This window comes from Microbulbifer sp. GL-2 (assembly GCF_007183175.1).
In the GTDB taxonomy this organism is placed as follows: domain Bacteria; phylum Pseudomonadota; class Gammaproteobacteria; order Pseudomonadales; family Cellvibrionaceae; genus Microbulbifer.
In genome coordinates this window covers 2,183,699-2,241,369 of record NZ_AP019807.1, presented here as the reverse complement: position 1 = coordinate 2,241,369, position 57,671 = coordinate 2,183,699, and the positions used below count along the sequence as shown (strand labels likewise).

General features: G+C 51.5%; 50 protein-coding genes and 2 pseudogenes (2 of these 52 running past the window's edge). 22 read left to right on the top strand and 30 right to left on the bottom strand.

All coding sequences use genetic code 11. From position 1 onward, the window contains the following. The 4 genes from GL2_RS09740 to GL2_RS09725 form a co-directional block, all read right to left on the bottom strand. Nucleotides 1-361 carry the start of an AraC family transcriptional regulator gene (locus tag GL2_RS09740; RefSeq protein WP_143730470.1) on the bottom strand. The gene continues 653 nt to the left of window position 1, outside the view, so only the first 361 of its 1,014 coding nucleotides appear in the window; it begins with the start codon at nucleotides 359-361; the stop codon falls past the left edge of the window. Between the two features lie 219 nt (nucleotides 362-580). After that, nucleotides 581-1,153 (bottom strand): alkylphosphonate utilization protein, encoded by a 573-nt coding sequence (locus tag GL2_RS09735; RefSeq protein WP_143730469.1) that lies wholly within the window; start codon nucleotides 1,151-1,153, stop codon nucleotides 581-583. Nucleotides 1,154-1,347: 194 nt separating this feature from the next. Continuing rightward, nucleotides 1,348-1,764 (bottom strand): CBS domain-containing protein, encoded by a 417-nt coding sequence (locus tag GL2_RS09730; RefSeq protein ID WP_143730468.1) that lies wholly within the window; start codon nucleotides 1,762-1,764, stop codon nucleotides 1,348-1,350. 73 nt (nucleotides 1,765-1,837) lie between these two features. Next, nucleotides 1,838-2,266, bottom strand: a complete 429-nt coding sequence (locus tag GL2_RS09725; protein WP_143730467.1) for an Hsp20/alpha crystallin family protein — start codon at nucleotides 2,264-2,266, stop codon at nucleotides 1,838-1,840. 277 nt (nucleotides 2,267-2,543) lie between these two features. Here GL2_RS09725 and GL2_RS09720 point away from each other — a divergent pair, with 277 nt between their 5' ends. Next, a complete protein-coding gene (locus GL2_RS09720) occupies nucleotides 2,544-2,981 on the top strand; it encodes a host attachment protein (RefSeq protein ID WP_143730466.1) in 438 nt (145 codons plus the stop codon). A 64-nt stretch (nucleotides 2,982-3,045) separates the two neighbouring features. Here the strand turns inward: GL2_RS09720 and GL2_RS09715 are convergent, their stop codons facing one another. Beyond that, nucleotides 3,046-3,951, bottom strand: coding sequence for an acyltransferase (locus GL2_RS09715; protein WP_143730465.1), 906 nt, complete (start codon nucleotides 3,949-3,951; stop codon nucleotides 3,046-3,048). A 157-nt stretch (nucleotides 3,952-4,108) separates the two neighbouring features. Continuing rightward, a complete protein-coding gene (locus GL2_RS09710; protein ID WP_143730464.1) occupies nucleotides 4,109-5,617 on the bottom strand; it encodes a dipeptidase in 1,509 nt (502 codons plus the stop codon). A gap of 308 nt (nucleotides 5,618-5,925) precedes the next feature. On the opposite strand from GL2_RS09710, the gene GL2_RS09705 reads away from it, so the two are divergent. From GL2_RS09705 to GL2_RS09685, 5 genes are all read left to right on the top strand, one after another. Then, nucleotides 5,926-6,591, top strand: coding sequence for a hypothetical protein (locus tag GL2_RS09705; RefSeq protein WP_143730463.1), 666 nt, complete (start codon nucleotides 5,926-5,928; stop codon nucleotides 6,589-6,591). A 152-nt stretch (nucleotides 6,592-6,743) separates the two neighbouring features. Continuing rightward, on the top strand, nucleotides 6,744-7,355 hold the full coding sequence (locus GL2_RS09700; protein ID WP_143730462.1) for a cytochrome b: 612 nt from the start codon (nucleotides 6,744-6,746) through the stop codon (nucleotides 7,353-7,355). Then, nucleotides 7,352-7,918: a YceI family protein gene (locus GL2_RS09695; protein WP_143730461.1), complete on the top strand. Its 567-nt coding sequence runs from the start codon at nucleotides 7,352-7,354 to the stop codon at nucleotides 7,916-7,918. Before GL2_RS09700 ends, GL2_RS09695 begins: the two co-directional genes overlap by 4 nt. 920 nt (nucleotides 7,919-8,838) lie before the next feature. Beyond that, nucleotides 8,839-9,813 carry an FHA domain-containing protein gene (locus GL2_RS09690; RefSeq protein WP_232053811.1) on the top strand — a complete coding sequence of 325 codons (975 nt, stop codon included), beginning with the start codon at nucleotides 8,839-8,841 and terminating at the stop codon, nucleotides 9,811-9,813. 639 nt (nucleotides 9,814-10,452) lie between these two features. Continuing rightward, on the top strand, nucleotides 10,453-13,020 hold the full coding sequence (locus GL2_RS09685) for a serine/threonine-protein kinase (protein WP_143730460.1): 2,568 nt from the start codon (nucleotides 10,453-10,455) through the stop codon (nucleotides 13,018-13,020). A gap of 2 nt (nucleotides 13,021-13,022) precedes the next feature. Here GL2_RS09685 and GL2_RS09680 read toward each other — a convergent pair whose 3' ends face one another. After that, entirely contained in the window at nucleotides 13,023-13,505 is a 483-nt protein-coding gene (locus GL2_RS09680; RefSeq protein ID WP_143730459.1) for a hypothetical protein, read from the bottom strand. 543 nt (nucleotides 13,506-14,048) lie between these two features. On the opposite strand from GL2_RS09680, the gene GL2_RS09675 reads away from it, so the two are divergent. From GL2_RS09675 to GL2_RS09650, 6 genes are all read left to right on the top strand, one after another. Continuing rightward, the gene (locus tag GL2_RS09675; RefSeq protein ID WP_143730458.1) at nucleotides 14,049-15,830 is read left to right on the top strand and encodes a PLP-dependent aspartate aminotransferase family protein; all 1,782 of its coding nucleotides are present in this window, start codon (nucleotides 14,049-14,051) and stop codon (nucleotides 15,828-15,830) included. A 124-nt stretch (nucleotides 15,831-15,954) separates the two neighbouring features. Then, on the top strand, nucleotides 15,955-17,253 hold the full coding sequence (locus tag GL2_RS09670; protein WP_143730457.1) for a S1C family serine protease: 1,299 nt from the start codon (nucleotides 15,955-15,957) through the stop codon (nucleotides 17,251-17,253). Next, nucleotides 17,244-18,287: an FHA domain-containing protein gene (locus GL2_RS09665; protein ID WP_143730456.1), complete on the top strand. Its 1,044-nt coding sequence runs from the start codon at nucleotides 17,244-17,246 to the stop codon at nucleotides 18,285-18,287. The genes GL2_RS09670 and GL2_RS09665 overlap by 10 nt, the downstream gene beginning before the upstream one ends. After that, nucleotides 18,284-19,357, top strand: a complete 1,074-nt coding sequence (hisC, locus tag GL2_RS09660; RefSeq protein ID WP_143730455.1) for a histidinol-phosphate transaminase — start codon at nucleotides 18,284-18,286, stop codon at nucleotides 19,355-19,357. Before GL2_RS09665 ends, hisC begins: the two co-directional genes overlap by 4 nt. A 76-nt stretch (nucleotides 19,358-19,433) precedes the next feature. After that, nucleotides 19,434-20,339 (top strand): penicillin-insensitive murein endopeptidase, encoded by a 906-nt coding sequence (gene mepA / locus GL2_RS09655; protein WP_143730454.1) that lies wholly within the window; start codon nucleotides 19,434-19,436, stop codon nucleotides 20,337-20,339. A gap of 4 nt (nucleotides 20,340-20,343) precedes the next feature. Next, nucleotides 20,344-21,354 carry a D-alanine--D-alanine ligase gene (locus tag GL2_RS09650; protein WP_143730453.1) on the top strand — a complete coding sequence of 337 codons (1,011 nt, stop codon included), beginning with the start codon at nucleotides 20,344-20,346 and terminating at the stop codon, nucleotides 21,352-21,354. 81 nt (nucleotides 21,355-21,435) lie between these two features. Here the strand turns inward: GL2_RS09650 and GL2_RS09645 are convergent, their stop codons facing one another. Continuing rightward, nucleotides 21,436-22,005, bottom strand: coding sequence for an HNH endonuclease (locus tag GL2_RS09645; RefSeq protein ID WP_143730452.1), 570 nt, complete (start codon nucleotides 22,003-22,005; stop codon nucleotides 21,436-21,438). Nucleotides 22,006-22,838: 833 nt separating this feature from the next. Here GL2_RS09645 and GL2_RS09640 point away from each other — a divergent pair. From GL2_RS09640 to GL2_RS09620, 5 genes are all read left to right on the top strand, one after another. After that, the gene (locus GL2_RS09640) at nucleotides 22,839-24,311 is read left to right on the top strand and encodes a PQQ-dependent sugar dehydrogenase (RefSeq protein WP_143730451.1); all 1,473 of its coding nucleotides are present in this window, start codon (nucleotides 22,839-22,841) and stop codon (nucleotides 24,309-24,311) included. 83 nt (nucleotides 24,312-24,394) lie between these two features. Then, nucleotides 24,395-24,646, top strand: coding sequence for an exodeoxyribonuclease VII small subunit (locus GL2_RS09635; RefSeq protein ID WP_143730450.1), 252 nt, complete (start codon nucleotides 24,395-24,397; stop codon nucleotides 24,644-24,646). Further along, on the top strand, nucleotides 24,647-25,555 hold the full coding sequence (locus GL2_RS09630) for a polyprenyl synthetase family protein (protein WP_143730449.1): 909 nt from the start codon (nucleotides 24,647-24,649) through the stop codon (nucleotides 25,553-25,555). A 94-nt stretch (nucleotides 25,556-25,649) separates the two neighbouring features. Further along, nucleotides 25,650-27,566, top strand: coding sequence for a 1-deoxy-D-xylulose-5-phosphate synthase (dxs, locus tag GL2_RS09625; protein WP_143730448.1), 1,917 nt, complete (start codon nucleotides 25,650-25,652; stop codon nucleotides 27,564-27,566). A gap of 138 nt (nucleotides 27,567-27,704) precedes the next feature. Then, on the top strand, nucleotides 27,705-29,555 hold the full coding sequence (locus GL2_RS09620) for a DUF885 family protein (protein WP_143730447.1): 1,851 nt from the start codon (nucleotides 27,705-27,707) through the stop codon (nucleotides 29,553-29,555). 72 nt (nucleotides 29,556-29,627) lie between these two features. Here GL2_RS09620 and GL2_RS09615 read toward each other — a convergent pair whose 3' ends face one another. Both GL2_RS09615 and rsgA read right to left on the bottom strand, forming a co-directional pair. Beyond that, complete coding sequence (locus GL2_RS09615; protein WP_143730446.1) at nucleotides 29,628-31,703, bottom strand: TonB-dependent receptor; 2,076 nt, start codon at nucleotides 31,701-31,703, stop codon at nucleotides 29,628-29,630. Between the two features lie 571 nt (nucleotides 31,704-32,274). After that, the gene (gene rsgA, locus GL2_RS09610; RefSeq protein WP_143730445.1) at nucleotides 32,275-33,402 is read right to left on the bottom strand and encodes a ribosome small subunit-dependent GTPase A; all 1,128 of its coding nucleotides are present in this window, start codon (nucleotides 33,400-33,402) and stop codon (nucleotides 32,275-32,277) included. A 596-nt stretch (nucleotides 33,403-33,998) separates the two neighbouring features. Between rsgA and pulA the strand changes: the two genes are divergently transcribed. Next, the gene (gene pulA, locus GL2_RS09605; RefSeq protein WP_143730444.1) at nucleotides 33,999-37,325 is read left to right on the top strand and encodes a pullulanase-type alpha-1,6-glucosidase; all 3,327 of its coding nucleotides are present in this window, start codon (nucleotides 33,999-34,001) and stop codon (nucleotides 37,323-37,325) included. Between the two features lie 181 nt (nucleotides 37,326-37,506). Beyond that, on the top strand, nucleotides 37,507-38,784 hold the full coding sequence (locus GL2_RS09600) for an amidohydrolase family protein (protein ID WP_143730443.1): 1,278 nt from the start codon (nucleotides 37,507-37,509) through the stop codon (nucleotides 38,782-38,784). Nucleotides 38,785-38,912: 128 nt separating this feature from the next. Here GL2_RS09600 and ribA read toward each other — a convergent pair whose 3' ends face one another. The 13 genes and pseudogenes from ribA to GL2_RS09540 form a co-directional block, all read right to left on the bottom strand. Further along, on the bottom strand, nucleotides 38,913-39,530 hold the full coding sequence (ribA, locus tag GL2_RS09595) for a GTP cyclohydrolase II (protein ID WP_143730442.1): 618 nt from the start codon (nucleotides 39,528-39,530) through the stop codon (nucleotides 38,913-38,915). A gap of 17 nt (nucleotides 39,531-39,547) precedes the next feature. After that, complete coding sequence (locus tag GL2_RS09590; protein WP_143730441.1) at nucleotides 39,548-40,183, bottom strand: TIGR02281 family clan AA aspartic protease; 636 nt, start codon at nucleotides 40,181-40,183, stop codon at nucleotides 39,548-39,550. A gap of 18 nt (nucleotides 40,184-40,201) precedes the next feature. Further along, nucleotides 40,202-40,690 (bottom strand): phosphatidylglycerophosphatase A, encoded by a 489-nt coding sequence (locus GL2_RS09585; RefSeq protein ID WP_143730440.1) that lies wholly within the window; start codon nucleotides 40,688-40,690, stop codon nucleotides 40,202-40,204. Between the two features lie 53 nt (nucleotides 40,691-40,743). After that, nucleotides 40,744-41,691: a thiamine-phosphate kinase gene (gene thiL, locus GL2_RS09580; RefSeq protein WP_143730439.1), complete on the bottom strand. Its 948-nt coding sequence runs from the start codon at nucleotides 41,689-41,691 to the stop codon at nucleotides 40,744-40,746. 8 nt (nucleotides 41,692-41,699) lie between these two features. Beyond that, complete coding sequence (nusB, locus tag GL2_RS09575; RefSeq protein ID WP_143730438.1) at nucleotides 41,700-42,143, bottom strand: transcription antitermination factor NusB; 444 nt, start codon at nucleotides 42,141-42,143, stop codon at nucleotides 41,700-41,702. Nucleotides 42,144-42,209: 66 nt separating this feature from the next. Continuing rightward, the gene (ribE, locus tag GL2_RS09570; protein WP_143730437.1) at nucleotides 42,210-42,680 is read right to left on the bottom strand and encodes a 6,7-dimethyl-8-ribityllumazine synthase; all 471 of its coding nucleotides are present in this window, start codon (nucleotides 42,678-42,680) and stop codon (nucleotides 42,210-42,212) included. Nucleotides 42,681-42,739: 59 nt separating this feature from the next. Beyond that, a complete protein-coding gene (gene ribBA, locus GL2_RS09565; protein ID WP_143730436.1) occupies nucleotides 42,740-43,852 on the bottom strand; it encodes a bifunctional 3,4-dihydroxy-2-butanone-4-phosphate synthase/GTP cyclohydrolase II in 1,113 nt (370 codons plus the stop codon). Between the two features lie 100 nt (nucleotides 43,853-43,952). Then, nucleotides 43,953-44,614 (bottom strand): annotated as a pseudogene (locus GL2_RS09560) (riboflavin synthase). Continuing rightward, nucleotides 44,614-45,759 carry a bifunctional diaminohydroxyphosphoribosylaminopyrimidine deaminase/5-amino-6-(5-phosphoribosylamino)uracil reductase RibD gene (gene ribD / locus GL2_RS09555; protein WP_143730435.1) on the bottom strand — a complete coding sequence of 382 codons (1,146 nt, stop codon included), beginning with the start codon at nucleotides 45,757-45,759 and terminating at the stop codon, nucleotides 44,614-44,616. The pseudogene GL2_RS09560 and the gene ribD overlap by 1 nt, the downstream one beginning before the upstream one ends. Then, a complete protein-coding gene (nrdR, locus tag GL2_RS09550; RefSeq protein ID WP_143730434.1) occupies nucleotides 45,756-46,223 on the bottom strand; it encodes a transcriptional regulator NrdR in 468 nt (155 codons plus the stop codon). The genes ribD and nrdR overlap by 4 nt, the downstream gene beginning before the upstream one ends. A gap of 172 nt (nucleotides 46,224-46,395) precedes the next feature. Continuing rightward, nucleotides 46,396-47,664 (bottom strand): serine hydroxymethyltransferase, encoded by a 1,269-nt coding sequence (gene glyA / locus GL2_RS09545; RefSeq protein ID WP_143730433.1) that lies wholly within the window; start codon nucleotides 47,662-47,664, stop codon nucleotides 46,396-46,398. Nucleotides 47,665-47,880: 216 nt separating this feature from the next. After that, the gene (locus GL2_RS21470; protein ID WP_172621104.1) at nucleotides 47,881-48,048 is read right to left on the bottom strand and encodes a hypothetical protein; all 168 of its coding nucleotides are present in this window, start codon (nucleotides 48,046-48,048) and stop codon (nucleotides 47,881-47,883) included. A gap of 18 nt (nucleotides 48,049-48,066) precedes the next feature. After that, nucleotides 48,067-48,558: an outer membrane beta-barrel protein gene (locus GL2_RS09540; RefSeq protein WP_143730432.1), complete on the bottom strand. Its 492-nt coding sequence runs from the start codon at nucleotides 48,556-48,558 to the stop codon at nucleotides 48,067-48,069. A 483-nt stretch (nucleotides 48,559-49,041) separates the two neighbouring features. Here GL2_RS09540 and GL2_RS09535 point away from each other — a divergent pair, with 483 nt between their 5' ends. Then, entirely contained in the window at nucleotides 49,042-49,608 is a 567-nt protein-coding gene (locus tag GL2_RS09535) for a hemerythrin domain-containing protein (protein ID WP_143730431.1), read from the top strand. Nucleotides 49,609-49,647: 39 nt separating this feature from the next. Continuing rightward, nucleotides 49,648-50,076 (top strand): STAS/SEC14 domain-containing protein, encoded by a 429-nt coding sequence (locus tag GL2_RS09530; protein ID WP_143730430.1) that lies wholly within the window; start codon nucleotides 49,648-49,650, stop codon nucleotides 50,074-50,076. A gap of 421 nt (nucleotides 50,077-50,497) precedes the next feature. Here GL2_RS09530 and fnr (GL2_RS09525) read toward each other — a convergent pair whose 3' ends face one another. The 3 genes and pseudogenes from fnr (GL2_RS09525) to GL2_RS09520 all read right to left on the bottom strand — a co-directional run. Next, on the bottom strand, nucleotides 50,498-51,235 hold the full coding sequence (gene fnr / locus GL2_RS09525; RefSeq protein ID WP_143730429.1) for a fumarate/nitrate reduction transcriptional regulator Fnr: 738 nt from the start codon (nucleotides 51,233-51,235) through the stop codon (nucleotides 50,498-50,500). Between the two features lie 254 nt (nucleotides 51,236-51,489). Next, nucleotides 51,490-51,780 (bottom strand): hypothetical protein, encoded by a 291-nt coding sequence (locus GL2_RS21695; protein WP_197736546.1) that lies wholly within the window; start codon nucleotides 51,778-51,780, stop codon nucleotides 51,490-51,492. A gap of 69 nt (nucleotides 51,781-51,849) precedes the next feature. After that, nucleotides 51,850-52,364 (bottom strand): annotated as a pseudogene (locus tag GL2_RS09520) (SDR family NAD(P)-dependent oxidoreductase); the annotation flags it as partial. A 215-nt stretch (nucleotides 52,365-52,579) separates the two neighbouring features. On the opposite strand from GL2_RS09520, the gene GL2_RS09515 reads away from it, so the two are divergent. Further along, nucleotides 52,580-53,602 (top strand): adenosine deaminase, encoded by a 1,023-nt coding sequence (locus GL2_RS09515; protein WP_143730428.1) that lies wholly within the window; start codon nucleotides 52,580-52,582, stop codon nucleotides 53,600-53,602. 81 nt (nucleotides 53,603-53,683) lie between these two features. On the opposite strand, the gene fnr (GL2_RS09510) is transcribed toward GL2_RS09515, so the two are convergent. The 4 genes from fnr (GL2_RS09510) to mmsB all read right to left on the bottom strand — a co-directional run. Beyond that, the gene (gene fnr, locus GL2_RS09510; protein ID WP_143730427.1) at nucleotides 53,684-54,412 is read right to left on the bottom strand and encodes a fumarate/nitrate reduction transcriptional regulator Fnr; all 729 of its coding nucleotides are present in this window, start codon (nucleotides 54,410-54,412) and stop codon (nucleotides 53,684-53,686) included. Nucleotides 54,413-54,482: 70 nt separating this feature from the next. Then, nucleotides 54,483-55,868, bottom strand: a complete 1,386-nt coding sequence (gene hemN, locus GL2_RS09505; RefSeq protein WP_232053810.1) for an oxygen-independent coproporphyrinogen III oxidase — start codon at nucleotides 55,866-55,868, stop codon at nucleotides 54,483-54,485. A gap of 122 nt (nucleotides 55,869-55,990) precedes the next feature. Next, nucleotides 55,991-56,686, bottom strand: a complete 696-nt coding sequence (locus GL2_RS09500) for an OmpW family protein (protein ID WP_143730426.1) — start codon at nucleotides 56,684-56,686, stop codon at nucleotides 55,991-55,993. A 406-nt stretch (nucleotides 56,687-57,092) separates the two neighbouring features. Next, a protein-coding gene (mmsB, locus tag GL2_RS09495; protein ID WP_143730425.1) for a 3-hydroxyisobutyrate dehydrogenase crosses the window boundary here: on the bottom strand, nucleotides 57,093-57,671 show its 3' portion. Its footprint extends 327 nt past the window's final position; only the last 579 of its 906 coding nucleotides appear in the window; the start codon falls outside the window, past its right edge; it ends in the stop codon at nucleotides 57,093-57,095.

Here is a 57,671-nt window from a genome sequence, read left to right as displayed (position 1 = left end):
CATCTCCCTCGGATATTCGCCAATGATCCGCCTGGTTGTGCAATACCATATAACGGTGGCTCACTGTCAAAGCTTCGTCCAGGCTCTCCTCTTTCAGTAACAGCTTTCCCAGCACTCCGAGCATACGTAAACCCTGCATCTCAGCCAGGCGCAGCCCGAAGTCTTCACAGTGCAACTCGTGCGCACAGAGATTCAACAAATCCGCCAGAGTGGCAATGGAGATAAGAACATCCGGGCGGCGCACACAGTCTGCAGGAAGACCAACACGCCCCAAAAGCCTGGCTGGGTTTCCCCCCAACTGCGGCACCAATGTATTGAAACCCGCAAGTGTGCCGCTGCGAATTTCATAAGTGGGGTTCATTGATCCATCTCCGCGAGTTCATCCTCTGCTGCATCTACCACCGTTTTCGGAGTGCTGTGTACTGTGCCGCGCCACGAACTGTTATCGCAGGCACACAGGAAAAGAAATCGGGTAAATTACTGGAATATAATATCAGGCCAAGTTCATTCCGGTAACAGAGGAACCTGGCGGGATAGGACGCCGATGCTGGCAAAATAGCCCGTGCAGGCGAAGCGGAAATCAGCCATTTTTCTTCACAAATTTGGTCAGGATTACAATGCGCTGCCCCTCTACGCGCCCTTCAATATGTTCTGGATTATCGGTAAGGCTAATACCGCGCACGGCTGTACCGCGCTTGGCAACCAGGCTGGAGCCCTTTACATCCAGGTCTTTAACAATGGTGACATTGTCACCGGCTTGGAGCCGCACACCATTACAATCGCGATGTTGTGCCAAATCTCTTTCTTCAGGCAAAGTACCAGCCTGGGCCCAGGCAAGGTGGTCGGTATCCAAATAGAGCATATCGAACAAATCCTGCGCCCAGGTTTCACCGGAAAGTTGCTTTAGCAATCGCCAGGCCAACACCTGTACTGCCGGCTCCTGGCTCCACATACTGTCGGCGAGACACTGCCAGTGGTCGCTATCCAATTGCACCGGGTTATCCAATTGATCCCGGCACACCTGACATAGTAATACCTGCGGGGTTGACTGCCCGGCTGACTCCGGCACTTCATAGGCCGCCAAGTTTTCCTGAGCCTTGCAAAGCTCACATTGACTGCCACTGCGCTGCTTCAATTGTTCCAGATTGACCATGGGTTGACCTCAAAAAGGGCGCAGTATACGCGCACAGAGGTCCGCCAGGGCAAGTGCCATAAGCATAGTTACCGGAATTCCGAGCGCGGTGATTAACCGTGAATCAGATGATACGAAGAGGGGGATATATCTCAGTTACAAATATCAACAGGGACCAAAGATCCCTGTTGATGGGACGTTACTAACGGGAAACGCTAATGGTGTGCAGAGATCGCCGAGGCGAAATGACCACCCTGCTTACTGGCAATTGCCGAGGTAATATCTCCCAGGCTCAAAATTCCCACCATGCGCTTTTCACTATTCAGCACTGGCATACGACGGAGTAATTGCTGCTCCATCTTATGTACTGCGGAAAGCAGGTCATCCTCTTCCCAGCACCATTCAATACCTTCAGTCATTACATCGCGGGCGGTCAGTGAAGATAGATTACCTCCCTGCACCACACCCCGACACACAATATCGCGGTCGGTAACTATACCAATCAAGCGATCATTTTCACCGATCGGTACAGCACCAATATCCTCATCGCGTAAAATCTTCGCCACTTCCTGTAGCGGAGTGTCTGGAGTACACCAGGTAGCTCCCTGGTGCATTGCCTGTTTCACTTTCATCACGTACCTCCGCCAATTTATTCAATATATTCGTCGGGTGGCAGACTTGGCCACCACCCGCCCGGAAAAAGGATCAGTGCACTTCAATACGCTTTCTTTGTGGGGGGGTCCCTTCGTGCTTCGGCACCGTCAGGGTCAGGATGCCATCCTTGAAGTTCGCATCGATCTCGCTCTCACGCACCTCCTCACCCAGGTTAAAGCTGCGCAAGAACTTGCCATAGCGGCGTTCTTGACGGAGTACACGGCCGTCTTTCTCTTCCTTCAGCTCGCGATGCACTTCTGCCTCGAGGGTCAGCACGCCATTTTCCAGGGTTACATTGATATCGTTCTTGCCAACTCCGGGCAATTCAGCGCTGATTTCATACATGTTCTTGCGTTCACTCACGTCGATACGCGGTGAGAAGAAACCCTCCCGCTCATTGCTGATGCCACGACTGGGGGAGAGCATCTGTTCAAACATATTGTCCAGATCCAGTAGGGACCCTCTCGGTATCAGACTCATAATCACAACCTCTCTGCTTCCGCTATGTCGCAAGAGGCGCAAGCTAGATCTCGGTGACCCGGCTTGCGCCTCTCACATCTTGTCTTCATTCTAGGTAATTCAGCGACACTCGGTAGGAAGAAGTACCTACACATACCATCACAAATAGCATTAAAAAGTATTCCTTATTTACTTTTAATCTATAAAAATTCTAATCGGTATCCTGCAATTAAAGATGTTAGTTGGTGGCGTCGAATTTGCCTACGATATTTAAGGGTGAATTAAAGAGGAAAAGCGCATGGCTCTAGCATGGGTCCTTGTGGCCAACCAATCGCAAGCCAGGATTTTCGAAGCACAAAAACGCGCCGGAAACCTCCATGAAATCGAAGCCCTTCTCTATCCTGAATCCCGTTTGTCAGGTCGTGAACTGGATAGCGATGCCCCGGGGCGAAGTTTTGACAGCCACGGCCAGGGGCGCCACGCGATGGGAAATTTCGCCGACCTGCACCGTCGCAGTGGAGACAAATTCGCCAAGGAAATAGCCCACACACTGGAACGGGGGCGACAGGAAGGTCGCTACGAAAAGCTCTATATCGTAGCGGAACCCTATATGGTGGGCAGCCTGCGTGATGCCCTGAAAACACCAACCCGCGCCACTATCGCCGGGGAGACCGGAAAAAATTTGGTCGATAGTCAACCGGACGAAATCCGGGCTCAATTACCCATCTGGTTATAGCGAAATATTTCAGGCAAATAAAAAGGGGCTGGCAAAAAAGCCCCTTTATTTTCTTGCGGAGAGATCAAGCTTTATTACTATCGGCAAGCAGCTTGCCAATTAACAAATCTTTTTCGCGCCACCGTTCGTAGACCCACTGATTGAACTCCGCACGAAACACCTGATCGTTTGCGTAGTCCGAAACAAAGAATCTTTCCGGAATGCGAACCTGTTCAATACGAACAATAATTCGCTTCACCTTCCCACCCAGAAAATCGGAAAATGAGGGGATTCCATCCGGGTAAACTATGGTTACATTCAACAGGCGATTCAGCTGCTCCCCCAAGCTCTGGATTGCAAATGCGATACCTCCAGACTTGGGTTTGAGCAGATGGGCAAAAGGTGAGCCCTGCCTGTCATGTTTTTCCTGGGTAAAACGTGTTCCCTCAAGAAAATTCATAATACTTGTTGGGGTTAATTTAAAGCGCTCACAGGCTTTCTTAGTGGCCTCCAGATCCTTGCCACGCATTTCTGGGTGCTTTTTCAAATACGCCTTGCTATGCCGTTTCATAAAGGGGAAGTCCAACGCCCACCAACAAACCCCCATAACCGGAACCTTGATCAATTCCTGTTTAATGAAAAACTTCAGAAAGGGAATTTTTCGATTAAAAATGGACTGTAACACGAAAATATCGACCCAGCTCTGGTGGTTGGATGTCACCAGATACCAGCCCTCCTTATCCAATCCCTCATCACCCTGCACGTCCCAGCGCGTTTTCTGGGTAAGTTTCATCCAACCTTTATTCAAGGTGATCCAAGCTTCCGCAATGGCCATGAATATAGTGGCGAAAAACTTACGCAACACGGTAAAAGGGAGTATCAGTCGCAAAACCACAAAAAATAATAGGGGAATAAAACAGAGGATAGTGCCGATAGCCAACAAGCTCGAAGCCAATATCAGCAAAACAACAGAGGGAAGAAAATTTAACATCGTTCGTTTCTAAAATAATGAAATAACAAATAAAGCGCTTTGCCGCATTTCTATCAAAGAACTGCAATATTTTGCACTCAGGTGACCAGAGCTATCCGGTCAACTCAAGTCCTGGGCAATGCACATCCAGAAAACAAACCTGAACGGTCAGACACATCTATAGATTGCCGATCTCGATCATCATGGCCGTATACATTTTTAGATTCAGCCGGAATTGCTCCACAGTAATAAATTCGTGCTCGGAGTGGCCGGTGTAGGCTGTACCAGGCATGGAGGGACCAAAACTCACCGCATTGGGTAGCAACTTGGCATTAGTAGAGCCGCCAATAGCCACCGGTTTGGCCTCTTTCATACCTGTAAAGTGACGAAAAACATCCAGCAATGGTTCCACATGGGGCGCATTGTCCACCCGGTAGGGGTTACCCAGGGAGATCTCTGTCTTGGAGAGTGTGATACCCGTCTGCTGCTGCCAACCAGTAAGTGCAGAGCGGATTTCTTTCTCCAATTGAGGGGCACTTTTCCCTGTTGGTCGACGCAGGTTCAAAAAGCTGGTCAGCCCGGCCTCGGTGCTCTTTACCATAGTAATTGCAGCTGACATGGGCCCCATAAAAGTATCGCTATAGGCGATATCACCAAATTTTTCAGCCTCAATACCTGTGCCTATCAAGTCATTCAGGTAGCGGACTGTCGCTCCAGCAGCATTGGCCGGCCATTCGTGCACATTGAGAATATCGGCCAAATAGGCAATCGCATTGACACCGTGCTCCGGCTCAGAGCTGTGAATCGCTCTTCCAGCAGCACTCACTTGTAACTTGTCCCCGCTTTGAGCAAATTCAAAAGTTACCTGTGTGTGCTTGGCAGCCCGTGAGCGCATTGCCTCGATCAATTCAGGAGTGATATTGAGCAGAGTCGCCCGAGCCTCATCCGGCACCTGGCTACGGAAATAGCCACCGGAAAATTCCTCTAGATAGGGTTTGTCAAAGCCTTGTGGCAGGTGGCCCCCAGTGGTTACCTGCACTTCACTCCAGCCTTTTTCCGCAGTAACTACCGGATAACTTGCATCAATGGTGATGTTGTAAGCGGGGATTGGATAAGTTTTCAGAAAACTCTTCAGGGGCTCCCAGTCGGACTCTTCGGCCAGGTAAACCAGAAGCTCAATCCTGCGCTTCATCGGAACACCGCGGTCCTTGATCGCCTTCATAGCGTAAAGAGCGGTAGCAATGGGCCCCTTGTCATCCTCACTTCCTCGGGCAATCAATTTGCCCGGCTCACTCTCCCTATCGAGAAGAAATGGGCTCTTTTGCCATTTAGCAGGGTTTGCCGGCTGGACATCCCCGTGGGTGACAATACCCACCTTTTCAGGCCCTGCCCCTAAGGCAATCACCAATACATGACCAAAATCCTGGAACTCAAGCCCAAGTGCCCCCGCTTTCGCTTTTAGTGTTTCTTTAAACCCTGTAAACGCGGGGTTGTCTGCCAGGGCTAAATCCTCACGTGCCACAGTCTTAAAGCGCACCAGATCTGCGAGTGTTTCTGTCATGGCCGCTTCGTACTTTTCGACCGCGTAGTCTGCAGCGCTCTGAGCCTGGGAGGAAACTTCAGCCACAGCTGCCGCAGATAGAAAAGCCGGCAAAAGCAACGATAAGAGCGCAGGTTTCAGCCTCATAATTCCCCCCAAGTGAGTAAAAGCGCCATTGTACATCCCCACTCATTGGCATGACTCACCTTTTCAACCCAGTCCCAGTATTATTTATCGCCAATTGAATAGATCACCTAGCATCCAGCCCACAATTGCCGACTGCTAAACTACCCAATGACAACAGAACAAGACTGATTGCCCTTTCCAGTCAGGCACCCAGCTGCAACCTTTCTTGCTATCTCGGCCATAACATTGGTGAGATTGATTGCACAGGGTTGTGAAAAACTTTGGATTATCCGTTTCCTGGGGACCTAACCCCGCGCCGGGAGTAGTGCATGGGAACCACAATTGGCAAACATTTCCACCGCAAACAATGGCTGAGTGTGCAGCAGGCAGTCAACCACTTGAGTGCCCTCGCAGAGGAGCCGCTCACCAGCGCTCACCTGGCGGATCTCGCCGAAGAAAAACTCCTCGATCTCTACTGGTATCGCCCCGGGCAAAAGCTGATATTCCTGGACCGTATTGGCAGTCGTGAACTGGTGGAGCCTCTGCGATTATGTACAGACAACCGCAGTGACTGGAGTGCTATCGTCGGCATTTTGCGCCACAGTCCCGCCCTGCCCGCTTACGAGCAGGATACCCCCCTACTTGAGGATGCCCAGGGAAATCGCCTGCGTATTACTTTCGAGCACCATCAGCGACCAGAACCCTATAGTGGCCGCTGGTACCCAAACTTGGCAGAGTTGGTGCTTAAGCGTAGTGACCTGGAACAGCTGGAACCGCGCCTGTTCTCTCCAACGGAAGCCAACATCAGCCTGGAGCGTCACTTATTGCTCGACGTTATTTGGCAGCTGGAACAATTGGCTCTGGATGGTGAGCAGCACTCTACCAGCTGGCTGGCAGAGCAGCTTGCGCAGCGCTCTGCTTCCCTGGATCGCAATGCCTGTGAGCGGGTTCTCCTGGCCGCAGAGCGCGAGCGAGGCCAAAGCCGGGCGCATTAACCAAAGCTTTCCACGAAACCGGGGCGACTCACTCCGACCGCGTTTGAACTCCCTCCCAGAGTCACTCTCCAGCCATTGGTCACAAGCCTCAAAGGCTGTACTCTAGCGCCACTCAAAATAAAATGGCGGCAAGAGACCTCGGGAGGTAAACCATGCGGGCAAGGAATAACCAGACACAATATGGTTGGGTTGCCATTGTTTTGCATTGGCTGATGGCGCCGGCCATCATCGGTCTTTTTGTTTTGGGCTGGTGGATGCGCCAACTGTCATACTACGATCCTTGGTACCAGCAGGCACCAACTATCCATAAAAGCATCGGCGTCCTGCTATTACTCCTGTTGCTGCTACGGCTACTTTGGCGCCTGGTAAATACTACGCCACAAATAGAACCTGGCGCCCAACGCTGGCAAGTTGTTGCCGCAAAAGGTGCCCACAACCTTATCTACCTTCTGCTATTCGCCATCATGTTGTCCGGCTACCTGATCTCCACTGCTGATGGTCGAGCCATAGAGATTTTTAACTGGTTCAGTGTACCGGCAACTTTCCAGGGTATTCCCAACCAGGAAGACATTGCCGGCACTGTGCATGAAATACTGGCCTGGAGCCTGATTATCCTGGTAGCTATCCACGCTCTGGCAGCACTGAAACATCACTTTATCAACAGGGACAACACCCTGCTTCTGATGTTGGGAATTCTTAAGAGACCTGATCACTCGGAAGATCAAGCCCCTATCACAACCACAAAAAAGGAAACAACCATATGAAGAAGCTCACTGCACTCTTGTTCGCTGCACTGCTTGGCACCACAGCCCAGGCCGCCGAGTACAAAATCGACACCAAAGGCGCCCACGCTTTTGTACAGTTCCGTATCAAGCACCTCGGCTACAGCTGGCTATATGGCCGCTTCGATGACTTTAACGGTTCATTCTTTTACGACGACAAGGCGCCGGAAAAATCCTCCATCAACGTCAATATCGATGTGACCAGCCTCAACAGCAACCATGCTGAGCGCGACAAGCACTTGCGCGGGGCAGATTTCCTTAACACCGAAAAATTCCCCTCCGCTACTTTCAAGAGCACCAGTTTTGAGCCCCTTGAAGATGGTAAAGCCTTGTTAAAGGGTGAACTGACTCTGCACGGTGTGACCAAACCCATCACCATTGATGTCTCTAATATCGGTGGAGGTAAAGATCCGTGGGGTGGCTACCGCCAGGGCTTCAGCGGCACTACAGAATTCGAGCTGAAGGATTTCGGTATTGATTACAATCTGGGTCCCGCGTCCCAGAAAGTAGAGATGATCCTAGACATCGAGGGCATCCGTATCTAAAGCGGAGCACAAGCCCCCGACAACTTTGAGGAGCCGAGGCAATGTAAGTCTGGGCCCCCTCTCATTTCAAGAAAAGTCAGGGGCACCCAAGTTTTACAACTCCCCTCTGGTTATCCAGCACTCATGGAAGCTTGCCTGAGCTGCCACCATAATTGGGAACATTATCAGCCCACTCGGCAAACTGTATATTTAACAGTAGAAACGTCTACAAGGTGCAAGTAGCCAGGCTTTGGGCAGTATGTGCCCAAACATCGAAAATGAAGACCTCACCCTGGCGGCACTCACTGGCAGGAATTGCCGCCAGATTGGCATTTTTGAGCAGCAGTGAATCCATTAGGTTGAATAGTTAAAAATCAACATTTATAGCTACACGACCATAGCCAAGGCCAAGGCCAAGGCCAACCAAATTTGATCTGAAAATTTATTGGGTTGTTCATTGACCTAAAAAAATTGGTAACCGGAGCTTCCAGATACTTTTAACTATCTGCAAACACCAAATCTGTGGCAGAAATTCCAACCCGATCACACTAAGTAAGCACAAACTATTACGGAGCTTTTGACGACAGAGCAACTTTTCAGAGAAAATAGAGGCAATTAGCATCAATCATTGCAATCGCTCCTTAGATCGGTATAAATGGGGCGATAACTTGAGAGCATTTGAAAACCCATAGTGACCACTCACTTAGAACCGATTTACAACACTCTTAAAGCTGCCCAACACATTGCCATTACCCATGGCTAACCAAGTGACCTACTTGGCTCACCGCGGCTTTTAGACAGCACTAAAAGAGAAAAACCTCGCTACCCAAGGTTTCCTCTTACTCCATAGAGTAAGTGCGCTCACCATGTTTTAAGTGTGGAGATGTCAGTTTCGCAGGAAAACGCTCTGACACTATTGCCAGAGTAAAAAGGACAGAAAGATGGCTTGCCTACAGCATCCAGATAGGGAACAACCAGTATATCTAATGGCGCACCACACCATTGGCCGCCGCCAGGGCGCAGTGGACACCCGCATTACCAGCGCCGAAATTTCTGGTATCCATTCGGCAATCCAATGGACCGGCACTCACTGGAATATTCGTGATCTCAGCCGCAATGGTACCTGGCTCAATAGCCAGCAACTGGTTCCCGCCAAAAGTTATCCACTGCAAACTGGTGACAAAATCTGTTTCGGCCGGGCAAACAACCCCGCCTGGATCGTCGAGAACCTCGATGCTCCCGAGAATCTGCTGATCGATCTGCAAACTGGTGAATCGCAACCTCTGGAGCAATACCACCTACTCCCGAATGAGAGTGAACCACTGGCAAGCCTGCACTTCAGCCCGGTAACGGCCCAGTGGCAATATGAATTCACTGGCAACTCCGCCGAAGGTGGTAGCAAGACACTGGTACACCACGGCGACCGTATCGACTGCGGCCTGAACAGCTGGCAGTTGTTCCTGGCCGATAACCAGGGCGCCACAAAGGAGCTGTCCCTGCAGCAGCTGTCGATCACCGACTTCGGCCTGCGCTTCTCTGTCAGTTCTCATGAGGAGCATGTACAGCTGCAGTTACAGCGTGAGGGAATGAAGCAATCCCTACCCGCGCGGATTCACAACTACCTGCTGCTTTACCTTGCTCGTGCCCGCTTTCGCGACATGCAAAACGGTATGGATGTGGACTCCCAGGGCTGGGTCTCCATTCAGGTGGCCACCCACGAACTAGGGATCACAGTCAACCACCTGAACACTCAGATCTTCCGCGCACGCAAACAGATTTCCGAGTCTCTGCCTGATGCGGTGGATACTTCAAACCTTGTGGAACGACGCTCTTGGGAAATTCGTATTGGTTGTCACCAGTTTGAGATTTATAAAGGCGCTCAATTGGAAGCGAAAGCGGAACTGCAGGAAGCGTAAACTGGCATTTTGATAAATGCTCCGGTCTAGCTATCTCTTTTTTTCTTACTCAATGGTACTTAGTGAAGCTAGCAAGACTGAATCTCTGAGTTCCTGGAAAGACTTTCTATGGTAGTGCAGCCTATTCTTAGGCCAGCACACTACCTAATGGCCTACTATAACAGAGAGCGTCCACATCAGCACAACTATGGTATACCGCCCGAAAAGGCTGAAGAAAACTCAACTTACTGTCCGGAAACAGTTGACCACTACACACGCTGATAACGACAACGCTATAAAAAACTAACCATAATATGCTTGGGGCCCATGTGGAATAACAGCCAGGAGCGGGTTCAACTACCCAGTAGCGATGTGTCGTTCTCCGTCAATCTACATTCTTAAGGCTTCGCGACACGAATAGCGGCAAGCCTGGTTTCACATTTTCTGCTTATTCCAGCTATTTCTACTCAAGTTAGATTCGGCGATTTAGCTGCCAATCCCAACTTCAAGAAGCAGGCTCGTCAAAGACTGCATAGCAGCCCCTTCAAGCCAAAAGATATGGAATAACGTGAACCATTTCCTTCAGAAGGGAGACAGATGGCTTCACGAAAATGTACTATCAGGTAGAATGCCCCATCCATCCGAAAAGAACTAAATACAATGGACGTAGTTGCGCTGGAGAAAACTGAGGTATACCAAGGCCGCTATAGGGTAGAGCGCACCCTTGGTGCTGGCGGTATGGGGGTTGTCTATCTTGCTGAGGACGTAAAGCTCGGGCGTAAGGTTGCTATCAAGCAACTTCGCTCTGATATGACAGGCAACTCTGCTGAAGCCCGCTTTCGTAGTGAAGCTCAATTATTAGCCAGGCTGAACCATCCTAATATCGTACGACTGTATGATGTTCTCGAAGATGATGATAGCGTTTCACTAGTGATGGAGCTAGTGGAGGGCGTCACTCTCAAAGAGTGGCTCCGTGAGAACAGTGCGGCCTTGGCTCAAAAGCTGGATCTTCTAATGCAGATCTGCCAAGGACTTAGCGAAGCTCACTGCCTTGGCATTATTCACAGGGACCTCAAGCCAGACAACATCCTAGTCACCAATGATGGCTTAGCCAAGATTACTGACTTTGGTATTGCCAAAACTCTTGATTGCGACCAACAACTGACTCGGGAAGATCATATTGCCGGCAGTATCCAGGCAATGTCCCCCGAACAACTACAAGGCGCAAAACTGGATGCACGTAGCGACTTATTTAGCTTTGGTAGCATTGCTTATGAGTTATTATGTGGCTCAAAACCTTTCGAAAGAGACGGTATGAATGCGCTGGCCTTTGCCCAGCAAATATCCAGTAAGCCTCACATTCCACCACAGCAATCCTGGCCAGAGATTCCCAAACCTTTAGCAGCCTTGTTAGACCGGCTGTTAGAGAAAAATCCGGAGCTGCGCCCAGAATCAGCACAGCAGGTATTTGAGGCTCTCACTCTCGTACGTCAGTATGGTATCGATACTAGTACTCAACAGTATTCAGAAACAGTCACTCAGCTCTTAGTTAAACCGCGAAAAAAACGTGGCCGAATGCTCGCGGCATTGTCAGGAATAGCATTAGCTGGAGTCGGTGCCTTCTGGGGCTGGCACAGCTTTATGCAATTAGCACCACAGTATATTGCGGTATTACCCGTACAGTTACACGGAAAAGTACGCGGCGAGGAAAACGCTGAAACCCTGGTCACTGCTATGGTTCGGCAAGCCCTGATGAATACCCCCTCACAGCTAAAATCTAGCGCTTTGGTTACCTACACACCAGAAAAGGGAGCGCCACTTGAGAAGCAACTGCGGCGCTTGCGCACTCAAGGCATCACCGACGCATTACAAGCCCGCCTGGATTGTATGCAAGTTCGTTGCAGTATTGAACTACAGAGGATTAACCCCAGAGATAGCCAGGTAAGGCAGCAAGCCAGCTTTGTCTTTCTGACGGATAAACGCCAAGAGGCTCAATATACTATTACCAACAATGCGACCGAGTTATTTGGTAAAGACTATCAGGGTGAGCCTAGCGAATATAAGAGAATGATTGCGGAAGACTATAACCGCTATCTTACAATTCTCACTAAAGCTGACAGCACCACCAGCGAAGCCGTAAGTCGATCTGATTTAGATACATTGAAAGAACTTATCGCTTCTTATCCTCAAAATATCAATTTGTATTTGCTATATGCTGAGGCCGCAACAGATCTATTCTTAACTATCAATGATAACAAGTTACTTACTGACGCCCTTGGAGTTTTGCGTAACGCAGAAGAAACATATATTAGCCAAGCAGACCTTCTCGAAGCCAAACTTCTTATCAAATCCTTTAGTGGAAACAAAATAGGTTTCCAATCCACATTAAAAGAACTACAAGCTAAGGGACACCCGTCCGCTCACCTACTCGCCCAGTTCGCTCGTTTCCAATTTACCCAAGGTAATTACCAGCAAGGTTTAACATACGCAAAAGAGGCTACTGCCTTACACCCTTCAGCTGGAAACCTATATCTTATAGCTATGAACCAGACCGCTATGGGTAATTATGAAAACGCAAGAAAGACGGTATCAGAATTAATAAACCGCTTTCCTGAGCATTGGTCTGCCCATTCCCTAAAAGGCGTTATCGAACTAGAAACCGGTAACCTAAATAATGCAGAAAAGGCTATAACATCAATTCCAAAAGAATTTCGATCTTGGGGTGCCAAGAATAATTTAAGCACAGCTTACTTCTTGCAGGGAAAGTACGATCAAGCTCTAGAGCTTTACCAAGAAGTTCTAACCCAGTCACCCGACAACCTCACGGTGATCTCGAATATCGCAGAAGCATTTTTGATGCTTGACCGACCAGAGCTGGCCAAAGCCGAATACGCCAAAATTGTACAACTAACATCTTCCAACCAAGATACAGAAAGTGCCGCTAATGCCTTAAGGGTTCGTGCGATCGCGCTTGCCAATTTAGGTCAACAGTCCGAGGCAATTGCACTGATTACCAAGCTCCTTCTTTCCAGCCCGGATGATACTGATATTAAATACAGTGCAGCATTGATCTATACCCTCTCAGGGGAGTGGCGTTCAGCCAACTATTATATTGAAGAGCTTCTTCACCAAGACATGAGTACAGAGTGGTTTGTGCTTCCAGTTTTTAAAACACTCTGTACTCAACCCCAAGCTTCCGAAGAGGTCGTCGCAGGGATTTGTCTATAGTATTAGATATCACCTGGATCAATAACTGCATCCGGATCACCGGAAACAAAGTGCATGCCTGTCTCTGGGTCCACACACATCCACAGGAAGGAAAAATTATCGGGAATCTTTGCCTTGTCCTTGATTCGGATAATCAGCTTGGTGTATTCACCTTCCACTCTTTTAGCTCGGGCACGGAACTGGTGACGAAAATCTGGCGTAAGCGCAATAATGCCATCCAGCTTATGGAAATGGCAGCGGGCAAACTCCAGCTCGCGCCCTGACACCTCGGAGAGATCCAAGGTGACATTAAGGGTTGCAACTCCGCCCTTTTGGATTTTAAAGCGCATATTGCCGAAATGCTCTTCAGGGTTAGCGGCATTAAACAACGGCCAGTATTGTAACTCTCCATCTTTCGGCTCACGGGGTCGTAAAACCAGATCCAGCTTCAACCCCTCTTTAGGTACCTCGCACTCCAGTACGGGTAAATCGGCACAATTGCTCATCGTTCATCCCCTTGTAAGCATTTGTTATTTGATGTCACCAAAAGACGTTTTATCTTGTGTATGATACGTCTGTGACTGCGTCATCATAACTAGTTTCGTTTTGAAAAAAAGCCGGCAGTATATATCTACCGGCCCGAAATGATGGTCCCAACCATCGACGGTTACAACAACACTATCAAGAGCAAAATTTGGCATCCATGCCCCGGGCAAGCCCATCCAAAAGTTCCAACTAAGACTCTACACCCGTCGGTTCCAGCTTACCCGTTCAGCTTACGCTGATCCTTTCCATCCCCCGCGCCTCCGACAGCGCGAGAAAACTAAATCCATCATCCATCCGAAATATGTTGTGGGGGCTGCCTATCCGTGGCGGGGAAACTGCTTGCACAAACTCCCGTACCCCCTCAACTGGGAGCCACTTTACGGATTTGCGAATTACAGATCTATCACGACCAATTACAAGGAATTACACGCCAGCTGTTTTATCCCTCAACTTAGACTGTTAGAGTCACGAAATAACAAAAAGCATGTTCTAATGAGGATACGATGGAAGCGAACCTTGAAGATGTAAAAATTCTCTCTCCCCGCCGAAACACCACCGAGGCCACAAATATTGAAGAGCTGGCGCGGGAGCAGCTACAGCACTTTTGTATTGATACAGACTCAGAACACGGCCGATTGCTTGAGCAAACCGCAGCGCTCCTGTATCAGGCGCAGGGCAATTTAAATCAGCTCTGGAGCCAGGTGACCGAAACCCTGAAACGTTTGGACAAGTCAGATAAAATCGCCTATTTCAATGCCAAACGCTTTATGAGTTTCCAGCTGGCAAAATTGCTGGACACCTTACAAAACCCATTGCGGGCTACTTTCCAAAGCCTACAGGGAGACGATTTTAATATCACCACCCGCGGCGGTTATCCACTGTTCGATAATATTCCGGCGATTTTTTCTGCGACGCCGGTGATCGCGCGAACGGCCACTTATATCTATGCCTGCACCGAGTGGGTAGACGACGCCTTCCGCGGCCGCGAGCCCAGCCATGATATCTATTCTCGACTGCTTAACCCCACTTCCATTTCCCTGGCCAATGCCATTGTGGACCTGGAGTGCGGCCCCAGGGCAAACGAATATATGGCCTGGAACTTCAATTCCGGCATGGCCGCCATTGATGCATTACTTTCCAATCAGCTGCGCCATAAGGATATATTGATTGTCTCGCGAAATATCTACGGTGGCGTGCACCAATTGCTCCAGGACTTTTATGCGCGCAAAGACAAGCTCGCAATTCAACTGGTTTGGTTTGACGGCACCAGAGGGGAGGAATTTAAAAAGCTGCTAAATGAAACTCAGCGGGAATATGCAGATGCTGTTTCTGGTGGGGCGAAGATCCACACCTATATTGAATCACCCTGTAACCCCCACGGTATCATGCTGGATGTGCCAGCTATTTGTAAGGCAGCGCATCAGGAGAATATTCTGGTCAGCCTGGATGCTACCCTGGCCACGCCCTTCCTGTACCAACCATTGCGCCGTGAGGATCGCGAGGAGCGCCCGGACTTTGTTGTGCATTCCTATACCAAAGATATTGGCGGCACTGGCGCTGCCACTGCGGGCGTGGTTATTGGAGAAAACCACCGCATGTTTATTCCCAAGGGGGATAGTGCGAAAGGGCTTAACTGGGATCAGTGTATGTTCTGGGATGTGTATTACATCAAGGGTGCCTTCCTGGATGCAGACAAGGCCTGGGAGGTGCACTGCGGCATGCGCACTCTGGAAATGCGTATGCTCACCAAGTGCATCAACACATTGAGCCTCAGCCACTTCTTCGCTAGTCACAGTAAAATCCGTGTAAATAGCCATGCAGTAGGAACTCACCCGAACTCCAAGATGCGCGAATCCCTGATGCGTTATCAGTTCCCGACACCACTATTCAGTATTGATATGGAGGCGGCACAGATTCCCACTGCGGCATTCAAGAGTTTCTTCGACGCACTGGAACCTGCATTTGGACAGATGGTCAGCCTGGGACAAACCAACACCATGGTGCTCTGCCCTGCCCTCACTTCACACTCAGAGCTCTCTCCAGAAGCGATGGAAGCAGCGAGTATATTCCCAACTACAATCCGTATTTCCGTAGGGGATGAAAACATGGCCCAGCTGGCAGCCCATGTGATTAATTGCGCACGCCTGCACTTGGACCCGGTCAGCCCAGGATTCAGTGAGGGCTTTATTTCTCCGGAAGATGCCGACGCACTCTTCACCCGTTTCTACATGCAGTCCCACCAAAAAGTAATGGAAGCACAACCCAAAATTGCTGATTATTTGTAAAGGGAACACGCCGGAAAAGGGTAATTAAAAACGGCACAGTCGGTAACTACCGCTGTGCCGCGCTTGTTGCACTACCCTATATCCCGTAGTATCAACGTTTCTGTCCATAATTTAATCAAAAAAAATGCCGAAAATTTCCGCATGCCTTCTGGCCTGGGTGCTCTGCTGCCTATCCGCACTGACACTCGCCCAGGGCTATGAGCAGCTTTACAGTGATTACCGCGGCAGCCTCTACCAAATTCGCCTGATCGAAAAATCTTCCAATTCCAAAGCCGGCCTCGGCTCTGGATTCCAGATCTCTGCCGATGGGTTGCTGGCCACCAACTATCATGTTGTCGCACAGGCAGTCAGTGATCCCGAAAAGTACACCTTGGAATACCTGTCTACCGACGGCACCAAAGGCACCCTCGAGCTCCTGGATATTGATGTGGTAAACGACCTGGCCCTGCTACGGCAGGACAAACCCGGCGCGGAGTACCTGCAGCTTGCCACTGACACTCCCAAGAAAGGTGAGACAGTCATTTCCCTCGGCAACCCCCTGGATCTGGGGATGACCTTGATCCCAGGCACTTACAATGGTATTGCCGGCGGCAGTTTTTACGATCGCATCCATTTCTCCGGCTCCATCAACCCCGGAATGAGTGGCGGCCCGGCAATCAATACCCGCGGCCAGGTAGTAGGCATCAACGTGGCCACTGCCGGCAATCAGGTAAGTTTCCTGGTGCCCGTAGATAAGCTCTCCACGTTGCTGAAACACTTCCATAAACGGGATGAGGCCCTGGATCTCAAGGCGGTTACCTACCAGCAACTGATCGATAACCAGCAGCGGATAATTGATTCCATCCTGCAGGCTGACTGGAAACGCCGCGCCCTTGGCGAAGCTATGGTGGTGGGAGAAATCGTGCCGGCAATCAAGTGCTGGGGTAATACCCAGGATGATGACGAGAGTCCCATCAAACGTATCGATAAGGGCTGCACCGGGCAGGATGTTATTTTCCTTTCCGACGAATTCAACACCGGCAGGGTGGAGTATGAATTTTTCTGGCTTGAGGCAGATGACTTGTTGCCCGCACGTTTTTATGCGGAATATGAGCAGCAGATGAGCACTTTTTATCCTGGCAACAGTGCCGGTGAAGAGGACGTAACCAACTTCCGCTGCCGCCAGGGCTTCACCTCACAACCTCGCACTGGCAATGGCCCAATATCAAAACCAGACCGTAGCAAGAAGCCCCTGATTGCGCGCACCAGTTATTGCGTGCGTCGCTATAAAGACTTCCCCGATTTGTATGACATATTCTTCCTGAGTCTCAGTGTTGACCAGAAAAACCGAGCACTGGTCAGCCACTTTACCCTCTCCGGTTTCACCCAGGAGTCCGCCGACGCCTTTACCGAGAAGTTCACAAGCGAGATCCAATGGCACTGATTATTGAAGAACTCAACCGTGCCCACCGGGTACAAGTGCGTTACCGTATGGACGGAGACAAATTCACCCTGGGTCGCGCTTACAATAACGATGCCATCCTTGAAGATATGCACGCCGATGGCCGCCATGCGGAAATACACCGGGATGAAGACGGCAACTACATCTTACACGACTTGAATTCCATCAACGGCAGTCAGCTGCTGGGTAATCTGCAGGACAAATCAGTTAAGCCTGGCGAAATTTCCTCACACCAGATCGCCTCCGGGGATCTGGTACAGTTCGGGAAATCCAGGCTGCGCCTGTTCAATTGTGATGACGCAGTCCCGGAAGCCACTCCGCTGCACTCCCTGGAAAGTTTTTTCTCGGGCTTGTCCCGTCCACTCAACGCCATTTTATTGGTATTGGCAGTGGCCTGCTCCACAGTGCTCCTCAGTTATCTCGGTTATGCGCGCAGCTACGAATGGACACTTGCTGTTAATATATTAGCCAGCGCCACGATCGGGCTTGCGATCTATGCCGGTGCCTGGGCTTTTATTGGTCGGGTGGTAAAGCACGAGACTCATTTTTTTGCCCATCTGTCTATCGCCGCAATCGGCGCCCTTACTTATACGGTTTGGGAGTGGTTTAGTGGGGTACTCAACTATAACTTTGCCATTGGCGATTTGATGGAGGCGCTGGATTTTCTGGTACTCGCAATCATATTGCCAGCCATGCTTTGGTGTGCCTGCTATTTGGCTACTAATCTTAGACGTGGCTGGCGCTGGGCAGTGGCACTGGTGTTGCCTATCGGCTTTTTAGGCCTCAGCCTGGTTGAAAGCGTCGGCAAGCTCGATGACTTCAGCGAAGCCCCGGAAATTTCCACCGAACTCAAATACGATAATATGCTGCTGCGTAAGCCAGTGCCGATGCAAGAGTTTATCGCCAGCTCACCGGCACTGTTTGATATACCCATCAAGAAAAACAAGTCAGAAACAGAGAAGGGACAAAACGCCGCTGCTGAAGACATTGGCGACAATGTAGAGGTTGAGCAATGAGTAAACTATTTTGGAGCCCAGGGTTGGAAAAGCTGGAGCCCTATACCCCCGGTGAGCAACCCAATAGTCAAACCCTGGTCAAGCTCAACACCAACGAAAACCCATACCCGGCTTCACCTGAAGCTCTTTCCCTTTTAGCCCAGGGTGATTTCGCCGATGCCTTGCGCCGCTACCCGGACCCAGAGTCCTGTGAACTGCGCGAAGCCATCGCTGAGCGTTACAATCTTAATAACCGACAGGTTTTTGTGGGCAATGGTTCCGATGAGGTCCTGGCCCTGAGCTTTTACAGCTTTTTCCGGCGTAGCGAGCCTTTGCTGTATCCCGATATTACCTACAGCTTTTACCCGGTTTACTGCCAGCTTTTTGATATTGAATTCCGCACTATTCCGTTACGCAATGACTTCGCCATCGCGGTGGAAGATTTTGCTGGTAATGCCGGTGGCATCATTGTACCCAACCCCAATGCTCCAACTGGGCGTTGCCTATCTCTCGATAAAATCGAAGAACTGCTTGGCTTGCATCCAGAGCGCGTGGTGATTATCGACGAAGCCTATATCGACTTTGGTGGGGAGAGCGCTACCCAGTTGATTGAGCGCTACCCAAATCTATTGGTCATCCACACTCTATCCAAATCCTACGCCTTGGCGGGTTTGCGACTCGGTTTCGCAATGGGGCAGGAGCATCTGATTGAAGGGCTTTTGCGCGCCAAGAACTCGTTCAATTCCTATCCCATAGACGCCATCGCCCAGCAAGTCGCAACTGCCGCTATCCGTGATAGCGCCTGGCATGCAGATAACTGCGGCAAGGTGATTGCTACGCGCCAACGCAGCGAACAGGCATTACAGAAGCTGGGCTTCCAAGTGGTGCCATCCAAAGCAAATTTCATTCTGACAAAGCCGCCGGCACCCGGGGCTGAGGCCCTATACCTGGCTCTGCGCGAACAAGGTATCCTGGTGCGCTACTTCAGCAAACCCCGTATCAATGAATATCTGCGGATCTCTATCGGTACCGATGAGGAAATGGACCAACTCATACGGAACTGTAAAGAGATACTTGCGTCACAGAGCTAGCAGGCTACCTGTCTATACTCGTCGGGTCCGCACAGCTGCGGCCCGACCACAATGACTTACCGGTAACTTGGGAACTATGTACCTTCCATCTGAGTACCTCACAATCAAACTCCCTAAATTGATTGCCCACTCCCTGGCAATCGCTTCTATGGCGCTCAGTGGCATTGCACTGGCCAACCCTTGGGAGCAGGCTGAAAAACCCAGTGCCCAGGCTGCCTCCAGTATCGGTACCTATACCAATGGCTGTCTCGCCGGGGGGAAAACCCTCCCCCTGCGCGGTGAGGGTTACCAGTTGGTGCGCACGGGCCGAGAACGCCACTTTGCCCACCCAAATACCATCGCATTCCTGAAGGACTTCTCACAGAGCGTGGCGCAGAATGACCTGGGTAGAATACAGATAGGCGATATGTCCATGGCCCGAGGTGGACCCTTTGGCAGCGGTGGACACAGCAGCCACCAAACGGGCCTGGATGTGGATATCTGGTATTCCCAGGACCGGCGCGCTGCAGAGCGTCCCCTAACCCAATGGGAGCGCGACAATATCTCCGCCATTCCGCTGGCAGATGCGCGCCAGCATCGCTTGATAAAGGAAAACTGGGACGAACGGGTCCCCAAAATCCTGCGCATGGCTGCGGAGGACCAGCGAGTGGAACGTATCTTTGTCCACCCCACCATCAAACGCCAGCTATGTGAAATTTCAGGCATAGATAACGAGTGGCTGCGCAAAGTACGCCCTTGGTGGGGACACAATTACCATTTCCATGTGCGCCTAACCTGCCCCGAGGGAAGTAGCAACTGCAAACCCCAGGCGCCAGTGCGCACCGCGCCTTGTGGCAACGACCTGGACTGGTGGTTTAGTGAAGAATTCTACGCAATACTAAACGGCACCAAGACAAAGCCGACAAAGCCCAAACCAAAGACGATGCCACAGCAATGTCAGCAGGTCTTACTGGCCCCACCTACTGGCACCACGACGGAATAATTCTATGATCAACACCTTGCTTATCTGCGGCGGTGGCGGCAGCGAGCACGAAGTGTCCCTGCGAACCGCTGACTTTATTGAAGAGCAACTGGCCCAAGCTGAAGACATCTCCTTAAAGCGAGTTGAGATGGATGCGAGTGGCTGCCTTACTGATAAACAGGGCCGGGTTTACCATATCTTTTACGATCGCAAGATACGCGATGAACAAGGTAACGCCTGGAGTGTGGACTATGTAATCCCCGCAATCCACGGCTACCCCGGTGAAACCGGTGACCTGCAATCCCAGTTGGAGATGTTCGGAATCCCTTACTTTGGGTCCGCACCTGAAGCGAGCAAAACCTGCTTTAACAAAATCAAAACTAAAATGTGGCTGAGTGCCCTGGGGATCAATAACACTCCCTACCTGTTCCTGCACAGCCTGGAAGAGGAAGAGTTGGATAAAGCTCATGCAGCCTTGGAGGAGTGGGAAGCAGTATTTATCAAAGCCTCAAATCAGGGCTCTTCGGTTGGTTGCTTCAAAGTCACACGAAAAGAAGAACTGATAGATGCGGTTAAGAAAGCCTTTACCCTCTCACCCTACGTTCTGGTGGAAAAGGCCCTGAACGCCCGCGAGCTGGAAGTAGCAGTTTATACCTTTGAGGAGGAGTTAATCGCAACTCGCCCCGGTGAGGTCCGCGCACCATCGGACACTTTCTACACCTACAAAGAAAAGTATGCCTCGGGCAGCCGCGCCGAGACGTTTATTGAAGCAGAAGGACTGAGTGAGGAGCAGCTGGAATGGATCGAGCAAGTTTCGGTGCTTACTTTTAAGGCTTTGAAACTAAAAGATTTATCCCGTATTGATTTTTTCCTGACCGATACTGGTGAACTGTACCTCAACGAAGTCAATACTTTCCCTGGGATGACTCCAAACTCCATGTTCCCCAAAATGATGGAGAATTACGGCCACGATTTTACCGAATACCTAACGGGCCTAATACGCTCTGCCGTATCTGATTCAGCTCAAGCCCAATAATTAGGAAAAGTGTTGCCGCCTATACAACAGCACAAAATAAAAAAGGGACAATAAGTCCCTTTTTTATTTTTCAGCCGCCCCTCAATGATGTAACCATCCCAGTTGCCTGCGCCGGGAAAACTGGCCGCGAAGAAATTCCATCTGATCGCCTCGAATCCGTTCACTGTTAATCAACGCCAGGTATTCTGCCGCATTCGGACAAAATGGTAAGGCCAGCAATTCCATATCGATATCTTCCAATAAATAATTGCCTTTGTGCTGGTTACAACGCCGACAGGCAGTCACCACATTTTCCCAGGAGTCCTTGCCCCCTTTGGACACCGGCATAACATGGTCGCGGGTAAGATCGATAGACTTGAAGGGATTGCCACAATAAAGGCAGGTATGCGTATCGCGAAAAAAAAGCGCTCGATTTGTTAATGGTGGTCGACTGCGCGGACGCGCCATACGAGCGCCACCACAGGCAATGATTGCCGCCAGGTCCAGGGTGGAGCGCTTGCCGCTGTGATTAAACCCACCACGCACTCGCTGCACAATCCCCCCCAGGGACCAAGTAACTAAGTCGCGCACATACAGGCAGGAGGCCTCCTGCCATGTGAGCCATTCCAATGGCTGGCCCGCCAGATTCAGGCGTAAAATTCGTGCTTGCATTACCTCGCCTCCCCGCAATCGAACGGAAAAACTTGACTCATATCGACTGTCGCTACAACCATCAAAATATAAAATTTTGAATATTGGCAGGTTGCATGCGGACAATCCCGATAAGTCGGATAGAGAAGTTTGGGGTGGGATTCGATCTTTAAGAAGAGCTTCAGTACCAGTGAAAAAGGACTTACGGCGGGAAAAGCGGAATAGCCTGCCGGAAATTTCAACGATGAGAAGACAGTACCCCAAAGGCGTGAAAATGCCTGGGGGAAAACGGGCACTGCTGCTAGGAAATTACTGAATGCGCCACCCTCCGCCAGCCCGAGCAATAATGGCTGGCCTATCATCATTAAAGCGGATAAATATTACAAATTCCAGACAGCTATGAATTCAACCGATGGAAAATTGGTCCTATGAAGCAGAGCCCAGAAAACTGGAAATTATAAACTTGGAAAGCCAATAATAGATTTATATTGAATAACAGGAAGGAAAAAACTTGGCAGGGCAATTAAAACACCGCCCAGGCAATCCGGCCCGGGCGGTGCGTCTCACAGGATGGTGCCCATATCCTTAGGGCGAGCGGCGCAATCCATTTATCCTTTGCCGCAGAGGTGCAGTCCCTTGTGCGTCCCTGCCAGTTAATTATGGACATCAAGCGAGAAAAAAGTAGGGGCAATCTGCTGAATTTTGTGTAAGACATATCTCACAAAGTGAAATATTTCCTTCACAAAGGAGGGGAGGACCAGGTAGGAACCCTGTGGTAAAACAAAGGTCGGTGAGTGAGCGACGCAACTATAAACACCTTTATTTCAAGTTCAATCTAATTAGGGAAGATACTGTTGAAATATACGCTAATTTTTTTGCTTATCTTGGTCGCCGTGGTTTCAGGCGCCTTATCGGCGGTTGCATCGGGAGTGAGTGTTCCCTGGCGCCAGCTTTTTGGAGGAGTAAAAACAACCGAGCAACAGGTGATGAGTGGGATAAAAGCCGCTCAGGGTTACCGGCTCCAGCTTTTTGCAGAAAATGTCCCCGGCGCGCGATGGCTCGCAATCACCCGTTCTGGCGATATTCTCGTATCCCAGCCAAAGAAAGGGCAGATATCCCTCTTATCTCCCGATCGTAATGGGGATGGGCAAGCGGATAATCAGCGTGTATTGATTGACAACCTAAACCGCCCCCATGGCCTCGCGCTGCATGAGAATTGGCTCTATATCGCAGAGGGTAACGCTGTCGGTCGTGTACCCCTCGATCATTCCGATGGCCGCCTGGCTGGAAGTTACCAGAGAATTCTCGAAAATTTGGAGGACAGTGGCCACTGGACAAAAACCATCGAGATGGGTCCCGATGGCTGGCTTTATCTGAGCAGTGGCTCCAGCTGCAATGTCTGTATCGAGAAAGACCCGCGACGGGCCACGATCATGCGTATGCGTCCCGATGGCAGTAACTTTAAGATTCTTGCCACAGGCCTGCGTAACAGCGTTGGCTTCGACTGGTCTCCAAAAGATGGCGGACTCTATGCCACAGACAATGGGCGAGACTGGCTCGGCGACAACCTTCCTCCAGATGAACTCAACCTGATCCGGCCAGATAATTTCTATGGCTGGCCCTACGCCTATGGCGACAGAGTGCCCGATCCCGATTTTATTGACGATGAGAACCCAACGGTAAAAGAGATGATCGCGGCTTCAGTGGCACCAGTCCACGAGTTCGCCGCACACAATGCACCACTGGGCATTCGTTTTCTACGCAGCCCGGAGCAGCTTAAAAACTACCGCGGGGCAGCCCTGGTAGCCCTGCATGGTTCATGGAATCGCAGCGTTAAGGATGGCTACAAAGTAGTTTCCCTACACTGGGATGAAAGCGGAAATATCTCCGAAAGGGACTTCCTATGGGGCTTCCTCAGTGAAGACCGCACCGAGGTTTCCGGCCGACCCGTCGCTATAGCCGAAGACAACCAGGGAAAAATTTATATCTCAGACGACTATGCAGGTGCGATATATCAACTATCTCCCAGCAATGTGCCAAGCACTCCGACTGTCCTCCCAACCAGGGTCGCCAATAACGTTGAAAAAAAGCCACCGGCCATAGATTCCGACGCCGTTCGGGAGGGGAAAACACTCTACCAGAGTCACGATTGTGCCCACTGCCATCAGCAGCAGGTGCCCTTAAGAGACCTGAACAAAAAATACTCTCTGGATTCTCTGGCAAACTACTTCGATGCGCCAACACCTCCTATGCCGAAATACGACTTTAGCGATCAGCAGAAAAAGGCCCTGGCCCATTACCTGCTATCTCTTGAGGCCCTCAGGTAACCTTAGGGGGAGGAATCAGTCCCCTCTAATTGACCCTTGCCGCGCCAGCGGCTAAGGTTGCCCCGCAATTATGAGGCGATGCTATGGCGGCAAAGAAAAAATCGGCAACTTTTGAAGAGAGCCTGCAGGCCCTGGAAGAACTGGTAGAACGTCTGGAGGCGGGAGACCTGCCTCTCGAAGAAGCCCTGGCAGACTTTGAGCGCGGAGTAAAACTCACCCGTGAATGCCAGAAAAAACTGGCTAGTGCCGAGCAGAAGGTCAAACTGCTGATGGAAGAGAGCGGCAACATTCGCGAGTTACCGTTCGACGCCGACGACTCTGCAGGCGATACCTGAGTGAGTAGCACAACCCCTTCCCCTGCGCTGCGGACCTTTCTGCAAGATTCAGCCACACGGGTTGAGGCTCGAATCCGGAAAGCTCTTGAGCACCCTGTTCCCAGTGCGGAAAAACTCTTTGAGGCCATGCGCTATGCCGCACTGGGGCCGGGTAAGCGCCTTCGCCCAGCACTGGTATATGCCTGCGCCCAAGTCTTCCATGGTGTCGATTTTGATCTGGCCAAGTGTGATGCAACCGCAGCAGCCCTGGAATGCATCCATGCCTATTCCCTGGTCCACGACGACCTGCCGGCGATGGATGACGATGCCCTGCGCCGGGGGCGTCCCACTTGTCATATCGCCTTCGATGAAGCCACCGCTATTCTCGCCGGCGATGCACTACAGACTCTAGCGTTTGAACTGCTGCTGGCCGACCAAACCGAGCTTTCGCTCAAGTTACAGCTTTTACAGGAATTAGCCGCAGCATCTGGTAGCCGGGGTATGGTCTCAGGCCAGGCTATCGACCTGAGCTCTGTGGATAAAACGCTCACCCTGGAGCAACTTGAGCCCATGCACCGGCTGAAGACCGGCGCCTTGATCTGCGCCAGCGCGCGAATGGGCGCTCTGCTCGGCGGCGCCGGCATTGCTGAATTACAGGCAACGACTCACTATGCCCAGGCCATTGGCCTCGCCTTCCAGGTTCAAGACGATATCCTCGACATCACTGCGGATACAGAAGTATTGGGCAAGACCCAGGGTGCAGATGCCCTATTGAACAAGCCCACTTATGTCTCCCTCCTGGGCGTTGACGGCGCACGGGAAAAGCTGCGGGGCCTGCACAAACAGGCGTTAGATGCCCTAGCCACTCTGCCAGGTGACACCTTGTTGCTGCGACAGCTGGCTGATTATATCGTCCAGCGCAGTCACTGAATCGAGGCAACTGTCCCGCCTTTGGGATGCATTATGCCCGTCACGGGCATACAATCCCCCTCACTATCATTATCTGTAGCCATTGATACGATTGATGCTCGAAGAAATTCCACGCACACGTCCGCATACGCCGCTGCTCGACTCCATCGACGAGCCGGCCCAACTGCGCACCCTCGATGAACGCCAATTGCCCGAACTTGCCAGCCAGCTGCGCGAGTACCTGTTGTACTGTGTCGGCCAGAGCGGCGGTCATTTCGGCGCTGGCCTAGGTGTGGTGGAACTGACCATCGCCCTGCACTACATCTACAATACTCCGGAAGATCGCTTGGTGTGGGATGTGGGCCACCAAACCTACCCTCATAAGATCCTAACCGGTCGCCGCGAGCAGATGCTGACCATGCGCCAGCAAGGCGGCCTGTCCGGCTTTCCCAAGCGCAGTGAGAGCCCGTATGACACCTTTGGGGTGGGCCATTCGAGCACATCCATCGGCGCCGCCCTGGGGATGGCATTGGGCTCTCCTGATGAACGTAAAGTAGTCGCGGTTATCGGCGACGGAGCCATGACCGCAGGCATGGCTTTTGAAGCGCTCAATCACGCAGCTCATACCGGTCGGGATATGTTGGTTGTTCTCAATGACAACAGTATGTCGATCTCCAAAAATGTCGGCGGCCTGGCCACTTATTTCGCCAAAATCCTGGCCAGTAAAACCTACCTTAATATGCGCGAGGGCAGCCGCAAGATACTGTCAGCGATTCCCAAAGCCTGGCAGCTGGCACGACGCACTGAAGAACATGTCAAAGGCATGATCACCCCCGGCACCCTGTTTGAGGAGCTGGGCTTCAATTATGTGGGGCCGCTGGACGGCCACAACATGCACGACCTGGTGCACACTCTGCGCAACCTGCGCAGCCAGCCCGGTCCCCAGTTACTGCATATCGCCACCACCAAGGGCAAGGGCTTTGGCCCAGCAGAGGCCGATCCGGTGGGCTACCACGCGCTAAATAAACTGGAGCCCGAGAGCAAAGTCCAGGTTGCGGTACCGGGCAGGAAGAAGCTGCCCAAATACCAGGATATCTTTGGCCAGTGGCTGTGCGACACCGCGGCTCGGGACGAACGACTGATCGGCATCACTCCCGCCATGTGCGAGGGCTCAGGTATGGTGGAGTTTTCCAAACGCTTCCCGGAGCGCTTCCACGATGTAGCCATTGCCGAGCAGCACGCCGTGACCCTGGCCGCAGGCCTCGCCTGCGAGGGACAAAAGCCTGTAGTGGCTATTTACTCCACCTTCCTGCAGCGTGGTTACGATCAAATGGTGCACGATGTTGCCATCCAAAACCTGGATGTCACCTTCGCCATTGACCGCGCCGGCCTCGTGGGCGAAGACGGCCCGACACACGCAGGCAGCTTCGACCTGACCTTTATGCGCTGCCTTCCCTACCTCGCTATTGCCGCGCCCAGCGACGAGAACGAGTGCCGCCAGCTGCTGTATACCGCCTACCGACACAATGGTCCCGCGGCTGTGCGTTACCCACGAGGTACCGGCCTGGGCACCGCGACCGAAGAAGAAATGCGTGAACTCCCCATCGGCAAGGGCCGCTTACTACGCGAGGGTAGCAGCGTAGCAATTTTGAATTTTGGCACCATGCTCGCTCCAGCCATGGCCGCAGCTGAGCGCCTCGGTGCCACCGTAGCGGATATGCGCTGGGTAAAACCATTGGACGAAGCATTAATTGATGAACTGGCCGATAGCCACCAGCTACTGGTGACTCTTGAAGAGAACACCATCGCCGGCGGTGCCGGCAGTGCAGTACTGGAGTATCTCAACGCTACGGCCAGGACCATGCCTGTATTGCAGTTAGGCCTGCCTGACCAGATTATTGAGCACGGCAAACACAAGGATCTGCTCGCAGGGATCGGCCTTGATGCCGCCGGTATTGAAGAGCAGATACACCGCCGCATGCAGCTGCTAAACCCACATAATTTCGAGGGTCGCACTGCAGCGGCCAATTAAACGGGCCGGTCCAGTAACTCAGGGAGCCACTGGACCGCCACCAACAACAGCGTGCCCCACTCGATCCGGACACGGGGCATTGCTGGGGCTTTTTCCGAGCCCTTTACCTATCAATTTCCGCTTCGATTTGGGGGGAAGATGTCATTTTTCAAAAAAGCCCTTGTTACTTCTATTGGTCTACTCGCCAGCTTGAGTGCTACCGCCATGGACCAGAAAGTTTTCAGGAAGGCCTTCAAGGCTATCCCCACAGAGAGTGCTTCGGAGCAATTGATAGCGCTGCAGGATCTGCGCTACCGCTGGATAATGGAGAGCTTCCCCAGCCAGGCCACCTATGAAGGCTATCCCGGCCAGAATACCCGCTGGGTGGACAATTCAAAGAGGGGTATTGAGGTTCGCCAGGAACAGACCCGCCGACTTCTAGGGGCCACTCGCAACCTCGATATCAGCGAACTGCCCGAACGGCAACAGCTGGACTACCAACTGCTCTACCAGGATTTACTTCGCGAGGTGAAGGGCTACCAGTTTCCCGATCATCTGCAACCGGTCACCCATATGAGCGGTATCCAGCGCAGTGTGCCTGCGGTACTCAATAGCATGCCTCGTCGTACAGTAGCCGATTACGAGGATATTCTGACCCGACTGGAAAAGCTCTCCAGCTTGGTTGAGCAAACCCAGGAGTCAATGCGCGAAGGACTCAGAAAGGAGATTACTCCGCCGCAGATTACCCTGCGCGATTTGCCAAGGCAGATCCGCGCCCTGATCCCGGCAACCCCGGAACAGAGCCCCTTGCTCAAGGCCTTTGCGGAAATGCCGAGAGGTATCCCGATCGCCAAACAACAGAGCCTGCGCCAACGTGCCCTGAGTATTTACAATAAGCAATTATTGCCAGCCTGGCGACAAATGGCAGAATTTGTCGAGCGCGATTATATCCCTGGTGCACAGAAGGATATCGCGCTCAGTAGCCGCGAGGACGGATTGCGTTGGTATGCTTATAAGGTGGAACAAAACACCACTACTGAGCTGAGCCCAGAGGAAATCCATCGTATTGGTTTGGCGGAAGTGAAGCGTATCCATGCAGAAATGCAAGCTGTGATGCAAAAGACAGGCTTCCAGGGGGACTTCAAGGCCTTCACCGAATTCCTGCGCACAGATCCTCGCTTCTATCACACCAGCCGTGAGGCCCTGCTGCGGGACTACCGGGATATTGCCAAGCGTATCGATAGTGAGCTGCCTGCATTGTTCGGCACCCTGCCCAGGCTGCCCTATGGGGTGAAACCCATTCCAAGCTACTCAGAGCAGTCGCAGACCACAGCCTATTACCAACCAGGCTCTAACGAGGCCGGCCGCGCCGGTATTTTCTTTGCCAATACCTACAACCTGCCCAGCCGCCCCAAGTGGGAAATGGAAGCCCTGACAGTGCACGAGGCAATGCCCGGCCACCATTTACAGATTGCGCTGGCCCAGGAACAAACTGATATCCACCCACTGCGCCGATTTACCTTCTATACCGCTTTCGTAGAAGGCTGGGGGCTCTACTCCGAGAGCCTCGGTTATGACCTGGGTTTATACAAGGATCCCTATAGCGAGTTCGGTGCACTGACCTACGATATGTGGCGCGCTGTACGCCTAGTGGTGGACACAGGTATGCATCAGCTGGGCTGGAGCCGCGAGCAAGCCATTGAATACTTTATGGAAAATAGCGCCAAACCTCTGCACGATGTCACCGTGGAAATTGACCGCTACCTGATTTGGCCCGGACAAGCCCTGGCCTATAAATTGGGGCAGTTAAAAATTAAAGAGTTACGTGCGAGAGCTGAAAAAAGCCTCGACAGTAATTTCGATATCCGCAGTTTCCACGATGCCCTTCTCGGCGCCGGCGCTCTGCCCCTGAATGTTCTCGAGGCACGTATAAACAGCTGGATTGAAAGTCAGGGCTCTGCATCAGCCCGAGCGACCTCCCCTCCATCCCCGCAAACCTCAGCGGGCTAAAAAATAAAAAAGGCAGGAGTTTCCTGCCCTTTTTATTGCCAAGCCACTTTCGTTAAAAATAATTTAACCCTCTCACCACTCGGAGGATACCGACAGATAAATCGAACGCGGTTCTCCAGGAAAGTATCTGTCACCGACAAAACTGCTGTAATCCGCCCGCTCTGCGTAGGCTTTATTCGCAAGGTTCAGCACCCTCGCAGAAAGGGCCCAGCGATCAAACTCCCAGCGGGCCCGTAAATTCAACAAGTTATGCCCGGAATATTCATGTTGATTCTGGGGGTCAGTGTAATAACGCCCCTGAAGCAGCCACTCCAGCTCAGCCGTGATCTCCTGTCGCGGTTGCCATTGCAAGCGATAGCTGCCAAAAGCCCTGGGGGCTGAATCCACAAGATTGCCATCCAGTAACACGTCCTGTAGTTCTCGCGTATCGCGATAACGGTGCTCCGCATAACTGGAAGAGGTCTCCACTCGCCAATCCTGCGCGAATCCATAGCCAAGAGCCAGCTCCACACCACGATGTGAGGTTTTTCCATTGGACTGGTTAAAGTACTCTGTATCCCGGAAAATCACATTGCGCTTGTGCATCCCATAAGCGACCACTTCATAGGAAAGGCGCGCTTTAAGGCCCCGCACCCCCAGTTCGACGCTGCTGATTTGTTCGGAATCCAATTCAGCCGCAACTTGCTCTCGCTGTAAACGATAGAGTTCTGTCGCCTGGGGAACCCGATACCCCCGAGTCATATTTACAAACAGTTGCAGGTCTGAAGTGAGTTCATAAGTAGCTCCCAGTTTCGGCGACCAGTTGTGGAAGTTGTCTTCACGGTCTTCAGGCCGGCTGAACCTGCAACCACCAAAGCCACATGCGGTACCATTCTCAGCCGTACGGCCCGATAACATTTTGTTATTGTAATCATACCGCACCGACTCAAAACGTACTCCGCCGTAAAGCTTCAAAATATTATTTATATTCCAAGTGGCTAAAGTAAAAGGGGCAATGCTATAAGCGTCAACTCGATAGTCATAATGTTTGCCTTCAGGAATAGTCTCCCGCAAAAATTCTGATCCCCCAGTCGGATTTTTTTGTGTCTCGCGTAAATAGCCTTGGGTAAACTCTGTATCCAGCCCCATTACCACTTCCAGGCTATTTTCATCGGTAAAAAGATAACTGCTACGCAGGCCAACACTCTCTTGACCATTTTCCTCCAGCGCCTGTCCCGGCAAATAGTGCTGCAGAAAGCGCATATCCGTTTTTCTCAGATAAGGCGTTAATACCAGTTGTTTACCCCTACCCAGATCAACATCAAGAATGGAGTAGAGCCGTATTGCAGTGGCATCACGGAATGCTTCGGGATTCGGATTTTTCCTGGCAAATGTCTGGTTCCGATAAGCATTTTTTCCGTCAATATACCCCGCCGTTTCCTGGTTTAAATTTGTGGCCGCCAGGCGAGTACGAACCTGTGTCTCTCCCATTGTAACTGAGTGTAGAAAACTGAATTTTTGCTGATCGTAACCAGACTGGTCCCTATTGCCACCACCAGATACCAGAGAAAGGTCTGTACGCACCCCCTCCTTTACGGAAATAGCAGTTTCTGCTGAAATATTTGCTCGGTAGTAATCCTCTGGACCCGCTTCAAAACTCAAAGTACCGGTGAGGCTTTCGGTATTTTCCCCAATTTTCGGACTGAGAATATTCACCACACCGTGCATGGCGTTAGATCCGTATAGGGTACCTGCCGGGCCACGGATAACTTCCACCCGCCGAGCCATTTCACTGTGGGATTCAAACAATTCATTAATATTGCAGAATCCATTTGCCCGCAGGGGAATGCCATCCTCCATGGTCAGTACACTGCCACAGGCTCCAGCGCCCGAAAGTACAGGAGAGCGCAGCGCCGGCAAATACTCCTGACCATTGCCCCTTGCCACATTGGCACCGGGTATTCGCGCCAGGGTCTGCTGGATATGATTATGTTCGATCAGCTGTAAACCCTGACCCGCAATCATTGAAAGGCTTTCGGAATATTCCTGATGCTGTTTTTCAACACGATGGGCTGTTACCACTACAGTTTCGACAGGCTTCTGATCAGCCAGGGTAACCGGACTGATCACCGACAATACTAGCCCCAGGCTCTTATTTTTTTTAAACATGCTTCCAGTTTATTCTTTCTTTTACGCAGCCAACCATACAGGAGCAGGGAAGAGTTTTCCCACCCCTACCAGAAAATGATCCCTACATTACTCTGCTAACTTTTCATTCAAAACACATAGCTTAATTGAACTCAAGCTTCAGAAAGGCATTATTCCAAAATAGCCAATTAATTTTCATTAACCCCTAATACCAAATGGCATCAAGAGATTCTCAAACCTAACCTGCTGAGGAACTGTGAAGTTCAAACTTATAAAATAAAAATTACACCTTAAAGAGGCTTGGTTTTGGATCACAAGTGCAATTGGTAAAAGAGACCCCAACCGGGGTTCTTATGCAGCCTGGGCCAGCATGTGTGCCACCAGTGCATTTCTGGTAGGGGTGGTATTCCTCGGTGAAACCACCAGCCTCGGCCGCTACCTCGGTGTTCTGTTAATTATCGCCGGTGTTGTTGCATTGAAACTTGCATAATAGCTTCCAGAAAAATATTAAAGAGCAGCCACAGCTGCTCTTTAACGCCTGGATTCGTAATACTTACAAAACTAAAGGCATGAGAGGAGAATTGTTACTGTATTAATCCCCCCCGTCGTACTTGCGTTGGCGAGCCTGGTTTTGAACAGAGCGATATAATTGTGAAAGGGCCCGGTCGCCAGCTCGTTTCTGCGCCAGGGTACGATTATTCCGGCAAAGCTCCGCTTGAAGCTTCTGCCAATTTTGCAGACGCCGCTCATCCAGGGAGCCATTTGCTATTGCTTCTTGTACAGAACAACCAGGCTCCGATTGGTGCTTACAATCGGAAAAGCGACACTCTCGCGCCAGGGCCTCGATATCTGCAAAAGTCTGCGCCAGACCACCTTCAACATGTACCAACCCCAACTCCCGCATACCCGGATTATCGAGTAACAGCGCGCCCCAGCTGAGGGGGTGGAGGGAGCGCTTGCGCGTTGTGTGGCGTCCCTTGCTATCGGCTTCGCGAATTTCCCCGGTCTCAGCGAGGGGCTCACCAGAAAGCGCATTGAGCAAAGTGGACTTACCCACTCCCGACGATCCCAACAGCGCGATGGTTTCCCCCGGCAGGCACCACTGACGCAACTGCGCCACGCTGCCCATATCGAGGCTATTCACTAATGCAACCGGTAACTCGCCGTATGGACGCAATGCTTGCAGGAAGACACTGTGATCTTCACACAAGTCAGCCTTACTCAATATCAGGTGGGGGCGGCAGCCGGATTCCTTAGCCAGGGCCAGATACCGTTCAATCCGGGAGAGATTAAAATCGTCATTCAGGGAGGAGACAATAAAGACACTATCCACATTGGCGGCGATCATCTGTACTTGCTGAGCTCCCGGTGCCATTCGCTCGAACTGGCTGCTGCGATTCAGCAAGCGCACAAAGTGATCAGTATCCCGCTGCAACAGCAGCCAGTCACCCACTGTAGGCAGATTAGAGGCCACATTAGCAGTTAACGGCAGGGATACAGGCCCTTGCTCACCCGCCAGCTCCAAACGGCTGCGGTGCACCGCCATAACTCTTAGCGGAACAGTTTGTTCCAACTCTTCGAACGACAGCTGCTGTAGGAAGAATGACTTCCAGCCGAGTTTTTCCAGTAGAGAAGGCTCGCGCTCTCGCTCAATAGAAAGGCGTGCAGATTTGATGCCGTGGCTGCTGACAGAACGACGGAAAAAGTGTGATTTACTCAAGATTGAAACCCTCTGGGCGCAACAATGCACCTAGCGACCGCCAATACACGGTCAACAGAGCTTTCTCAGGGGAAAGCCCGACGTTTTGAGTCTATCGCCGGGCGGAGCAGCTCAGGGCTGCTATTGGACCCGGCGGAGGGTTGTAACAATCATCAATCATCCTCCGCGGTAAAATAAGATTTGAACCCGGCCACAATCACTGACCGTTAAAGGGCAAATTAGCACTGCTTGGGGGGAGTGGCAAGCGTATCGGACCAGAAGAACTGCCCCTCCACAAAAAGTAAAGCCGGCAAAAGCCGGCCTTCGAATCCGATTACAGCGAGTGCATCACCTTTCTCGACTCACAGTAACCCGATCAGTTGAGTATAGATCCAGCTTTTCTACTCGCCATCTCCTTTACTCGCGAAACATCTTCACCTGCAGGTATTTCCTCTAAATGACGCTTTTATAAAGATTTTGTGACAAGCCCGGCCTCTCGGCCAGCAGTCTCCACCTCCCTGGGGTGGGAGGTCGCCTCTACGCGACTGCGATTCAATGCCTTCTGAGAGAAACACAAAACCATTTCCAAAAGCACATAACAACAAACGGGAAAAACCATGCCAATCACAACACTCACAGGTCCCGATATAAGAGCGGGATTCATTCTAGGGGCACTCTTCTGTTCCACCCAGTTACCTGTCTGGGCCTCAGACACACCAGATCCCACTGCAGTGAATATCCCCGGCAACTTGCAAAGCCAGCTGGGTTGCGATGGCGACTGGCAGCCGGGTTGCGCAGCCACCATGCTCAGTTACGACAGTGAAGATGACAAATGGCAGGGCAGCTTTTTAGTACCTGCTGGCAATTGGGAATATAAAGCGGCCCTCAACAATAGCTGGGACGAGAACTACGGCCAGGGCGGACACAGTAGCGGTGCCAATATCCCACTCAATCTGGTCGAGGCGCGCGAAGTTAAATTTATTTACGACCACGAAAGCCACTGGATCACCGATAACAATAACAGTGTGATCGCCACCGTCGCCGGCAATTTCCAATATCTGCTGGGTTGCCTGGGGGACTGGCAGCCCAGCTGCCTGCGCACCTGGATGCAAGATACCGATGGTGATGGCATCTATACCTTCATCACCTCAGATCTGCCTGTAGGCAGCTACGAATTCAAAGTAGCCCTGCACGAAGACTGGGACGAGAGCTACGGAAATGGTGGGGCCAATGTCAGCTTTACCGTGGCAGCAGACAATGACGAAATCTATTTTACTTTTGATTCGAACAGTAAAGAAGTTACCGTCAGCAGTGATGGCTTCACCAAAGGCGATCTCAGCAACGATAAAGCCCACTGGGTAGATGCCACTCGCTTTGCCTGGGATATTCAGGTACAGGAGGGGAATAGCGTAAAGTTGCATTACAGCAGTAGTGCTGAGCTAAAGCTGGAAGATGGCAATGTCCTCTCAGATGGCGCCATCAATCTCACCAAGCTCGCCGCCCTGCCCGATAGCAGTCAACAAAAATTCCCACACCTGGCTGCCCTCAGCGCCTGGCAACTGCCCGAACAGACTTCCCTAACTGACTTGGTCACCCAGCAACTCGCCCTCGCCGTTTACGATACCGAAGGTAATTTGCTCGATGCCACCGGAGTGCAGATGGCTGGCGCCCTGGACGATCATTTTTACTACGACGGTAAACTGGGAGCCCGGGTTGGAAAAAATAATATTCAGCTCGACCTTTGGGCGCCCACAGCGCGCTCGGTAAAACTCCACCTGTTTACGGATTCCGCCAGGAATTCTGCCGATCAGGTTGTATCCATGCAGCGCGATGAATCAAACGGCGTTTGGAGCGCCAATATCGACAAGCAATGGGACCGGGGCTTTTACCTCTATGAAGTGGAGGTTTACTCCTACTTCAGCCGCCAGATTGAAACCAACCTGGTGACCGATCCCTACTCCCTGAGCCTCTCCATCAACAGCGGCAAGAGCCAGATCGTCAATCTGGATGACCGCGACCTGAAACCCCGCGGCTGGGATCGCCTGCGCAAGCCCAGGCTGGCCCAGCCGGAAGATATCAGTATCTACGAGTTGCATGTGCGCGATTTCAGTATTGCGGATAGCACCGTGCCCAAAGCAGAGCGCGGCACCTTTAAGGCCTTCACCCGACATCACAGCGACGGCATGCGCCACTTGCACAAACTGTCGCGCGCGGGCCTGACTCACGTACACCTGTTGCCAGCTTTCGACTTCGCTACCGTGAATGAAGATCGGACACAACAGCAACAAACTGCAGACCTCTCCATCTATGCTCCGGATAGCAGCGAACAACAGGCCCAGGTGGACGCAGTGCGAGATTCCGACGGCTTTAACTGGGGCTACGACCCCTTGCACTACACCGTCCCCGAAGGCAGCTACAGTACCGTTCCCAATGGCACTGCCCGCATTCTCGAGTTCCGCCAGATGGTACAGGGATTGTCCCGCTCCGGCCTGCGCCTGGTGATGGACGTGGTGTACAACCACACCAGTGCTTACGGTCAGTACGATAATTCCGTACTCGACAGGATCGTTCCCGGCTATTACCACCGCCGCAGTGTGGAGGGTGATGTAGAGATGAGCAGCTGCTGCGCCAACACTGCGAGCGAACATGCCATGATGGAGAAACTGATGATCGATTCGCTGATCATTTGGGCCTCAGCCTACAAGGTGGACAGCTTCCGCTTCGATCTGATGGGACACCACAGCCTCGACAACATCCTCAAGGCCCAGGTAGCACTGCAATCACTTACCCATGAGGTCGACGGTGTCGATGGCAGCGCTATTTATCTCTATGGAGAAGGCTGGAATTTCGGTGAAGTGGCCAATGATACCCGTTTTGTGCAAGCGCGCCAGACCAATATGGCGGGCAGTGGTGTGGGCACCTTTAATGATCGCCTGCGCGACTCAGTGCGCGGTGGCAACCCCTTCGGTGGCTTTGAGGAACAAGGCTTCGGCACCGGCCTGTTCACCGACAGCAATGGCAAGTTCGAGGGTGAAGACGAGCGCACCACCCTGCTGACCCAGGCGGATAAAGTCCGCGTTTCCCTGGCCGGCAACCTGGCGGATTATCCTTTTGAGGATGCCAACGGCAATATCATTACCGGCAGTGCGCTGGTCTACAACGGCCAGCCCACCGGCTACACCGCCGACCCGCAGGAATCCATCAACTATATCGCCGCTCACGATAACGAAACGCTGTTCGATGGCATCCAGATCAAAGCCAATGACAGCGCCGGCCTGCGCGAGCGTGTACGCATCCAGGCCTTCAGTAATTCATTAGTGCTCTTCGCCCAGGGAGTGCCCTTTATCCACGCCGGCCAGGATTTCCTGCGCTCAAAATCGATGGATCGCGACAGCTACAACTCCGGTGACTGGTTTAATGCACTGGACTTCAGCCTCGTTACCGATAACTGGGGCGCGGGTCTGCCAATCGCCGATAAAAACGAGGAAAGCTGGTCCCTGATGCAGCCTCTGCTGGCAAACCTGAAGCTTTCTCCCAAGCGCCGCCATCGCCAGTGGAGTTCCGCCCTGTTCCGCGAACAACTGGCGATCCGCAATAGCTCCCCTCTCTTCCGTATGGCGGATGCAGAGTCAGTAAAAACGCATCTCAAATTCCTCAATACAGGACCCGACCAGGTACCGGGGTTGATAGTGATGGAACTGTCCGATAAGGACGGCAACATGGATCCGCGCTTCGAACGTATTGTCGTGCTGTTTAACGGTGATGATGAAAAGGTGGAATTTACCAGTGAAAGCCTGCGCGGCGAGCGCTTACTCAAACACCCGCACCAGCGTCGCTCGGTAGACCCACGCCTGTATAGGGTGAAGTTCGACAGCGGCAGCGGCAGCTTTGCCCTGCCCGGTCGCACTACAGCAGTATTTGTGCAGCCACGTCGCAGATATTAATTTCCAGATAGTGCAAAGGCCGGGAAATTCCGGCCTTTGCATTCTGCTATACCTCAAAAAAAATTTCTCAATATCGACCAGTTTCTTCAATAAGGCCACTTCAGCATGGCAGTACCGACTAATTGTCAAATCCACTAAATTCCATTAGCGTGTATCAGAATAATAAATAGGTACACAAATTATGAAACAGGCCCTTCTCGCCGCCGCTGCAGCGATCTTTTTTTCCTCAAGTGCACTGGCAGGAACCACCGTTATCCACGCAGGCACACTGCTGGCAGTTCCCGGCGAAAAACCGTTGAAAGAACAAAGTGTCGTTATCGAAAACGGCAAAATCACCGCTGTGAGCCCAGGCTATGTGAATAGAGATGGTGCTGAGGTCATTGATCTTAAAGACAGCTTTGTAATGCCCGGACTGATGGATATGCACGTCCACCTGCAAACTGAGCTGGGCCCGAGGAATGATTCTGAAGCGCTCAAAATGTCCATGCCGCTCACCCAGATGCGCTCACAAATGTTTGCCATGCGTATCCTCAAGTCCGGTTTTACCACCGTGCGCGATGCCGGCAACAGTGGTGAAGAGATGTATGCAATGCGCGATGCTATTAACAAGGGGTGGGTGAATGGCCCCCGTATTATTGCTGCCGGTGGTGTTGGTATTACCGGAGGCCACGCCGACATCAGTGGCGTCAGTCCAGAATTAATGGGGCTGCACGATGAAAAAACCAGAACCCTATGCAATGGCCCCTACGACTGCCGCCGTGCGACCCGCCATGCCATCAAGTACGGTGCCGACCTGATCAAGATCACTTCTACTGGCGGTGTACTTACCGATCGCGCCACAGGCACCGGCCAGCAGATGGAAATGGATGAACTCAAAGAAGTGGTACAGGCTGCCCAACGCATGGGGCGTAAAGTTGCCAGCCATGCACACCAAGAAGAAGGCATTATCGCCGCATTGGAAGCCGGTGTAGACAGTATTGAACACGGCACCTACGCAGGTCCCCGAGCACATAAACTGTTCAAAGAAACCGGCGCCTACCTGGTACCCACCCTGCTTGCCGGGGATACCGTTGTGCAGCTGGCTAAAAATACCGATGTTTTATCCGAGGCCCAAAAAGAAAAAGCCATTCGGGTAGGCACCGACATGCGCGGTAATTTCCGCAAAGCGGTGAATGCCGGAGTAAAAATCGCCTTCGGTACCGACTCCGGCGTCTCCAAGCATGGCATAAATGCCCGTGAAGCAGTCCTGATGAGTGAAGCCGGTATGGACAATATGGCCATTTTGCAATCAGCCACGATCAATGCCGCAGACCTGATCGATATGAGCGATTCACTGGGCACCCTCGAAGCCGGTAAACACGCCGATATTATCGCTACCGAAGGTTCGCCCCTCGAGAGTATTGAAGAACTGCTGGATGTGGATTTTGTGATGAAAGGGGGCAAAATCTTTAAAGACTAAAAGTCTATTATTTGATTCTGGGCTGCGCTAAAAATACCCGTGCCCAGAGGCCAATATTTTCCAGAAAATAAAAAAGGCCGGGATTATCCGGCCTTTTTTATTTGAGGATGCCACAAAGAAAGCGAGCGTTATTTCTCTTCCCCCTCATCTTCATCCCCATTCTCAAACAGGTGCCCAAGCTTACCTTTCTTGGTAGAGAGATACTTGGCATTGTGCGGATTGCGCCCGGATTGGTGCGGTAAACGCTCAGAAACCTCGATTCCCAAATCCTGCAACGCTTTCACTTTGCGCGGGTTATTGGTCATCAGGCGAATAGCATGAATACCCAGGTGCTCAATCATTGCCTTGAGAATGGAGTAATCACGCATGTCAGCTCCGAAGCCGAGCTGTTCATTAGCTTCCACGGTATCCGCACCGCAATCCTGCAAATGATATGCGCGAATCTTATTTAACAAACCAATACCGCGACCTTCCTGCCGAAGATAGAAAATAGCTCCACGCCCCTCCATAGCTATACGGTGCATCGCGTGCTGTAACTGGGCACCACAATCGCAGCGCAGCGAAAAGAGAGCATCCCCTGTCAGGCACTCTGAGTGAATACGGGCCAACAGAGGCTCTTCGGTATCAAAATCCCCCATGGTGAGCACCACATGCTCTTTGCCGGTTTTCACTTCCTCGAAGCCGTGCATCTCAAACATTCCCCAGGAGGTGGGCAGCTTTGAGGACTCTACATATCGAATGGTCAACTTAATACCTCTTCAATTCAGTTCCGGGCGCGCAATATCAACACGCCGCTCTGCTGTTCCATATCTACCCGACCGAGAAAACTGTTTCCCAGGAGAACGACACGGGGAAAGTCATCAGAGTGCACTGTAGCTGCAACATTGTGCAGTTTAATCCCACCGATTGTGACACTGCTGAGGTTAATCAGGTAAGCGCTTGTCATACCGTTTGCCGTGGCAACAGGCACTTTCCTGGCTGTGCTGAGGTTCAAGCCAAGGCGCCGTGCGGTGGGATAATTGATAGCGATATTGGTTGCCCCTGTATCCACCATCATCGGCACCCGCATACCGTTCACCCAGGCATCTGTACTGTAGTGACCACGGCTATCTGCGGAAAGACGCACTTTCGCCTTTTCAGCACGGACATAGCTGGCAGCTATTGGCGCATTGAGGGTGAGCTTCTGTTCACGCCCGGCAACACTAATACGGGCATAGCTGGTAGTCGCCTCTAGAAGGGAGACACCTTCGGGTGACTCATCACCGCTTTTTAAAATCCGTTGACGGCCATCGATTTCCAGCAGAGCACTATTGCCGAACAGGCCTTTCAGTTGCACCTGCTGCGCATTTGCATCAACGGTAATCAGTAAACCAAGAAAAAAGAGTATGTAACTGCGCATTGCGCCTTCCTTATCGCGCTAGGCTCCCAGTATCCAGGCGGTCAGCTGCAGTACCAACCCCGCGTAAACGGCGGCCAGTATATCGTCGAGCATAATCCCAACGCCACCTCGCACTTGCCTATCAGCCCAGTTAATGGGGGGAGGTTTAGCGATGTCAAACAGGCGGAAAAGCACAAAGCCATACAGAGCCCAGCCCCAGCCAGCCGGAGCCAAAAACATAGTGAGCCAGTAACCCACCATCTCATCCCAGACAATGCCACCGTGGTCATGCACACCCAGCTTCTTGGCTGCCGCGCCACATAGATAACAACCCAGTAAACCGGTCAGGATAACGATACCCAGGTACCAGGCTGGAGACAGCCCCTGCATCAGCCACCAAAAGGGGATGGCGGCCAAAGTGCCAAAAGTGCCCGGCGCCTTAGGGGCGAGCCCGGAGCCAAACCCAAAGGCCAGTAACATGGTTGGGTCACGCAGGAGCTGGGGAAAAGTGGGATTCTGTCCGCTCATAGTGTTTGTATCCAAGGCCTATCAGGCATTCCTTTCTCGGTAAAAGCACCAACTCAAAAATGTCGGTAGCCCATTGAGGGGGCACGCCAGGGCTTTCCATTCTTCCAGCAACACACTTGTGCGTCGCCGCTTGCCAGGGTGCCAATAGCGGTTGCGGGCAAATCCAGTTTTTCCAATGCTTCCACTTTTTCTTGCGGCACAGTAAAACACAACTGGTAATCATCACCACCACCGGCGGCCATTGCCAGCGCCCTTTCTCCGGCAAGTGTCTGCGCCAAAGGTGCAACAGGCAGGCGCTCCAAATGGATATCCGCACTCACTTGGCTGGATTTACAAATATGAGCGAGATCCGCCAGCAGGCCATCGGATATATCCAGGGCGCTGCTAGCCAGTTCGGAAATCGCTGCCGCAGTGGCAAACTGCGGCTCGGGGAAATAATAGGCGCGCTCGACCTGCTGCCGCGTTGCGTCTAGCACCTTCTGCTCACCAAGAATCACTGGCAGTGCAGCCGCCGCCGCTCCCAGCGGGCCGCTGACATAGACTGAATCGCCGGGGCCGGCACCATCCCGACGCAAGGCCCGACTGGTTTGGCCAATTACCTGGATAGTAATCGACAGAGGACCGGCCGTGGTATCACCGCCCACCAGGGAAATGCCAAACTGCGCTGCAGTTTGCAACAGGCCACTGGCGAATTTTTGTAGCCAGGCGGCGTCACTGTGCGGCAGGGTCAACGCCAAGGTAAACCACAATGGGCGTGCATTCATAGCGGCCAGGTCACTGAGGTTAACCCGCAGCGCGCGAGCCGCTATAGCCGAGGGGTCAGCGTCGGCGGGAAAATGCCGGCCCGCCACCAGCGTATCCATGGAGGTAGCCAACTGGCCCTCGGCAGGTACCTGTAACAGAGCACAGTCATCGCCAATCCCCAGGGTTACCCCTTCCCCTTGTGGCGCAGAGGCAAAGAAGTCACGGATAATTTCAAATTCGCCGGGCGCAGTTCCCATATCCCACTTCAGGCTTTCTTATCCGCAGCCACTTCAGATGCACGAAGGTCTGCAGCAGTCTTGTCCAGGATGCCATTGATAAATTTGAAGGCATCGGTGGGACCAAATTTTTTTGCCAGTGCTACAGCTTCGTTAATCACAACTTTGTAGGGCACATCAATACGGTTTTTCAGCTCGTAAGTGGACATGCGCAGAAGGGCTCGGGACACTGGGTCCAGGTCTTCCACTTTTCGGTCCAGATGCGGCGTGAAGGCGTTTTCCACTTCGTCCAGACTCTTGGCAACACCGTGAAAAATATCGCGGAAATATTCCACGTCGGTCTTGCTCATATCGTTGTCAGCGTGGAACTCAGCTTCAATCGCACTGAGGCTGGCGCCAGCGATCTGCCATTGGTAGAGAGCCTGCATGGCGTAGTGACGCGCCTTACGGCGAGCGGATGCAGTTACAGTCATTGTCTTTTCCGGTAGATACTTCACAGAATGGGCAGTGCCGGCACAGCTTGCCGGCACTTCGGCAATTTAAATTTTGCCAAGCAGGGAAACCATTTCCAGGGCGGTCTCAGCGGCCTCACAGCCTTTGTTACCGGCCTTGGTACCGGAACGCTCGATCGCCTGTTCGATGGAATCCACAGTAAGCACGCCAAAAGTTACCGGGATACCAGTATTGAGGGATACCTGAGCCAGGCCTTTGGTGCATTCACCAGCGACATATTCGAAGTGCGGGGTGCCACCACGAATTACCGCACCCAAGGCGATAATGGCATCGAACTTCTTGGTCTCGGCCAGTTTTTGAGCGGCCAGTGGAAACTCGAAAGCGCCCGGAGCGTAGTAGATAGTAATATCTTCATCCTTGATGCCCTTGCGACGCAAGGTATCCAGGGCACCGTCTTTCAGGCTTTCAACCACAAAACTGTTCCAGCGACTTACCAGCAGTGCATACTTACCAGCACTGCCGACAAAATCCCCTTCGATTACTTGAATATTACTCATAGTTTTTAATCCGTATTTCTTTGCCACGATGCCGACAAAAACCGGCGTCACAGTTTTATTTACTCGTCGGCATTCAGGTACTCTTCCACTTCCAGCTCAAAACCGGAGATGGCGCTGAACTTGAAGGGAGCGCTCATGAGACGCATTTTGCGTACCTTAAGATCGCGCAGGATTTGTGAGCCTGTGCCCACCTGCTTGTATACAAGGTCCTGGCTGGGTCGCTGCTGCTTGCCGCTGATCAGCCAGTCGATGCTCTCTTCGATCTCTTCGGTGGTTTCGTTATGGCAAATAAGCACCACCACGCCCTTGCCCTCTTTCTCGATACGCTGCATGGCACGGCGGAAAGTCCACGGGATAAATTTCTCATCTCCGCGGCGAATAGTGAGTACATCGCGCAGGGTATTCCCTACATGCACCCGCACCAGGGTTGGCTCCTCAGGTGTCGGGTCGCCCTTAATAAAGGCAAAGTGACGCTCGCGACGGGCCTTGTCGAGGTAAGTGCGCAGTGTGAATTCACCGAACTCGGTGCGTACTTTACGCTCGTTAACGCACTCTACTGTTTTCTCATTAAGGGCGCGGTAATTAATCAGATCGGCAATGGTACCGATCTTGAGATTATGCTCTTTGGCAAACTTTTCCAGGTCCGGGCGGCGCGCCATGGTGCCGTCTTCGTTCATGATTTCAACGATCACTGCAGAGGGCTCAAAACCCGCCAGGCGGGACAGGTCGCAACCCGCTTCGGTGTGCCCCGCACGACTTAAAACACCACCAGGCTGAGCCATAATCGGGAAAATGTGGCCGGGCTGCACGATATCACTGGGCTTGGCACTCCTGCCCACAGCGGCGCGTACGGTTCGAGCGCGGTCCGCGGCAGAAATACCCGTGGTAACACCCTCGGCAGCCTCAATAGATACGGTGAAATTGGTGCTGAACTGGGCACCATTTTCCCGCGACATCAGCGGCAGGTCCAGTTGCTCACAGCGCTCCCGGGACATAGGCATACAGATCAGACCGCGGGCATGGGTGGCCATAAAGTTGATGTCTTCGGCGCGTACCTGCTCCGCCGCCATCACCAGGTCACCTTCATTCTCACGATCCTCGTCATCCATCAGGATCACCATTTTGCCCTGGCGGATATCATCGATCAGTTCTTCAACCGTATTTAGTTCCATTGTTAACTCTGGATAAATTTATCAATTGCTAATTGAGCGGCTATCCCTGCTGTTCACTCCCACCCGCCCTCACTGGCGCGGCATACCGGGGCGAAACCGGCTAGCGCTTGTAAAACCCATGCTGGGCGAGAAATTCGAGTGTCATACCTTCACCACTGGGTTTGGCCGCTTCCTCACCGAGCAGCAAACGCTCCAGATAGCGCGCAATAAGGTCTACTTCCAGGTTGACCCGGGTACCGGCGCTATAGCCCCCATAATGGTCTCCTGCAGTGTGTGCGGAACAATGGTCAGCTCAAATTCAGCGCCATCCACCGCATTTACCGTAAGACTGGTTCCGTCAACAGTAATCGAGCCTTTGTGCGCAATATAGCGGGCCAGGTTTTCCGGTGCACGCAAGCGAAAGCGCTCGGCACGGGCCTCAGGCTTGCGCCACACTACTTCGCCAATACCATCCACATGGCCGCTGACAATATGCCCACCAAGGCGGGTCTGCGGCGTGAGCGCTTTTTCCAGATTAGCGCGGTCGCCCTTTGTCCAATTGCTGACACTGGTAACATCCAGGGTTTCTGCAGATACATCAGCCCAGTAACCGTCGCCAGGTAAATCCACCACTGTCAGGCAAACGCCATTGGTGGCAATACTGTCCCCGAGCTGGACGTCGCCAAGATCCAGCTTGCCGCTCCTGACACGCACGCGCAGATCGCCCCCTTGGGGTTGCAGCTCGGCAATTTCACCTATGGCTTCAATAATTCCGGTAAACATCAGCGCTCAATATCGGTTGTTGCAGTGATACGCCAGTCATGACCGACTGCACGCATATCGGTAATCGTAATCGGCAGCATCGAACCCATGCGCTCGATTGGCAACTCGAAAAGTGGCCGCGCTGTGCTGCCGAGGAGCTTGGGTGCCATGTAGACAATCAGTTCATCTACATGTCCTCGATACAGGAATTCGCCGGAGAGGGTCGCACCACTCTCCACCAGGACCTCATTGCACTGGCGCTTTGCCAATTCTTTTAGCAGAGCGAGTAGATCTACTCGCCCCTCTTTGTCCTGCGGCAGAACTGCCACTTCAGCCCCCGCCCGTTCCAGGCGTTCGCGGCGCTCTCTATCTGCACGCTCAGTAGTGCACACCAATGTGGGGGCGTCACCCTGCAAAATAAAGGCTTTAGCGGGGGTGCGCAGCTGGCTGTCGACAATCACCCGCAATGGCTGTACCTCAGCTGCCCGCTCCGCAGCGAGCAGCTCCAGAGCCATTTCATCGGCGCGCACATTCAGGTTTGGATTATCGAAACGCACCGTTTCGACACCTGTGATGATCGCGCAGCTGCGTGCCCTCAGGCGCTGTACATCTGCCCGCGCCGCAGGGCCGGATACCCATTTGGATTCACCGCTGGCCATTGCCGTGCGGCCGTCCAGGCTCATAGCAGACTTACTGCGCACCAGGGGTAATCCCAAGGTCATTCTCTTAATAAAACCCGGATTGAGAGCTCGGCACTGCTCCTCCAATATCGGGCCTTCCACCTCGATATCCGCATCGCGCAGCTTTTGCAACCCCTCATCACTAACTTCGGGGTTGGGGTCCTGCATACCGTAAATTACGCGAGCTACTCCAGCCTCGACCAATGCTTCAGCACAAGGGCCGGTGCGGCCAGTATGGCTGCAGGGCTCAAGGGTGACATACACTGTGGCACCCTGGGCACGCTCGCCCGCATCTCGCAGGGCCTCGATTTCAGCATGGGGTTCACCAGCGCGCTTGTGCCAACCTTCACCGACAATAACACCTTCATCATCGGCAATGACACAACCCACACGTGGGTTGGGCATAGTGGTATACAGGCCGTGCTCTGCCAGCTGGATAGCACGGGCCATCAGGGACTGGGGAGTATTTACTACAGCTTGTGTCATTTTGAATGAGTTCCCTTGCTGGTCAGGCGCTCGATCTCCTCACTGAATTCACTGACATCCTCAAAGCGCCGATAGACTGACGCAAAGCGCACATAGGCCACTTGGTCCAGTTCACGCAGTTGCTCCATGACCAGCTCACCAATAGCACGCGCAGGCAGTTCACGCTCGCCGGTGGCCTGCAGCGCGTGTTTGATTTGGGATACCGCGGACTCCACCCGCTCGATGCTGACCGGGCGCTTCTCTACCGCGCGCTGGATACCCGCACGCAGTTTTTCTTCATTAAACGGCTCTCGCTGGCCGTTTTGCTTAATTACACGTGGCAGCAATAATTCAGCGGTTTCAAAAGTGGTAAAACGCTCGTGACAATCGAGGCATTCACGCCGACGGCGTACCTGGTCACCCTCGGCCACCAAACGGGAATCGACTACTTTGGTTTCTTCTGCGCTGCAGAAAGGACAGTGCATGTGGGAACGTCCCCAGGGGAGTGGAAAATGGGCCGCAGTTTACCACAGCCGTTGTACAGTGCGACTGCAGAGCGCACTGTACCAGTGCAACCGCATGTCCAGATCAAGACCTTCGCTTTCACACCCATAAAAAAAGCGGCTCTCCGAGCCGCTTTTTCAACTGCTTAAGCAATCAGGCCTGCTTGTACACAGGGAACTGAGCACAGATCTCCAATACCTTCTGCTTTACTTCGGCGATAGTGGACTCCACATCACCCTTCTCCAGCGCATCCAGAACATCGCAGATCCAGTGCGTCAGCTGTTGGGTTTCCATCACACCAAAACCACGGGTAGTAATCGCCGGGGTACCGACCCGCAGGCCGCTGGTGATGAATGGGGAACGCGGGTCATTGGGGACAGCGTTCTTGTTCACGGTGATATTGGCATTACCCAGGGCTTCATCGGCATCTTTACCGGTGTACTCCTTGCCGATCAAATCCACCAGCATCAGATGGTCGTCAGTACCACCGGAAACGATATTGATTCCGCGATCCAGAAAGGTCTCGGCCATAGCCCGGGCATTTTCCACCACTTTCTTCTGGTAGTCTTTGTATTCTGGAGTCATGGCTTCTTTGAAGGAAACCGCCTTAGCTGCAATTACATGCATCAAGGGACCGCCCTGACCACCGGGGAATACGGCGGAGTTCAGCTTCTTCTCAATTTCCTCATTGGCACGCGCCAGGATAATACCACCGCGTGGACCACGCAGGGTTTTATGGGTAGTGGAGGTCACTACATCCGCGTGAGGGATTGGCGAGGGATATTCACCTGTGGCAACCAGACCGGCAACGTGCGCCATATCGACGAACAGGTAAGCACCGACTTTGTCTGCAATCTCGCGGAAACGCGCCCAGTCCATGACACGGCTATAGGCAGAAAAGCCAGCAACGATCATTTTCGGCTTGTGCTCAAGTGCCAGGCGCTCTACTTCCTCATAATCCACTTCACCAGTTTCAGGGTTCAACCCGTACTGGACAGCGTTGTAGATCTTACCAGAGAAGTTAACTCGAGCTCCGTGAGTCAGGTGACCACCGTGGGCCAGGCTCATACCCAGAACGGTATCACCCGGTGCGCACAGAGCCTGGTAAACAGCGGAGTTGGCCTGAGAGCCAGAGTGGGGCTGGACATTGGCGTAATCGGCACCAAACAGCGCCTTAGCACGCTCTATCGCCAGGGTTTCCACTTTATCTACATACTCACAGCCGCCGTAGTAACGCTTACCCGGATAGCCTTCAGCGTATTTATTGGTCAGGCTGCTGCCCTGGGCTTCCATGACTTGCGGGCTGGTATAATTCTCAGAGGCGATCAACTCTATATGATCTTCCTGGCGAGAGTCTTCTTCCCGAATGGCTTCCCAGATTTCGGGATCATAAGAAGCGAGCGTGACTGATGAATCAAACATGGTGTTCCCTCGGTAATGCGGGCTGAGTAGAGACTTGTGTAACTCGGTACCACTGTGCTCAGGCCTTGCAACTTGGCTTCTGGCGCCAGCCGGGCCACATGGGCTACTCAAAGGATCCTGAGCATTTTAGAAAGGCGCGCATTGTACACCAAGGGCATAGGGATTGCGCAAAACGAAAACGCGGCCGATGTGCCGCGCTTCATGATATTGCCTGCTTTAGAAGTGATAGACCACAGATCCAGACCAGCAATCCACATCAGTCTCAACAAAGGTGTACCCAGTTTCACCGGTGGCACTCTCTGTCAACCTGACACTGGCAATGACCCCAGCAGAAGTATCGCTGTCGGGATACTCACCAGAGGAGTCCAAATCCATCTTCTGCATAGATAAACTAGGCCAGGCTCAAAAGCGATAAGTAAAGGCCCCGGACCAAAGACCTACATCTTTTTCAAGAACAGTATATTCCAGCTCGATATTACTGTTGGCCCCAAGAACAAAGCCAATACCTGCTCCCGCTGAAATACCAAAATCATCGCTGCTTTCACTGCCCACAGAGACATCCTCGTATAAAAGCCCCAGACGCCCCTTGATATAAATCTCACCGAGGGATCGATAAGTGACATAACCCGCAAGGCTATACATGTCCACATCAACTGCTTTACCCAGAACTTCCGTCTCGCCACCCACCAGGGAGTCAATATACTCCGCCTCTAGCCCCCATCCCGATATCTGTGAATAACCGGCTCTCAAACCAACCCCGATAGGGTTGTCGACGCCGTTAAAGTCGAAATCCATTATTCCTGCTGTAGCCCCCCAATAGCCCCCTTCGGCCAAAGCAATGGAAGAGCATAAAGCGAAGATCAGAGCGCCAATATAGTTTGTGGTTCTTTTCATGGATATTTCCCAGATTATCGACCGCTGTCCTAATCACAAATAAAATTACTACCCTTCAACCTTCCCCTGGAATAGAGCCCCACAGTAAGGTGGTCACCGATTAATATAATCAGCAAAAAACCTGTTACTTCAGGGGGGGCAAGAGACCACTAACTTACAATTAAAGAAATTTACTCGAAGAGTAATGCAAGCTAATGGGACAAACCTGAAAGTAGGCTCGGATTGGCTGGCGGTCAAATTCATATTGATAATTATTATTCAAATCATACCAATGACTGACTAACCAGTATGTTTCAATATATTAAGAAACGAATTTCACTAGGAAAAAATAAGACTTTCATATGATGCATAAAAGAGGTAGAGGAGCATATTGCGCCAAATCCCTCCCGCTCTTTTGCAAACTCCCCGCCGCTTGATCCAAATCAACCCAGATTCCCCCTTCCCGGTAACAATACACCCAGAAACTGATCGCGGAGGTCTGGGATGAATGTCATCTACCGGCAACTGTGCTGTGACCACAAACATATGCAGCAGATGCTCGATGCTTTTGAGCAATTGCTACTGGATCTTTTTGGGCGCAGTGACCGCGATCCCAATACCCTGTCGTTGATTCTCGATGCCCTGGATTATTTTTCAGTCTACCCGGATAAGTACCACCATCCGGTGGAGGACCTGATTCTTGCCCGACTCCTGAATAAACCGATTCATGAGCGGGAAGCAATCTATGAAGCACAGATGCAACACGAACAGATTGCAGCAGCTACCAAGCACATGTGTGCACTCTTTTATGCAGTGGCTAATGATGCCATGGTTGAGCGAAGGGTATTACAGGGCGCCAGCAATACATATTTGGAACTACAACGCAGCCATATCAGCCTGGAAAACTCAGCGATATTTCCCCAGATAGAGCAATACCTGGATGCTGAGGATTGGGAGCAAATACATAAGCAAGTTAAAGAAATCAAAGATCCATTTTTTGACGAGGATGCAAAGAAAATCTACGAATCTTTACGCGATTACTTAGTACAACCAGAAAAAGCCCTCGCCTGAGGTGTCAAAAGTTACTTTTAAATAGGGAAGGGAGGAAGCATGAAAACTAAGCGTCACGGCATATCAATTGGCATGGAGAGAATTGACAATGATTTCTTTCTTTACCTTAAAGCAATCGGCCAGCTGACCCATGAAGATTATGAGCGGATAACACCTCTGCTTGAATATGCCCTGGAAGGTGTAAAAAACCCTCAAGTACAGATGCTTATTGATCTCAGAGAATTTGAAGGATGGGGGCTGCACGCGATATGGGATGAATTTAAAATGGCATTAAAACATGGCAATGAATTCTCCCAGGTCGCCGTCCTTGGGGATGAAGAATGGCAGGAAATAGCCACCAAGGTTGGGGGATGGTTTATGAGTGGTGAAGTGCGCTATTTCGAGGAACAGCACAAGGCCATGGACTGGTTATCACAGGCATCAAAGGAAAAGGAAAAGCACAGCCAAACTGAAGCCATGAAAATTTAGCTTTCTCCACACACTCCTGATAAGTAGTGGATTAAGGGGGCGTTCACGCCCCCCTTTTTTATTTCAAAAAACCGATTTAACCCTTATGAGCCAACCTGCTTTTAGAGGGATAGCGCCTGAAACTTATCCCCTTAAGTCAAAACCAATATCTTAATATAATTAAGGCCCAGCTCACTGTAAAAAAGAGCAATAGACAACCCCTCCTCGAAAAGTAGCTACTACGTATCAACAGGAGAAATCACACAACCCCAATTATTGTATCGCGAAACAATCTAGGGAAAGCAGGAAAAACTTTTAATAAAATCCGCCACTGTGCATATAAAGAAAAGTCAAAGATAAACTTACAAAGATTTCATGCTGAATATTTAAATGCCAACTCTGCACTCGTAGTTTTTCTATATCCTTGCACAACAAAGGTCAACTAGCCTCCACCTTCATTGTCATAACCACAATGAGTCCCAGCCACCTCACTAAGCCCAAGTAAATCCAGAAACTTTATCACTCTGCCGTTTACCTTAATCAGCCCTTCCCTCTGAAAACGAGAAAAAACCCGACTAACCGTTTCAGCAGTCAACCCCAGGTAATTGGCGATATCAATGCGCGGCATTGAGAGGACGAATTCACTATGGGAATAACCACGACTAGCGTAGCGGCTGGAAATATTAATAAGCAAGGCAGCAAGCCTTGTTTCCGCAGATCTCTTGCCAAGCAACAGTAAAATGTCATTTTCCTGACGTAGTTCCTCGGAAAAAATACTGTAAATTTGCTGCTGCAGCGTAGGTACTTGCTGAGCCAGCAATTCCAGTTGCGCAAATGGCAAAAGACAGACACTGCTATCCTCCAACGCTTCAGCATAACTGGAATGAATACGCTTACTATAGGCATCAAGCCCAAGTAATTCGCCAGGAAGAGCAAAGTGGGTAACCTGGGTATCTCCATCGGAAGCAATTACAACACTCTTAAAACTACCAGAACGTATTGCGTAAAGATTTTGAAAAGGGTCACCAGAGCGAAACAGAACTTCACCAGCCTTAACAATTTTCTTACGACGAGTGACTTTTTCTAGCCGAGCAATATCAGCCTGGGACAAACCTGCGGGCAAACACAGGCGCCTGACTGAACAGTTACCGCAACTTACCGCTACCGATGAATCAATCATGCCTCAGCGACCAGCTTCCAATTTGCGGCAATTGTACCTGCTTCTCTGACGGACGTCTCCAGCTGAAAATAAAAAGACAAAAGATGAAACTATTTTTTAAAGAATATATAGTCTTGCGATCAAATTTTCGCAAGGCCGCCTGAAATAGAAAAATTTAGTAAAAAAGCAATGACTTCAAAATTAACAACCAACCATCAAGATTGGCAGCACCGGGATCTTTAATAATGGTTCAGCCGCCCACACTAAAATACTTGCTAAGTCGGTGACTTTACGAACAACATACTGTCCACCACCATCTTCTGCTGTTTTTTCCCTGTCGGATCTGCTTCAGTTTTAAATCCACAGAATTCCTCTCCCCACTCGGAAGTGCGAACACGTACTGGCGGATCTTCATTTTCTATGGTCTTAACAACTACCTGGGCAACCTGATCTGCAGTCTGGTATATCTTTGCTGTCTGCTCGGGAGTCCGTTGACGGATACTGGAAAAATACTGCTGAAAAACTGCCTGGTAATCATCTTCCTCTATAGCGCCATCCGACTCCAACTGTAAAAGGACGCTATTTGCAAATTCGGAATAAATACCACCCGGCTCAATGACAGTGAAATGAATATTAAAACTTGACTGAATATAGCTGGCCATTGCTTCGGTATATCCCTCAACTGCAAATTTGGCTGCACAGTAAAGCTCATTAAATGGCTGCCCAACAAGCCCCCAATAGAGGAGATATTAATTATATGACCACTGCGAGCACGGCGCATATGAGGAAGAACAGCCTTGGAGCAACGCACCACCCCCAGGTAATTTACATCCATTACCCACTGAACTTCTTCCTCACTAGACATTTCCGTTGTTTTAACAAAACCAGCACCGGCATTATTGACCAGGATATCAATCCGGCCCTGCTCCTCAATAATGGTGCTCACACAACGCTGAATACTTTCCATATTCTGCACATCCAGTTCAAGAATTCTGAGAATTCCAGTATCTCCTGCCGCACCCTTCAAGGAAGCCGCCTTCGCAAGGTTTCTCATGCTTGCATAAACGATATATCCCTGCCTCAACAATTGCAGCGCCAGGCTATACCCCAAACCGGTGGATGTCCCGGTAATCAATACGACCTTACCCATCTTCCCGCTCCTTAAGACAAATAAAAATGTAAACTAGCCAGTTTAGTTTACATGGTGTCAGAAAAAAGTAAACCGCCCTGTGTATTTTGATATTCAAGTAGGGACTGCCGCTCCACTTTTCAGCTACAAGCGAGAAGCTGATACCATTAGCGGCCATTGAAGCTGCATGGCTCTTATGCCAAGCCCAAAATCACAGCCCTGGTAAAGTTATTTATATGAGCATCGCCGATCCGGATTTTATTAAAGCACTGCCTAAAGCAGAGCTGCACTTGCACATCGAAGGCTCCTTGGAGCCAGAACTCATGTTCGAGCTGAGCAAACGCAACAATATTGAAATCCCCTTCACCAGTGTTGAGGAAATCAAAGCTGCCTATAAATTTCACAATCTACAGTCATTTCTGGATATCTATTACCAAGGTGCGTCAGTTCTGATTCATGAACGGGACTTTTACGACCTGACAATGGCTTATCTACAGCGCTGCCGGGAAGATAATGTCGCTCACACCGAGATTTTCTTTGATCCACAAACCCATACGGAAAGAGGGGTCGATATCGGCGTGGTCATCCACGGAATTCACAATGCTTTAAAAGATGCTGAAAACGAATGGGGAATTAGCAGTCACCTGATACTCTGTTTCCTGCGCCACCTCAGTGAAGAAGACGCCATTGCCACCCTGGAAGCAGCCAAACCCCACCTCAAATTCATAAAAGGCGTCGGCTTGGACTCCTCTGAGCTGGGCCATCCGCCGAGTAAGTTTAAAAATGTTTTCACCAAAGCCAAAGAGTTAGGCCTGGAGCGCGTTGCTCATGCCGGTGAGGAAGGACCGGCAGAATATATTAAAGAGGCCCTCGATATACTCGATGTAAGCCGCATTGACCATGGGGTTCGCTGTGTAGAGGATGAGGCGCTAATAGAACGCCTTAAAGAAAATAATATTCCTCTCACTGTATGCCCACTCTCCAATACTGCCCTCTGCGTCTATGACGATATGAGTGAACACCCAATTCTCGACCTGCTCGAGCAGGGGCTCTGCGTTACCGTAAACGCCGATGACCCAGCTTATTTTGGTGGTTACCTAAACCGGAATTACCTGGCGCTGAGCGATAGCCTGGGCATGACGAGGGAACAGGCAAAACAACTGGCCCTTAACAGCTTTAAGGCCAGCTACATCCCGGATAGCGAAAAGCAAAAGTGGGCGGAAGTAATTGCCTCAATCGAGACGGTAGCGGAAGCTTAATATATCCCAGAACCTCTGATAATCCATACTAAAAAGCAGTGCTTTAATCAGAGGTTCCTGATGGTCCAGTCAGATCCCAGTTTAATCCTCATCGTAACCACAGTGGGTTCCAGCCAACTCACTGAGCCCCACCAGATCCACAATTTCCACAGCCCGCCCACTCACCTTTATTAAATTTTCACGCTGGAAGCGCGAGAAAAGCCGACTAACTGTTTCTGCAGTCAAGCCCAGGTAATTGGCAATATCAGTTCGAGGCATAGACAATACGAACTCACTATGGGAATAACCGCGACGGGAATAACGACTGGAAATATTAATGAGCAATGCAGCCAAGCGTGTATCCGCTGAGCGCTTGCCAAGCAGCATTAGGATATCGTTTTCCTGGCGCAATTCCTCAGAAAAAATACTGAATATTTGTTGCTGTAGTGCCGTTACCTGATGAGCCAATAACTCCAACTGGGTAAAAGGCAGCAGGCAGACGCTGCTGTCTTCCAGTGCTTCGGCATAACTGGGGTGGACCCGGCTACTATAAGCATCGAGGCCAAGTAATTCTCCAGGAAGTGCAAAGTGTGTTACCTGCGTATCACCATCGGCAGCGATGACTACAGTTTTAAAACTTCCGGAGCGAATCGCATAAAGGTTGGCAAAAGGATCACCGGAGCGATACAGGGCCTCCCCTGCTTTTACAATTTTCTTTCTGCGTGTAACCTGCTCTAGTCGATCAATATCCGCTTGAGATAATCCCGCGGGCAGGCATAAACGTCTTACGGAGCAGTTACTGCAGCTAACCGCCACTGAGGAGTCAATCATACTAAACCGGCCGGTAAAATAATTTGCGGCAATTGTACCCGCTGTACGGGCGGTCGTCTCCTTCAGTTACTTAAAGAACCCGGGAATATTGCGCATCTGTATGCTGGTTATGTAAATAACTATCAAAAGCTGAAGCTACATTGCGCACGAACCAGCGCCCCTGCTCAGTTACAACAATACTATCTTTATCTTGGTAAATTAGACCATCGTCAAACATAGGCTGTAAACGCTGAATTTCCTCATAAAAATAGGCATCAAAGGAAGCCCCTGCACGACGTTCCGCTTCACCTTTATCCAGGCGCAGGCGGCACATTAATTCTGTAATTACCCACTGACGCAAACGGTCTTCCCGATCTAAAAACCATCCCCGGCAAGATGCATTACCCCTGTCACCAATAGCTTGCGCATATTCTTTCAAACGGTGAAGGTTTTGCCAAAAACCATCGCGACTATAACTGATCGCCGAGGCTCCCAATCCAACAAGGGCATCAGCGGGCATCAAGGTATAACCTTGGAAATTTCTTTGTAACATACCCGCATGAGAAGCTTTCGCCAGCTCATCTCCCGGGCGAGCAAAATGATCCATGCCAAGGAACTCATATCCAGCCTGTCCCAAGTGCTCTACCGCAGCCAGCTGCATGGCTACTTTCTCTGCAGCCGAGGGAATCAGGTCGGTGTCAATCAGGCGCTGAGCCTTAAAGCGATGGGGTAAATGCGCGTAGTGATAAAGGGCGATACGATCTGGCTGCAAGTCCAGGACTTTGTCCAATGTGCTGTGCAGGCTATTTAGGTTTTGTTTTGGAAGGCCGTAAATCAGATCATAGGAAATGGATTCGAACCCCCGTTCGCGCGCCGCATCCGTCAACTCGGTAACCTGGTCGGCACTGCAGATACGATTAATAGACCTCTGTACCTCGATATCGAAGTCCTGGACCCCGAGACTAAGACGATTGAATCCCAGATCCCGCAGGGTATCCAGAGTTTCCAATTCCAAAGTACGCGGATCGGCTTCAATACTGTATTCCACACCATCGCCGGGGCGAAGGTCGAACACTTCACCCAACCCCTCCATCAAACGTCGCATGTCCCCATCACTGAGAAAAGTGGGTGTGCCCCCGCCCAGGTGCAACTGGGTGACCGGCACTTGTGCCACCTTATCGCGGTACCAGCGCGCCTCCTGCAGCAGGTTATCCAGGTAGCTGGAGGCAAGGCCGTATTGAGAAGTAATTACCTTGTTACAGGCGCAGAAGTAACACAGGGAGCGGCAAAAGGGGATATGAATATAAAGGGAAAGGCTGCGAATATTCTGCAATGCTTCCCATGGCCTGATATTGCCATCGAGGGGTTTGAATCGATCTGCTGTAGGGTATGAAGTATAACGTGGGCAGGGCCCGCTGTAACGGGACAGCAGCTCTTCCGATAAGCCACCCATATTACTCTTTGTCTTTCGCATCATATTCCTACAACCTCAATCAATTGTTTGCGACAGCCCCCCCGCACAAACGAAAAGGCAGCCGCCGAGTTCCCATGGAGAAAACCGCAGCGACTGCCCAGCCCCAAAACTAGAGTATCGCTACCTTAGAAGCGATAGCCGAGACCTGCCATGTATACCAGCGGGTCGATATCCACTTTAGCGGTAACATTACCCACACCAGGCACTTTTACAGTGGCGTCGGTATCGATATCCATCCAGAAGACGGCAACATTGAATAACCAGCGCTGATCAGCACCAAAAGTAAAGTCCACTCCAGCTTCTGCGGCCAAGCCAAAAGAATTATCCAAGGACAACTCCGCATCACTGGTAGCACCGAGGGTTTCAAAAACTGTATCGGCAGTACCACTAATTTCCTCATCGAAGAAAGCGGTATAATTCACACCGAGGCCCACGTAAGGCTGGATCGTGGACCGGGGATCCATTGGGTACCACTGTACCAATAGTGTCGGTGGCAGGTGCTTGGTTTCACCCAGCTCAAAGGTATCACCAAGGCCTTCGGCCTGAATCTCGTGGGTGAAAGGTGTTGCAGCTACAAGTTCTATGCCCCAGTGATCGCGGAACATATATACACCGGTCAGACCCAGTGCGGAGCCGTTATCAACATCAACACCAGTGCCATCCAGCTTGGTACCACCCAGGGAAAGTGCGCTGGAACTGGTATCGGGCGCTACTGTGGCCATACCACCGCGCAGAATAAAGCTGCCCTCTTCATAGGCCAGTACCGGTGCAGAGAGTACAGCGGTCAAGGCGGCAGTTGCACAAGCAGTTTTACGATTCATCAACTTCTCCATATAGCGATTTGGCATTTTTCCCGACTCAGGAACGGCCCCCCTCCAGGCACAATCACAAGTCGCAGGCAGATTAACCGCTGGCCACGAGAGCAGGCTTGATCCAAATCAAGCTGCTGAATTTCGCAGATTTAAAACCAGCAGATCACCAGCTGCGGCGGTGACCGGACTTGAAGGCAGGGTGTATCCCAAGGGGGCGGGGAAGATAGCGATTACGGTGCGGCTAAGGAATGGTAGCGGCCGAGCTATTTAGTACCTCTTTGCTATTTTGCGAACTGGTGCCACTTTTTTGCATTCGGCGACAGGCACTTTGGAGGAGTGCAGCAGCTCTTTAAAAAGCAGTCCCCTCGGCCTAAAAGCCCTGAGGGAACGCACTCTACAAAAAATACACCGCTTATCAGGTCAGGGTTCCAGCCGGGCGACGGAACATATTCTGGATGCTGGAAAAGTCCAGCTTTTGGTTGTCAGCGCAAGCCCCATGGAGCTGGTAAAGATTCTTTGCCAGAGCCCCCATAGGCGTAGAAGAGGCGCTGGTAGACGCGGCATCCATGGCGAGCCCAAGATCCTTCAGCATCAGTGCCACGCTGAAACCCCCAGCGTAGCCATTCGCCGACGGAACGCTATCCATGACGCCCGGGTAGGGATTGTAATTGGATAGCGACCAGTTACTGCCTGAGCTTTCCTGCATAATGTCGCTGAGCACTCTGGGGTCCAAGCCTTTATCAACACCTAACTGCAGTGCCTCGGCGGTACCGGTCATATGGATAGCCAGCAACAAGTTGTTACAAATTTTTGCTACCTGCCCCGCTCCAGCCGCACCAGCATGAAATATTTTGCCACCCATTGCCTGTAAAACTTTCCGGGCCGCATCCATCGCATCCTGATCACCACCACACATAAAGCACAAAGTGCCTGCCGCCGCCGCCGCAGTTCCACCAGAAACCGGGGCATCGATCGCACGCAGGCCCAGCCCGCG

Excerpts from the sequence above, each read along its gene's own strand:
- GL2_RS09705 (WP_143730463.1), top strand. The coding sequence starts at position 5,926 with ATGGGAACCACAATTGGCAAACATTTCCACCGCAAACAATGGCTGAGT.
- GL2_RS09715 (WP_143730465.1), bottom strand. The coding sequence starts at position 3,951 with ATGTTAAATTTTCTTCCCTCTGTTGTTTTGCTGATATTGGCTTCGAGC.
- GL2_RS09730 (WP_143730468.1), bottom strand. The coding sequence starts at position 1,764 with ATGAAAGTGAAACAGGCAATGCACCAGGGAGCTACCTGGTGTACTCCA.
- GL2_RS09650 (WP_143730453.1), top strand. The coding sequence starts at position 20,344 with ATGATCAACACCTTGCTTATCTGCGGCGGTGGCGGCAGCGAGCACGAA.
- GL2_RS09735 (WP_143730469.1), bottom strand. The coding sequence starts at position 1,153 with ATGGTCAATCTGGAACAATTGAAGCAGCGCAGTGGCAGTCAATGTGAG.
- GL2_RS09725 (WP_143730467.1), bottom strand. The coding sequence starts at position 2,266 with ATGAGTCTGATACCGAGAGGGTCCCTACTGGATCTGGACAATATGTTT.
- fnr (WP_143730427.1), bottom strand. The coding sequence starts at position 54,412 with ATGATTGACTCCTCAGTGGCGGTTAGCTGCAGTAACTGCTCCGTAAGA.
- nusB (WP_143730438.1), bottom strand. The coding sequence starts at position 42,143 with ATGACTGTAACTGCATCCGCTCGCCGTAAGGCGCGTCACTACGCCATG.
- nrdR (WP_143730434.1), bottom strand. The coding sequence starts at position 46,223 with ATGCACTGTCCTTTCTGCAGCGCAGAAGAAACCAAAGTAGTCGATTCC.
- GL2_RS09695 (WP_143730461.1), top strand. The coding sequence starts at position 7,352 with ATGAAGAAGCTCACTGCACTCTTGTTCGCTGCACTGCTTGGCACCACA.
- GL2_RS21470 (WP_172621104.1), bottom strand. The coding sequence starts at position 48,048 with ATGCAGAAGATGGATTTGGACTCCTCTGGTGAGTATCCCGACAGCGAT.
- ribBA (WP_143730436.1), bottom strand. The coding sequence starts at position 43,852 with ATGGAACTAAATACGGTTGAAGAACTGATCGATGATATCCGCCAGGGC.
- GL2_RS09645 (WP_143730452.1), bottom strand. The coding sequence starts at position 22,005 with ATGCAAGCACGAATTTTACGCCTGAATCTGGCGGGCCAGCCATTGGAA.
- GL2_RS09535 (WP_143730431.1), top strand. The coding sequence starts at position 49,042 with ATGAATGTCATCTACCGGCAACTGTGCTGTGACCACAAACATATGCAG.
- thiL (WP_143730439.1), bottom strand. The coding sequence starts at position 41,691 with ATGGGAACTGCGCCCGGCGAATTTGAAATTATCCGTGACTTCTTTGCC.
- GL2_RS09500 (WP_143730426.1), bottom strand. The coding sequence starts at position 56,686 with ATGAATCGTAAAACTGCTTGTGCAACTGCCGCCTTGACCGCTGTACTC.
- GL2_RS09675 (WP_143730458.1), top strand. The coding sequence starts at position 14,049 with ATGGAAGCGAACCTTGAAGATGTAAAAATTCTCTCTCCCCGCCGAAAC.
- GL2_RS09615 (WP_143730446.1), bottom strand. The coding sequence starts at position 31,703 with ATGTTTAAAAAAAATAAGAGCCTGGGGCTAGTATTGTCGGTGATCAGT.
- hisC (WP_143730455.1), top strand. The coding sequence starts at position 18,284 with ATGAGTAAACTATTTTGGAGCCCAGGGTTGGAAAAGCTGGAGCCCTAT.
- GL2_RS09700 (WP_143730462.1), top strand. The coding sequence starts at position 6,744 with ATGCGGGCAAGGAATAACCAGACACAATATGGTTGGGTTGCCATTGTT.
- fnr (WP_143730429.1), bottom strand. The coding sequence starts at position 51,235 with ATGATTGATTCATCGGTAGCGGTAAGTTGCGGTAACTGTTCAGTCAGG.
- dxs (WP_143730448.1), top strand. The coding sequence starts at position 25,650 with ATGCTCGAAGAAATTCCACGCACACGTCCGCATACGCCGCTGCTCGAC.
- GL2_RS09585 (WP_143730440.1), bottom strand. The coding sequence starts at position 40,690 with ATGAGCGGACAGAATCCCACTTTTCCCCAGCTCCTGCGTGACCCAACC.
- hemN (WP_232053810.1), bottom strand. The coding sequence starts at position 55,868 with ATGATGCGAAAGACAAAGAGTAATATGGGTGGCTTATCGGAAGAGCTG.
- GL2_RS09665 (WP_143730456.1), top strand. The coding sequence starts at position 17,244 with ATGGCACTGATTATTGAAGAACTCAACCGTGCCCACCGGGTACAAGTG.
- ribE (WP_143730437.1), bottom strand. The coding sequence starts at position 42,680 with ATGAGTAATATTCAAGTAATCGAAGGGGATTTTGTCGGCAGTGCTGGT.
- GL2_RS09710 (WP_143730464.1), bottom strand. The coding sequence starts at position 5,617 with ATGAGGCTGAAACCTGCGCTCTTATCGTTGCTTTTGCCGGCTTTTCTA.
- GL2_RS09600 (WP_143730443.1), top strand. The coding sequence starts at position 37,507 with ATGAAACAGGCCCTTCTCGCCGCCGCTGCAGCGATCTTTTTTTCCTCA.
- GL2_RS09635 (WP_143730450.1), top strand. The coding sequence starts at position 24,395 with ATGGCGGCAAAGAAAAAATCGGCAACTTTTGAAGAGAGCCTGCAGGCC.
- GL2_RS09680 (WP_143730459.1), bottom strand. The coding sequence starts at position 13,505 with ATGAGCAATTGTGCCGATTTACCCGTACTGGAGTGCGAGGTACCTAAA.
- GL2_RS09530 (WP_143730430.1), top strand. The coding sequence starts at position 49,648 with ATGAAAACTAAGCGTCACGGCATATCAATTGGCATGGAGAGAATTGAC.
- GL2_RS09515 (WP_143730428.1), top strand. The coding sequence starts at position 52,580 with ATGAGCATCGCCGATCCGGATTTTATTAAAGCACTGCCTAAAGCAGAG.
- mepA (WP_143730454.1), top strand. The coding sequence starts at position 19,434 with ATGTACCTTCCATCTGAGTACCTCACAATCAAACTCCCTAAATTGATT.
- pulA (WP_143730444.1), top strand. The coding sequence starts at position 33,999 with ATGCCAATCACAACACTCACAGGTCCCGATATAAGAGCGGGATTCATT.
- GL2_RS09685 (WP_143730460.1), top strand. The coding sequence starts at position 10,453 with ATGGACGTAGTTGCGCTGGAGAAAACTGAGGTATACCAAGGCCGCTAT.
- GL2_RS09540 (WP_143730432.1), bottom strand. The coding sequence starts at position 48,558 with ATGAAAAGAACCACAAACTATATTGGCGCTCTGATCTTCGCTTTATGC.
- GL2_RS09590 (WP_143730441.1), bottom strand. The coding sequence starts at position 40,183 with ATGCGCAGTTACATACTCTTTTTTCTTGGTTTACTGATTACCGTTGAT.
- GL2_RS09620 (WP_143730447.1), top strand. The coding sequence starts at position 27,705 with ATGTCATTTTTCAAAAAAGCCCTTGTTACTTCTATTGGTCTACTCGCC.
- ribD (WP_143730435.1), bottom strand. The coding sequence starts at position 45,759 with ATGACACAAGCTGTAGTAAATACTCCCCAGTCCCTGATGGCCCGTGCT.
- GL2_RS09720 (WP_143730466.1), top strand. The coding sequence starts at position 2,544 with ATGGCTCTAGCATGGGTCCTTGTGGCCAACCAATCGCAAGCCAGGATT.
- GL2_RS09690 (WP_232053811.1), top strand. The coding sequence starts at position 8,839 with ATGGCTTGCCTACAGCATCCAGATAGGGAACAACCAGTATATCTAATG.
- glyA (WP_143730433.1), bottom strand. The coding sequence starts at position 47,664 with ATGTTTGATTCATCAGTCACGCTCGCTTCTTATGATCCCGAAATCTGG.
- GL2_RS09670 (WP_143730457.1), top strand. The coding sequence starts at position 15,955 with ATGCCGAAAATTTCCGCATGCCTTCTGGCCTGGGTGCTCTGCTGCCTA.